General features: G+C 61.6%; 49 protein-coding genes and 8 pseudogenes (2 of these 57 cut by a window edge). 21 read left to right on the top strand and 36 right to left on the bottom strand.

The features are described from left to right. Both ACX3P1_RS15495 and ACX3P1_RS15490 read right to left on the bottom strand, forming a co-directional pair. On the bottom strand, positions 1-1,085 hold the 5' portion of the coding sequence (locus ACX3P1_RS15495) for a xylulokinase (RefSeq protein ID WP_459080478.1). Its footprint begins 412 nt before the window's first position; the window shows 1,085 of its 1,497 coding nt (coding positions 1-1,085); it begins with the start codon at positions 1,083-1,085; its stop codon lies beyond the left edge, outside the window. Between the two features lie 22 nt (positions 1,086-1,107). After that, complete coding sequence (locus ACX3P1_RS15490; protein WP_459080477.1) at positions 1,108-2,088, bottom strand: sugar-binding transcriptional regulator; 981 nt, start codon at positions 2,086-2,088, stop codon at positions 1,108-1,110. A gap of 140 nt (positions 2,089-2,228) precedes the next feature. Between ACX3P1_RS15490 and ACX3P1_RS15485 the strand changes: the two genes are divergently transcribed. From ACX3P1_RS15485 to ACX3P1_RS15455, 7 genes are all read left to right on the top strand, one after another. Next, positions 2,229-3,554 carry a sn-glycerol-1-phosphate dehydrogenase gene (locus ACX3P1_RS15485; protein WP_459080476.1) on the top strand — a complete coding sequence of 442 codons (1,326 nt, stop codon included), beginning with the start codon at positions 2,229-2,231 and terminating at the stop codon, positions 3,552-3,554. A 7-nt stretch (positions 3,555-3,561) separates the two neighbouring features. Next, positions 3,562-4,377: an HAD-IIB family hydrolase gene (locus ACX3P1_RS15480; protein WP_459080517.1), complete on the top strand. Its 816-nt coding sequence runs from the start codon at positions 3,562-3,564 to the stop codon at positions 4,375-4,377. A gap of 117 nt (positions 4,378-4,494) precedes the next feature. Next, positions 4,495-5,355, top strand: a complete 861-nt coding sequence (locus ACX3P1_RS15475; protein WP_459080475.1) for a carbohydrate ABC transporter permease — start codon at positions 4,495-4,497, stop codon at positions 5,353-5,355. 1 nt (position 5,356) lies between these two features. Then, complete coding sequence (locus ACX3P1_RS15470) at positions 5,357-6,229, top strand: carbohydrate ABC transporter permease (protein ID WP_459080474.1); 873 nt, start codon at positions 5,357-5,359, stop codon at positions 6,227-6,229. Positions 6,230-6,286: 57 nt separating this feature from the next. Then, a complete protein-coding gene (locus tag ACX3P1_RS15465) occupies positions 6,287-7,792 on the top strand; it encodes an ABC transporter substrate-binding protein (RefSeq protein ID WP_459080473.1) in 1,506 nt (501 codons plus the stop codon). 63 nt (positions 7,793-7,855) lie between these two features. Then, on the top strand, positions 7,856-8,581 hold the full coding sequence (locus tag ACX3P1_RS15460) for an SDR family oxidoreductase (protein WP_459080471.1): 726 nt from the start codon (positions 7,856-7,858) through the stop codon (positions 8,579-8,581). A 29-nt stretch (positions 8,582-8,610) separates the two neighbouring features. Next, complete coding sequence (locus tag ACX3P1_RS15455; protein WP_459080470.1) at positions 8,611-9,678, top strand: ABC transporter ATP-binding protein; 1,068 nt, start codon at positions 8,611-8,613, stop codon at positions 9,676-9,678. A gap of 399 nt (positions 9,679-10,077) precedes the next feature. Here ACX3P1_RS15455 and ACX3P1_RS15450 read toward each other — a convergent pair. The 11 genes and pseudogenes from ACX3P1_RS15450 to ACX3P1_RS15400 form a co-directional block, all read right to left on the bottom strand. After that, positions 10,078-10,146, bottom strand: a pseudogene (locus tag ACX3P1_RS15450) (arsenate reductase); the annotation flags it as partial. 199 nt (positions 10,147-10,345) lie between these two features. Continuing rightward, positions 10,346-12,400, bottom strand: a complete 2,055-nt coding sequence (locus ACX3P1_RS15445; protein WP_459080469.1) for a bifunctional aldolase/short-chain dehydrogenase — start codon at positions 12,398-12,400, stop codon at positions 10,346-10,348. Between the two features lie 113 nt (positions 12,401-12,513). Next, positions 12,514-12,930: an HAD hydrolase-like protein gene (locus tag ACX3P1_RS15440; protein WP_459080468.1), complete on the bottom strand. Its 417-nt coding sequence runs from the start codon at positions 12,928-12,930 to the stop codon at positions 12,514-12,516. A 52-nt stretch (positions 12,931-12,982) separates the two neighbouring features. Beyond that, the gene (locus ACX3P1_RS15435) at positions 12,983-13,456 is read right to left on the bottom strand and encodes an HAD family hydrolase (protein ID WP_459080467.1); all 474 of its coding nucleotides are present in this window, start codon (positions 13,454-13,456) and stop codon (positions 12,983-12,985) included. Between the two features lie 2 nt (positions 13,457-13,458). Next, positions 13,459-13,782 (bottom strand): FGGY-family carbohydrate kinase, encoded by a 324-nt coding sequence (locus tag ACX3P1_RS15430; RefSeq protein WP_459080516.1) that lies wholly within the window; start codon positions 13,780-13,782, stop codon positions 13,459-13,461. 204 nt (positions 13,783-13,986) lie between these two features. Then, positions 13,987-14,619, bottom strand: coding sequence for a hypothetical protein (locus ACX3P1_RS15425; protein ID WP_459080466.1), 633 nt, complete (start codon positions 14,617-14,619; stop codon positions 13,987-13,989). Positions 14,620-14,694: 75 nt separating this feature from the next. Continuing rightward, complete coding sequence (locus ACX3P1_RS15420) at positions 14,695-15,018, bottom strand: class II aldolase/adducin family protein (RefSeq protein ID WP_459080465.1); 324 nt, start codon at positions 15,016-15,018, stop codon at positions 14,695-14,697. 304 nt (positions 15,019-15,322) lie between these two features. After that, complete coding sequence (locus tag ACX3P1_RS15415) at positions 15,323-15,790, bottom strand: RbsD/FucU family protein (RefSeq protein ID WP_459080464.1); 468 nt, start codon at positions 15,788-15,790, stop codon at positions 15,323-15,325. Positions 15,791-15,817: 27 nt separating this feature from the next. Continuing rightward, positions 15,818-17,213: pseudogene (locus ACX3P1_RS15410) on the bottom strand (aldehyde dehydrogenase family protein). A 347-nt stretch (positions 17,214-17,560) separates the two neighbouring features. Beyond that, positions 17,561-18,199, bottom strand: coding sequence for a dihydroxyacetone kinase subunit DhaL (dhaL, locus tag ACX3P1_RS15405; protein WP_459080463.1), 639 nt, complete (start codon positions 18,197-18,199; stop codon positions 17,561-17,563). 36 nt (positions 18,200-18,235) lie between these two features. Next, entirely contained in the window at positions 18,236-20,248 is a 2,013-nt protein-coding gene (locus tag ACX3P1_RS15400) for a bifunctional sugar-binding transcriptional regulator/dihydroxyacetone kinase subunit DhaK (RefSeq protein WP_459080462.1), read from the bottom strand. Positions 20,249-20,496: 248 nt separating this feature from the next. Here ACX3P1_RS15400 and ACX3P1_RS15395 point away from each other — a divergent pair, with 248 nt between their 5' ends. The 8 genes and pseudogenes from ACX3P1_RS15395 to ACX3P1_RS15360 form a co-directional block, all read left to right on the top strand. After that, complete coding sequence (locus ACX3P1_RS15395) at positions 20,497-21,987, top strand: substrate-binding domain-containing protein (RefSeq protein WP_459080461.1); 1,491 nt, start codon at positions 20,497-20,499, stop codon at positions 21,985-21,987. 82 nt (positions 21,988-22,069) lie between these two features. Continuing rightward, on the top strand, positions 22,070-22,996 hold the full coding sequence (locus tag ACX3P1_RS15390; protein WP_459080460.1) for a carbohydrate ABC transporter permease: 927 nt from the start codon (positions 22,070-22,072) through the stop codon (positions 22,994-22,996). Positions 22,997-23,000: 4 nt separating this feature from the next. Next, positions 23,001-23,828, top strand: coding sequence for a carbohydrate ABC transporter permease (locus tag ACX3P1_RS15385; protein ID WP_459080459.1), 828 nt, complete (start codon positions 23,001-23,003; stop codon positions 23,826-23,828). 4 nt (positions 23,829-23,832) lie between these two features. Continuing rightward, positions 23,833-24,117 (top strand): hypothetical protein, encoded by a 285-nt coding sequence (locus ACX3P1_RS15380; protein WP_459080458.1) that lies wholly within the window; start codon positions 23,833-23,835, stop codon positions 24,115-24,117. Positions 24,118-24,120: 3 nt separating this feature from the next. Beyond that, complete coding sequence (locus ACX3P1_RS15375) at positions 24,121-25,203, top strand: ABC transporter ATP-binding protein (protein WP_459080457.1); 1,083 nt, start codon at positions 24,121-24,123, stop codon at positions 25,201-25,203. Further along, positions 25,203-26,270 carry an ABC transporter ATP-binding protein gene (locus ACX3P1_RS15370; RefSeq protein WP_459080456.1) on the top strand — a complete coding sequence of 356 codons (1,068 nt, stop codon included), beginning with the start codon at positions 25,203-25,205 and terminating at the stop codon, positions 26,268-26,270. The genes ACX3P1_RS15375 and ACX3P1_RS15370 overlap by 1 nt, the downstream gene beginning before the upstream one ends. 8 nt (positions 26,271-26,278) lie before the next feature. Continuing rightward, positions 26,279-27,220: a carbohydrate kinase family protein gene (locus ACX3P1_RS15365; protein ID WP_459080455.1), complete on the top strand. Its 942-nt coding sequence runs from the start codon at positions 26,279-26,281 to the stop codon at positions 27,218-27,220. Between the two features lie 74 nt (positions 27,221-27,294). Beyond that, positions 27,295-27,672 (top strand): annotated as a pseudogene (locus ACX3P1_RS15360) (SMP-30/gluconolactonase/LRE family protein); the annotation flags it as partial. On the opposite strand, the pseudogene ACX3P1_RS15355 reads toward ACX3P1_RS15360, so the two are convergent. The 5 genes and pseudogenes from ACX3P1_RS15355 to ACX3P1_RS15335 all read right to left on the bottom strand — a co-directional run. Then, positions 27,673-27,771 (bottom strand): annotated as a pseudogene (locus tag ACX3P1_RS15355) (triose-phosphate isomerase); the annotation flags it as partial. 164 nt (positions 27,772-27,935) lie between these two features. Continuing rightward, positions 27,936-28,925 carry a sugar-binding transcriptional regulator gene (locus ACX3P1_RS15350; RefSeq protein ID WP_459080454.1) on the bottom strand — a complete coding sequence of 330 codons (990 nt, stop codon included), beginning with the start codon at positions 28,923-28,925 and terminating at the stop codon, positions 27,936-27,938. Positions 28,926-29,095: 170 nt separating this feature from the next. Beyond that, on the bottom strand, positions 29,096-29,929 hold the full coding sequence (locus ACX3P1_RS15345; protein WP_459080453.1) for a carbohydrate ABC transporter permease: 834 nt from the start codon (positions 29,927-29,929) through the stop codon (positions 29,096-29,098). Between the two features lie 2 nt (positions 29,930-29,931). Next, the gene (locus ACX3P1_RS15340) at positions 29,932-30,858 is read right to left on the bottom strand and encodes a carbohydrate ABC transporter permease (protein WP_459080452.1); all 927 of its coding nucleotides are present in this window, start codon (positions 30,856-30,858) and stop codon (positions 29,932-29,934) included. 203 nt (positions 30,859-31,061) lie between these two features. Beyond that, positions 31,062-32,405: an ABC transporter substrate-binding protein gene (locus ACX3P1_RS15335; RefSeq protein ID WP_459080451.1), complete on the bottom strand. Its 1,344-nt coding sequence runs from the start codon at positions 32,403-32,405 to the stop codon at positions 31,062-31,064. On the opposite strand from ACX3P1_RS15335, the gene ACX3P1_RS15330 reads away from it, so the two are divergent. From ACX3P1_RS15330 to ACX3P1_RS15315, 4 genes are all read left to right on the top strand, one after another. Continuing rightward, positions 32,359-33,699 (top strand): ABC transporter ATP-binding protein, encoded by a 1,341-nt coding sequence (locus ACX3P1_RS15330; RefSeq protein ID WP_459080450.1) that lies wholly within the window; start codon positions 32,359-32,361, stop codon positions 33,697-33,699. The two genes, ACX3P1_RS15335 and ACX3P1_RS15330, sit on opposite strands and share 47 nt — an antisense overlap. Beyond that, entirely contained in the window at positions 33,696-35,099 is a 1,404-nt protein-coding gene (locus ACX3P1_RS15325) for a sn-glycerol-1-phosphate dehydrogenase (protein WP_459080449.1), read from the top strand. Before ACX3P1_RS15330 ends, ACX3P1_RS15325 begins: the two co-directional genes overlap by 4 nt. Positions 35,100-35,125: 26 nt before the next feature. Beyond that, the gene (locus tag ACX3P1_RS15320) at positions 35,126-35,692 is read left to right on the top strand and encodes an SIS domain-containing protein (RefSeq protein WP_459080448.1); all 567 of its coding nucleotides are present in this window, start codon (positions 35,126-35,128) and stop codon (positions 35,690-35,692) included. Between the two features lie 90 nt (positions 35,693-35,782). Next, on the top strand, positions 35,783-36,505 hold the full coding sequence (locus tag ACX3P1_RS15315) for an SDR family NAD(P)-dependent oxidoreductase (RefSeq protein WP_459080447.1): 723 nt from the start codon (positions 35,783-35,785) through the stop codon (positions 36,503-36,505). 291 nt (positions 36,506-36,796) lie between these two features. On the opposite strand, the pseudogene ACX3P1_RS15310 reads toward ACX3P1_RS15315, so the two are convergent. Both ACX3P1_RS15310 and ACX3P1_RS15305 read right to left on the bottom strand, forming a co-directional pair. Beyond that, a pseudogene (locus ACX3P1_RS15310) lies at positions 36,797-37,450 on the bottom strand (ferredoxin reductase domain-containing protein); the annotation flags it as partial. A gap of 114 nt (positions 37,451-37,564) precedes the next feature. Next, positions 37,565-38,260 (bottom strand): annotated as a pseudogene (locus ACX3P1_RS15305) (IS6 family transposase). A gap of 189 nt (positions 38,261-38,449) precedes the next feature. On the opposite strand from ACX3P1_RS15305, the gene ACX3P1_RS15300 reads away from it, so the two are divergent. After that, complete coding sequence (locus ACX3P1_RS15300; protein ID WP_459080515.1) at positions 38,450-38,794, top strand: SMP-30/gluconolactonase/LRE family protein; 345 nt, start codon at positions 38,450-38,452, stop codon at positions 38,792-38,794. A 46-nt stretch (positions 38,795-38,840) separates the two neighbouring features. On the opposite strand, the gene derI is transcribed toward ACX3P1_RS15300, so the two are convergent. The 3 genes from derI to ACX3P1_RS15285 are packed head-to-tail and all read right to left on the bottom strand — an operon-like array spanning position 38,841 to position 40,863. Then, positions 38,841-39,278: a D-erythrulose-4-phosphate isomerase gene (gene derI, locus ACX3P1_RS15295; protein ID WP_459080446.1), complete on the bottom strand. Its 438-nt coding sequence runs from the start codon at positions 39,276-39,278 to the stop codon at positions 38,841-38,843. Positions 39,279-39,294: 16 nt separating this feature from the next. After that, on the bottom strand, positions 39,295-40,080 hold the full coding sequence (locus ACX3P1_RS15290; protein WP_459080445.1) for a triose-phosphate isomerase: 786 nt from the start codon (positions 40,078-40,080) through the stop codon (positions 39,295-39,297). Between the two features lie 12 nt (positions 40,081-40,092). Continuing rightward, the gene (locus ACX3P1_RS15285) at positions 40,093-40,863 is read right to left on the bottom strand and encodes a DeoR/GlpR family DNA-binding transcription regulator (RefSeq protein WP_459080443.1); all 771 of its coding nucleotides are present in this window, start codon (positions 40,861-40,863) and stop codon (positions 40,093-40,095) included. 287 nt (positions 40,864-41,150) lie between these two features. On the opposite strand from ACX3P1_RS15285, the pseudogene fba reads away from it, so the two are divergent. Next, positions 41,151-42,204, top strand: a pseudogene (gene fba, locus ACX3P1_RS15280) (class II fructose-bisphosphate aldolase). 50 nt (positions 42,205-42,254) lie between these two features. On the opposite strand, the gene ACX3P1_RS15275 reads toward fba, so the two are convergent. From ACX3P1_RS15275 to ACX3P1_RS15215, 13 genes and pseudogenes are all read right to left on the bottom strand, one after another. Next, positions 42,255-43,193: a sugar phosphate isomerase/epimerase family protein gene (locus ACX3P1_RS15275; RefSeq protein WP_459080442.1), complete on the bottom strand. Its 939-nt coding sequence runs from the start codon at positions 43,191-43,193 to the stop codon at positions 42,255-42,257. 22 nt (positions 43,194-43,215) lie between these two features. Beyond that, on the bottom strand, positions 43,216-44,808 hold the full coding sequence (locus ACX3P1_RS15270) for a glycerol-3-phosphate dehydrogenase (RefSeq protein ID WP_459080441.1): 1,593 nt from the start codon (positions 44,806-44,808) through the stop codon (positions 43,216-43,218). Beyond that, positions 44,784-46,328 carry an FGGY family carbohydrate kinase gene (locus tag ACX3P1_RS15265; RefSeq protein WP_459080440.1) on the bottom strand — a complete coding sequence of 515 codons (1,545 nt, stop codon included), beginning with the start codon at positions 46,326-46,328 and terminating at the stop codon, positions 44,784-44,786. Before ACX3P1_RS15265 ends, ACX3P1_RS15270 begins: the two co-directional genes overlap by 25 nt. Before the next feature lie 102 nt (positions 46,329-46,430). Next, positions 46,431-47,372 carry a substrate-binding domain-containing protein gene (locus ACX3P1_RS15260; protein WP_459080439.1) on the bottom strand — a complete coding sequence of 314 codons (942 nt, stop codon included), beginning with the start codon at positions 47,370-47,372 and terminating at the stop codon, positions 46,431-46,433. Positions 47,373-47,410: 38 nt separating this feature from the next. Continuing rightward, entirely contained in the window at positions 47,411-48,544 is a 1,134-nt protein-coding gene (locus ACX3P1_RS15255; protein ID WP_459080438.1) for an ABC transporter permease, read from the bottom strand. Positions 48,545-48,568: 24 nt separating this feature from the next. Further along, on the bottom strand, positions 48,569-50,110 hold the full coding sequence (locus ACX3P1_RS15250) for a sugar ABC transporter ATP-binding protein (protein ID WP_459080437.1): 1,542 nt from the start codon (positions 50,108-50,110) through the stop codon (positions 48,569-48,571). Then, complete coding sequence (locus ACX3P1_RS15245; RefSeq protein WP_459080436.1) at positions 50,107-50,766, bottom strand: DUF2291 family protein; 660 nt, start codon at positions 50,764-50,766, stop codon at positions 50,107-50,109. The genes ACX3P1_RS15250 and ACX3P1_RS15245 overlap by 4 nt, the downstream gene beginning before the upstream one ends. After that, entirely contained in the window at positions 50,763-51,731 is a 969-nt protein-coding gene (locus ACX3P1_RS15240; protein WP_459080514.1) for a sugar-binding transcriptional regulator, read from the bottom strand. The genes ACX3P1_RS15245 and ACX3P1_RS15240 overlap by 4 nt, the downstream gene beginning before the upstream one ends. Positions 51,732-51,843: 112 nt before the next feature. Next, positions 51,844-53,562 carry a glycerol-3-phosphate dehydrogenase/oxidase gene (locus ACX3P1_RS15235; RefSeq protein WP_459080435.1) on the bottom strand — a complete coding sequence of 573 codons (1,719 nt, stop codon included), beginning with the start codon at positions 53,560-53,562 and terminating at the stop codon, positions 51,844-51,846. Continuing rightward, positions 53,559-54,332 (bottom strand): DeoR/GlpR family DNA-binding transcription regulator, encoded by a 774-nt coding sequence (locus tag ACX3P1_RS15230; protein ID WP_459080434.1) that lies wholly within the window; start codon positions 54,330-54,332, stop codon positions 53,559-53,561. Before ACX3P1_RS15230 ends, ACX3P1_RS15235 begins: the two co-directional genes overlap by 4 nt. Beyond that, positions 54,329-55,864 carry an FGGY-family carbohydrate kinase gene (locus ACX3P1_RS15225; protein ID WP_459080433.1) on the bottom strand — a complete coding sequence of 512 codons (1,536 nt, stop codon included), beginning with the start codon at positions 55,862-55,864 and terminating at the stop codon, positions 54,329-54,331. Before ACX3P1_RS15225 ends, ACX3P1_RS15230 begins: the two co-directional genes overlap by 4 nt. 149 nt (positions 55,865-56,013) lie before the next feature. Beyond that, positions 56,014-56,160 (bottom strand): annotated as a pseudogene (locus ACX3P1_RS15220) (four-carbon acid sugar kinase family protein); the annotation flags it as partial. A gap of 284 nt (positions 56,161-56,444) precedes the next feature. Further along, positions 56,445-57,517, bottom strand: the 3' portion of a protein-coding gene (locus tag ACX3P1_RS15215) for a nucleotidyltransferase family protein (RefSeq protein WP_459080432.1). 19 nt of this gene lie beyond the right edge of the window; only the last 1,073 of its 1,092 coding nucleotides appear in the window; its start codon lies beyond the right edge, outside the window; the stop codon is at positions 56,445-56,447.

The raw sequence follows: 57,517 nt of genomic DNA, 5'->3' as shown, positions 1-57,517 counted from the left end.
AAACTGGCGCGCGCGTTCATGTCCCAGTGCGGGTCCATGCAGCCGACGAGCGTGGTGCCGGCCAAAAGTCCATCCGAGCCAATGGGCACTGCCGCCGCTTCGTGCTCCAGCCGTTCGAAGATCGATGGGTCGGCGCGGCCACCGGCAAACATGTCGACGAACCAGTTGACAAAATAGGTGCCAGCCCGCTGCACCGCCTCCAGGAAATAGCCGTCGCCGGTGGGCGAGGTCATGGTGCGCCAGTATGGCCCGATGACGGGGTTGGGCGACCACATGCCGGCGATGATTGCCGTTCCGAGATTGAAGTAGACGACGCCGTCGCGCACCGCATTGGCGCCAAGGCCCGCACATTGGCCGTCGCCGCCGCCGGCAATCACCGGGGTTCCTTCGATCAGGCCCGTTGCAGCCGCCGCTGCGGCATCGACGGTGCCAACTTTCGTTCCAGTGCGAACCACGCCGGGCAGTTGCGCTGGATCGATGCCGAGCGCGTCGAGGATCGGTCGTGACCACTCCTTGCGCGAAATGTCGAAGATGCCGAACGGGTCGGCGCTGGTCCAGCTGGCGCTCGGCGTGCCGGTCAGTTGCATCGTCAGATAGCCATGTACGTCGAGGATCTTTGCGGCCCGGTCGAGGCGCGTCGGCTCGTTTTCGCGCAGCCATTTCAACCGGTAGACCACCGGGGTCACGTCGATCGGCTTGCCGGTAATCGTGTGCAGGCGCTCGCGGCCGAACTCATCGGCGAAGCGGTCGACCAGGCCGGCGGCGCGTTCGTCGAGCCATACGCTTGCCGGCCCGATAGGCTTTCCCTCGGCATCGATCAACGCGACCGTCTCGCGCTGGTTGGAAATGGCTATCGCGGCGATGCGTTTCGGATCGACCGCACTGGTCACCTGTTGCAGCGCCGTGTGGGCGGCCTGCCACCAGTCCGCGACTTCCTGTTCGACGAAGTCCGGCCTCAGCTTTGCCAGTTCGAGCGGCGCGCGGCCTTCGGCAACCGCCTTGCCGTCGCTGCTCCAGGCAATCGCTTTGCAGGACTGGGTCGAACTGTCGAGGCCTACAACCAGTTGGTCGCCGATGGTGCTCATGGTCTTTTCCCCTGGATGCGCGCTATTCGAGGAGAACGCGGGCCGTGGCCATGTCGGTGACGAGGTGCGTCGCGTAACCGCCTCGAAGCCCCGCACGGATCGCCTCGATCTTGTGGGAACCGCCGGCGGCGCAGATGCGCACCGGCACGGCCTTCAATTCGTCGAGAGTGATGCCGATGGTGCGGCTTTCGAGCGGGCTGGGCAGCGGTCGTCCCTCGACGCCGATCAATCTTCCGATGATGACGCCGACCGCGCCCTGGTCGATCATGCCGGCAATCGATGCGGCATCGCTAATCTCGGTGCGGACATAGGTGCTGTCGGGACCGATGTCGCCGATGCCGAAGATGACCTTACCGGCGGCGCGGATCATGCGGAATTGGTTGACCAGCATCGGTTCGCGCATCAGTTCCTCATGCAGCCTTTCACTCGAGACGATTGCCGGGGCCAAGAGATTGATGCAGCGCGCGCCGAGGCGGTTCGCCATCAGTGAGGTGCAGAATTCTGGCGAGAAATCGCTGGTGCCGGTCGAGCTTCCGCAAAGTTGGACCACGCTGACGTTCCTGGCGTGCCGGGGGCCGGAAATGGAGCGCGCGGCAGCGAGCACCGTCCGGCCCCAGGCAACGCCGATTGTGTCGTCGAGCTCGATCATCGAGGCCAGCAGCCGGCCTGCCGCCTCGCCGATGCGCCGGTCGGTGTCCTCGCGGTCGAGGTCCGGGATGACGGCTGCGCTGCTCAGCGAATACCGCTCCACCAGTTTGCGGGAAATCAGCGTGCGGGCAAACGCCTGGTGATCGATCTGCACGGTAACCAGGCCGGTTTCGCGCGCTTCCTGGAGGTAGTTGACCACGCTCGCCCGCGAAACGTTCATGGCCCTGGCCACCTCGCTCTGGTTGAGCTGGTCGACATAATAAAGCCACGCCGCCCACGCCACCGCGCCATCGAATTCCGGCGGTGTTGACAGAGCGGCGTTGCGCGGTACGCTGGTGGCATCGGAAGCATTCATGCGCTGTTTTCGACCGGCTGATGGAACCATGTCAAGGGCCGACGATAAACCTCATTGACAAAAGGCATTCGTGGATGACAATTGTTTCAACCGCCGACGGTCGCATCATGACCGATAGGTTGTGACAGGAGATGCATTCCATGACGAAACCGGAATCCGGTTCCTGGACTGGCCTGATTGACGATATTCTTGACGGCCGCTGGACCAGCCCGGAAACGGGCGAGAAGGCGGCCGTGCCCTATGACCGCATCGTCATCGAAGACAGCCTTGAAGGACGCACGGCCGAACTGATCGGCGAACTCGACCTCGGCAAGCGCTTTACGGTTGTCACCGATGCAGCGACCTATGATGCGCTCGGCGAGCGGGTGGCGCGCGAATTGAAGGCGCTGGGGCCGGTCGAGGTGGTGATCCTCGATCATCCGCATGCCGACATGGCCAATGTCGAGAGCCTGACTGGCAAGCTTGCCGGAGCGGAGGCGGTTGTCGCGGTCGGCTCAGGTACCGTCAACGATCTGTGCAAATTCGTGACCGGCCGCACCAATCGGCGCTATTGCGTGTTCGGCACGGCTGGCTCGATGAACGGCTATACGTCGACGACCGCGTCGATCACGCTGGAAAGCGGCCTGAAAGTGTCGCTGCCCTCGCATGGGCCGTCGGGCTTCTTCGTCGATCTCGGCGTATCGGCAGCCGCGCCCACCTATCTTTCGGCGGCGGGGTTCGGCGATTGCCTTTGTCGTTCGGTCGCCCAGATCGACTGGTGGATGTCGCATCGCCTGCTTGGTACCGACTATCATCGGGTGCCGTTCCTCATTCAGGAAAAGGACGAGGCCGAACTCAACCAGCGCGCGGCCAAGCTTGCCACGCACGACCTTGAAGCAAATGGCTATCTCTATCGTGTTTTGACTCTGTGCGGTCTTGGCATTTCCTTCACCGGCATTTCCAACCATGGTTCGATGGGCGAACACCAGATTTCGCATTACATCGATTGCTTTGCCGGCAAACGCCATCCGGGTACGCTGCACGGAATGCAGGTGGGCGTCGCCTCGCTGACCATGGCGCGGTTGCAGCAGACGATGCTGGCGCAGGAAAAGCCGCCGGTGGTGAAGCCGACCAAACTCGATGCCGTCGGCATGGAGCGGCGTATGGGGGCTGCCGCCGGGCAATGCTTCGAGGAGTTTCAGAAAAAGGCATTCGACGAAAACAGCGCTGCCGCCTTCAACGAGCGTCTGCAGCAAGTGTGGCCTGAACTTCGTCGGGAATTTCAGGCGTTCATGCTGCCCGTAGATGAAATGGTCGGCTTGCTTGCATCCACTGGCGGCCCAACGACGGCGGCCGAACTCGGCGTACCGGTCGATTTCTACCGCGAGGCGGTGGTCCATTGCCGCGAAATGCGCAACCGCTTCTCGTTCCTGGACATTGCCGCTGACGCGGGAATGCTTGAGGATTTTGCACGTGGGGAAGCATAAGGTGCGGATGCGCGCACTGAGCGATTTTCCGGCGGACGCCGCCGCCCGCATCCGTGGCGTCTTTTGCGATATCGACGATACGGTCACCACCGATGGCCGGCTGACCGCCGAGGCCTATGGCGCGCTGGAGCGCCTGAGCGATGCCGGCCTTGTCGTTGCGCCCATCACCGGCCGGCCGGCCGGCTGGTGCGATATGGTCGCCCGCTTCTGGCCGGTGGCCGGTGTGGTCGGTGAAAACGGCGCCTTTTATTTTGCCTATAACGAGAAGACGCGAAAGATGATCCGCGTCTTTGCCGCGGATGCTGCGGAGCGCACGGAGAACAAGCGCCGGCTCGAAACCATCGAAAAGCGCGTTCTTGCCGAGGTGCCGGGTTCGGCGGTATCGGCCGACCAGGCCTACCGCGAGGCCGACCTGGCGATCGATTTTTGCGAGGACGTGCCGGCGCTTCCAGCCGGTGAGGTCCAGCATATCAAGCAGATTTTCGAAGAAGAGGGCGCGGTCGCCAAAATATCCTCGATCCACGTGAATGGATGGTTTGGTCATTACGACAAACTGTCGATGACGCGGCGGTTTGCGACGGATAGGCTGGGTGTTAATCTCGACGCGGCCAAGGACGCCTATGTGTTCGTTGGCGATAGCCCGAACGACGCACCGATGTTCGGGTTCTTTCCAAATGCCTGCGGGGTTGCCAATATCAGGGACTTTGAAGGCCGTATCGAAGCCGAACCTGCCTTCGTTGCAAGCAAGCGCGGTGGAGCAGGCTTCGTCGAAATTGCCGACATGCTTTTGGCACATCGGCAGCCGTCGCCGTCGAGGATATAGGGACTATCGGCGACCTTCTTCGCCGCCATAGACAAATGTACGAGATGTGAACAATCGTGCATCGCAGAACGGAACGCTTCGGAGGAACACGTGAAGGTCGCTCAGGCAAGACGTTTTATGATCTCCGATCATCCGTTGCCCTGGCTGTTGCCGCTGGTGGCGATCTTGCTTGTCTTCACCGTCTATCCGCTGATCTACAACATCTGGCTGAGTTTTCACGAATATGCGCCGCGCCGGCGGGCGCTCGAGTTCGTTGGAACAGAGAACTGGGTGCAGTTGTGGAACGATACGCGGTTCTGGCAGTCGCTCGTCATCACCTTTATCTATTTCGCCGTTGCGCTCACCTTCGAACTCGCGCTCGGCATGGCAATCGCGCTCTTGCTCGACTATGACGGCTTCGGTTTCGGTTTCCTGCGCGGGGTGCTGACGATGACGCTGGTCATCCCGCCCGCCATCGCCGGCATGATGTATCTGCTGATGGAAGACCCGCAGTTCGGCATCATCAGCTATTTCCTGCAATGGACGGGGCTTCTCGATCCTGCCCATCCGATCCTGGCGACCGCATCCACAGCACTTGCCGGCGTGCTGTTGCCGGAGATCTGGCAATGGACGCCGTTCATGGTGCTGATCTTCCTCGCGGGCCTCAGGGCCTTGCCACGCGAGCCCTATGAGGCGGCGATGATCGACGGCGCCTCGGCGTTCCAGATATTTCGGCGCGTGACGCTGCCGATGATGTCGAAGGTGATCGCCATCGCGGTGCTGATCCGCGGCATCGATCTGTTTCGCGTGTTCGACTACGTCTTCGTCATGACCTCGGGCGGTCCCGGAACCTCCACCTATTCGCTCTCGCTCTATGCTTGGCAGCAGACGTTCAGCTTCGTCAAATGGGGCTATGGCGCGACGCTCAGCCTGGTCACGCTGGCCATCATCCTGATCGTCGCCAGCCTGTTCATCAAGGTCGCGAAGGTGAGGTGGTGAGATGAACGCTTCCGCCGCATCGCGCACGCTTCGCAACGTCGCCGCCTGGGTCGTCGTCGGGCTTTTCTTTTTCCCGATCTATTACTGGACGTCGGTTGCGTTCAAATATGGCAACGATATTTTCAGCCGGCCGCCGAACCTGTTCAACTTCACGCCGACCTTCGACAATTTCCAGAAAGTGTTCGGCATATCGCTGGGAAGCGGCGGGGTGACGGTGACGCCCGGCGGCGGCAATTTCTTCATGGCACCGCGCATCTGGGATTCGCTCGTGGTGGCGACGCTGTCGACGCTGGTTGCGATCATCGTCGCCACGCTTGCGGCCTATGCGCTGTCGCGCATCAACTTTCGCGGCCGCCACAGCTTCGTCAACTGGGTACTGTCGACGCGCATGATGCCGCCGGTCGCCGTCGCGGTGCCGATGTTCTTCATCTACAAGAAGTTCGGTCTCATCGACACCTTCACCGGCATGGTGCTGATCCACGCGCTGATGAACCTGCCGCTTGCCGTGTTGTTGATGAAGAGCTTCTTCGACGACATCCCGGTCGAGATCGACGAGAGCGCCATTGTCGACGGGGCCAGCCGCTTCACCATTTTCCGGCGCATCGTGTTGCCGATGGCCAAGGGCGGCATCGCCGCGACCGCCGTCTTGTGCTTCATCTTCAGCTGGACCGAGTTCCTGTTCGCGCTGACGCTGACGACTACCGGCTTGAAAACCGTGCCCGTCGTTTCGTCTACCTTCGTCACCTCGATCGGGACTGCCTGGGGCAACATGGCGGCGCTGGGCGCGGCATCGATCATCCCGGCATTCATCTTCATTCTGTTGGTTCAAAAGCACTTGGTGCGCGGACTCACCATGGGATCGCTGAAACAATAGATGGGAAGGCTCAAATTCGCAGCCTTGCAAACGCGAATTGAAACGGAGGAGAAGACCATGAAAGACAGTATACAGAAGGCATATCTCGCCTCTATCACTGATCGCTTCGTCAAGGGGCAGATGGACCGTCGCTCGTTCCTTCGCGCGGCCGGCAAACTGGGCTTGGGTGCCGGCGTGCTTGGCATGGGCCTCGGCGCTCGCCCGTTCTACAGCATCAGCCAGGCGCAGGCGCAGGATCAGGAATTGAAGCCGAGCGCCGATATCATGAAATGGCTTGGCGATGTCGGCAAGCCGTTCGCCGGGACGACGCTGCGGCTGGCGACGGAATCGACGCCGCCGTCGAACGCCATCGCCACCCAGCTCAAGCAGTATTTCGAGGAAGCGACCGGCATCAAGGTCGAGATCGAGGTGCTGCCGCTCGAACAGGTGCTGCAGAAGCTGACGCTCGACGTGGCGTCTAGCCTCGGCACCTACGATCTCTATTATATCGACCAGAGCTGGGCGGCCAATTTTAGCCGGGACGTGTTCGACCCGCGTGAGCAGTTGAAGAACACCGAACTGGCGATGCCCAACTACAACATCGACGACTTCCTCAAGCCGTTGGTCGACGGTGTCGCCATGTACAAGGATACGATGGTCGGCGTGCCCTACGACATCCCGATCTTCATCATGCAGTACCGCAAGGATATCTGGGACGAGCTGAAACTTCCGGCGCCGACGACGATGGAAGACCTGCTCAACGCATCGAAGGCGATCACCGATGCCAAGGGGCCGAACGTTTACGGCACCAGCGGCCAGATGAAGTCCGGCCACTACAGTCTCGAATGCGACTGGACGGCGTGGCTGTGGGGCCATGGCGGCTCGATCTTCGATGCCGACGGCAAGTTTACCGGCAACGACGAGGCGGGTCTTGCCGCGATGGCCTATTGGGACAAGCTCAAGGCCACGATGCCACCCGGCGTCGACGGCTGGACGTGGGACGGCGAGGGCCAGTCGGTGGCACAGGGCGTTGCCGCCTCGATGCTGTCGTGGGGTGAGTTCTTCCCGTTCTTCGACGACCCCAAGGCTTCGAAGGTTTCCGGCCTGATGGAAGCGATCGTGCCGCCCAAGCCCGCCGCCACGTTGCGCACGGTCAAGGAAACCGGGTTCGGCGAAATCCCCGGTGTTGGCCACCAGGGCGGCTCGTCGCTTGCGGTGTCGAAATACTCCAAGGCACCGGATGCCGCGTGGGTGTTCATGCAGTGGGCGACCTGCGCCGATACGCAGGCGCTGATCACGGTGCTCGGTGGCGGCACCGGGCCGACGCGCACCAGCGTCTATGACGACCCGCGCGTCAAGGCCAATGCCCGCGTCGGCGCCGGCACCACGCGCCACCTCGACGTGGTGCGCGACACCATCGCCAACTACATGGGTTCGGAGCCGGATCTTCCGGCATGGGCGGAAATCTCCAGCGACACGATTCCGGTCGCGCTCGGCAAGTACTTTGCCGGCCAGTCGGGTTCGGCCAAGGAGTCGCTCGATGCGCTGAAGACGCAGGTCGACGACATCGTCGCCAAGGGTTGAGTTCTACCCGGGGCGGCAGTCTGGCCGTCGCCCCGGAAACCTATTATTCGCGCAGGGGATATCATGGCCGGTAAACCATTGGTGGCAGTGACGGGTGCAAGCTCGGGCATCGGCGAGGCCGTCGCCAAGACATTCTCGGCGGCCGGGCATCCGGTACTGATGATGGCGCGCCGGCTGGAGCGCATGGAAGCGCTGAACCTGCCTTCCAGCATGGCGCGCAAGGTCGATGTCCGCGACCGCCCGGCAATCGCCGCTGCGGTGAAGGAGGCGGAAGCGCAATACGGGCCGGTCGACATGATGTTTGCCAATGCCGGCATCGCGCGGCTTGCCGATATCGGTCGCCAGCCGCCCGAGGAATGGGACGAGATGATCGACATCAACACCAAGGGCATGTTGAACACCGTCCACGCGGTGATGTCGGGCATGATGGAGCGTCGACACGGCACGCTGTTCATGATGAGTTCGATTGCCGGGCGCAAGGTTTACCCGGATCACACCGTCTATTGCGGCACCAAGTTTTTCACCCACGCCGTTTCGGAATCGCTGCGTGACTATCTCTCCGACTACGATGTACGCGTCATCGTGCTTTCGCCGGGCGTCATCGAAACGGAGGTCCTGAGCGGCGTTCTCGACCCCGCCACGCTGGCCAGTTACAAGGCCAACAAGGCGAAGATGGGTGGCGGCATCGGCCCCGAGCTCGTTGCCAACATCATGCTGCACGCCTACCAGATACCGCAGAATGCGCTGGTGCAGGAAATCGTCATCACGCCGACCCGTCAGAAATATTGAGCGGCCCGGATGGGTTGTGGAGATAGCCAATGCCAACGGTAGAATTCAGGAACATCGCCAAGGCCTTCGGCAATGTCGAGGTGATGCGCAATATTTCGCTCAGCATCGCCGACCGTGAATTCGTCGTGTTGCTCGGCCCCTCCGGTTGCGGCAAGACCACGCTTTTGCGGATGACGGCGGGGCTGGAAATTGTCACCAAGGGCGATCTGTTCATCGCCGACAAGCGGGTCAACGACGTCCATCCGCGTGATCGCAACATCGCCATGGTGTTCCAGAACTACGCGCTCTATCCGACGATGAAGGTGTTCGGCAATATCGGCTTCAGCCTGGAAGTGGCGAAGGTGCCAAAGGCGGAGATCAAGAAGAAGGTCGAGTGGGCCGCCGACATCCTCAACCTGACGCCCTATCTCGGCCGTTACCCAAAGGAGCTTTCGGGCGGCCAGCGCCAGCGCGTCGCCATGGGCCGCGCCATGGTGCGGGAGGCGGAAGTCTTTTTGTTCGATGAGCCGCTGTCGAACCTCGACGCCAAGTTGCGCGCCCATATGCGGCTGGAAATACGCCAGTTGCATAACCGGCTGGGCACCACCACGATCTATGTTACCCACGACCAGATCGAAGCCATGACCATGGCCGACAAGATCGTCTTGATGCATGCTGGCAAGATCATGCAGATCGGCACGCCCGACGAGGTCTACGAGCACCCCAATTCGAAATATGTCGCCGACTTCATCGGCTCGCCTTCGATGAATTTCATTGAGGGAACCATCGAGGCCGGCGGCGCCACGCCCCGCTTCCTCGCCGAGGGCGTTTCCATCGATCTTTTGCCCGATGTTGCCGCCAAGCCTGGCCAGAAGGTCATCCTCGGCGTGCGCCCCAACGATCTCGGCATTTCCGACAAGGGCGGCATCAAGGGCAGCGTCGTCCTGTGCGAGACCACGGGCGCGGACATGCAGGTGCATGCTCGCGTCGGCAAGTTCGATACGGTCGCGGTGGTGCCGCGCGGCGAGCGCCGTGCGCCCGGCTCGCCAGTCAGCCTTTCGGTGCAGCCAGACAAGGTACACCTGTTCGATGTGGCCACCGAGCAGCGTATCGGCTGATTCATACCCAGTTGCCCCCCAGCGGTATCCAGCAAGCCGCCGCCCGCAAGTCTCAACCGCTTTTGTCGGGCTCATCCGGTACCGTTCTTGCAGCAGCGCCGCCGTGTCGGCCACTTCAAGGGCGATCCGGGCTTTGTCCCAGCCGAGCGCGTCGCCGGTGATTTGGGCGATCCAAAGAAGCGTTTCCGCGGTGACGGCGTTCTCGAACGGCATCAGCGTGCGCCGCAGCACGACATCCGACAATCGGGTCACTCTTTCGGTCGTGACGATCCAGCGGATTTCGCCGGCGTGATAGCCACCGCGCGCCTGGCGCAGTGCGTCGTCGCTTTGCGGCATCCCCATGAGCACCGTGCGCTTGATTATGATGGGGTGGGCGAGCATCAGCGCTTTCGCCCTGCCGGCGTCGAGACCCTGCTTATCGGCGTCCGAAAGCGCTCGGAATGTAGTGCCGGTCTTGTTCAGCAGCACCTCCCAGCCGAGTTTGTTCACCCAGCCATCGAGCCGTTCCCGCTCCAACCCCTGCGCACGGTAGTCATGAAAGACGTAGGCGACACCATGGCTTTCAAGTCAGGTACGCCTTCTTTCATCGTGTCGCAATTGGGGATGCCGTAGATGGTGACGGTCAAGAAAACCGTCCTCGAGACGCTTGTCCCTAACGGTAGCCAGTTTAACGCAAGGCAGCCGCAATATTGCCGCCGTCCACGGTCGTCACATCGGCAGTGGTGCGTTCGGCCAGCGCGTGATGCAGGAACGCCTGCGCCACATCCTCGGCGGTCACTTCCTGGCCGAGTAGATTGCCCGACATGTACTCCTTCTGCGACAGGCCGCGCGCGTTCGAGCGGTTGGCGATCATCTCGTCAGTCAGCAGGCCGGAGCGGATGCGGTCGGCATTGACGGCGTTCGAGCGGATGCCGTAGACGCCGTATTCCAGCGCATATTGCCGCGACAGGAATAGCGTCGCCGCCTTGGGCAGTCCGTAGGCGCCGAACCTGACACCCGGATTGATCGCCTGCTTGGAGGTATTGAACAACAAGGCGCCGCCGGTGCCTTGCTCCAGCATGATGCGCACGGCATTTTGTGCCACCGACTGGTGCGCGAAGAAATTCAACTCGAAACTCTTGCGCAGCAAAGCGTCGTCCAGTTCGCCGATCCGCCCCTCCCAGGCGGCACCGGCGTTGGAAACGACGATATCGACACCGCCGTAGATCGCGACCGCCTTGTCAAAGGCGGCGCGCACGTCAGCCGGCTTGGTGACATCGCCGCCCACACCGATTGAGTTGTTGCCGGCCTGCTTCGCCACCTCGTCGGCCTTGGCGGCGTCGAGATCGAAAACCACCACATGGGCGCCGTTGGCGGCGAACAGCCTGGCGGTGGCGGCACCGATCGCGCCCGCGCCTCCCGTGACGAGCAGCACCTGCCCGGTCAGCGGCTTGGGCTTGTTGGAGGCGAGCTTGGCTTGCTCCAACGACCAGTATTCGAGCGGAAACAGGTCGGCCTTGGACAGCGGGCGGAAGTCGCCCACCGCTTCGGCGCCACGCACGGCCTCGATCCACATTTCGCCGACATCGGAAGCGATTTTTGCATCCTTCAGCGTGCGGCCATGGCCGAACATGCCGAGGCCGGGAACCAGAGTGAGGCGCGGCATCGGGTCGAGCATGGCACGCTTTACGTCGTCGCGCGCGTCATTTTCCTCGAAATAGACACGGTAGTCGGCGGCGAATTGGGCGACATGGTCCTTGATCGCCTGCTTGTTGGCGGCCTGGTCGGCGCCATCCGGCGCGGGCAGCGCCATCGGCCCGGTCTTGATGCGGATCGACAGGTCGGGCGTCGAGACGCCGCGCCCGGCATAGTCGGCGATCTTATCCGATTCGACGAAATCGAGGATCGCGTCGGAGGTGCGGAAATCGCTGATCATGCGGTCGAACTTGCCTTCGCCGCGGTCGACAGCGACCGCGCCGCGCAAGGCCGGAGCGATGTCGGCGGGCTTGGCCAGCTTGGCCGGCAAGGGCGCCTTCGGCGCAGGCTTCTTGCCGTTCTTGGCGACATAGTCTTCCGCCATGGTGACATAGTGGATCATACGGTCGTAGGCCTGCTTGGCCTCGTCGCCGAAGGTGAAGATGCCATGCTTGTCGAGGATCAGGCCCTCGACCGAGGGATCGGCGTCGTAGACGTCGGCGGCGACGATCGCCAGATCGAAGCCCGGCATGATGTAGGGAACAAAGCCCATCTTCGGGCCGAACACCTTGGCGCTCAGCGCCTTGCTATCATTCTGGTCGACAATGGCGAGAATTGCGGTCGAATGCGTGTGATCGATGAATTTGTGCGGCAGGAAGGCATGCAGCAGCGTTTCCACCGAAGGGTTTGGCGAGGCCGGGTCGATAAGGTTGGCGCGCTGCAGCGCAACCATGTCCTCGTCGGAAAGTTTTGGCAGCTTGCGGGCCTTGAGCAGCGCGCCGATCTTTACCGCCGGCAGGCCCTGCGGCTCGATGATGCCCATGTCCCAGCCGCTGCCCTTGACGCACAAAACGTCCCACTCGTCGTCGACGATGTCGGTGGCCTTGGTCTTGACCGAGGTGTTGCCGCCGCCATGCAGGACCAGGCGCGGTTCACCGCCAAGCAGTCGGGTTGTGTAGACGCGCAGCGCCAGGTCATGGGCCACGCCCTTTTTCGCGTATTCGGCGGCCAGCTTCTCCGCTTCGCCGTCAATCCATAGGTTTTTCATCTTTTCTGCCCGGTTCTCTTATCTCGGCGGAATGATCCAATCCGCAACCTTCGTCGCCTCAAGCTGGCTTGCCTGTTGTCGCGACATTATTCACTGGCTTCGACAAAAGTCAATTAACGCTGACAATTTCCGGAAAGGCCCCGCACATCGGCGAAGCGGTACCATGCAGGCGTGCCGAGGTGGAACTGCCTGCCCGTCAAGCCCCGCCAAACGAACTGCGGCAGCAGAAAATCGGGCGTCGCACCATAACGAGCGAAGGCGTCCCGGAGTTCGGCGGGGCCAAACTCAGCGAGGATACCGGGCCGCACCAGTGCAGCAGCGATCTCCGCGCTTTTGGCGCTGGCGCTGTCATGCTCGATGCTGTCACCGATGCCGACGATTTTTTCCTTCGAGGGATTTCCGAGATCATTCATCGCGACCTCGTAGATAGTCGAGAATGGCTTTCCGCTCCGCTCCACGGGTCCGCCCCATTTCCTCGTAGAGATCGGCAATCGCCCCTGTCCCGAACTCAGGCCGGCCTCGGCCAGCATGATCTTGTCGGGATTGGTGCAGATACATGGCACGCCAGCGCGGGCGGCGGGTTCAAGCAAGGCGCGGTAGAACTCCATCAACTTGGTGTTGCCCTTGCTTCCCGAAAGCGGCACGACCTTGGCGCTTGCGCCATCCGCACCAGTTCCAGGTCGAGGTCGTCAATGGCGAAACGGTCCCGCCCACGTGACAACAGCGGGCACCGAGTTCCCGCCGCCAGCCGCTCATTCCAAACTGCCCGGCGAATTTGCGCCAGGCCACTTCGCCAGAACTGAGGAAGATATCCCACGTCCCCGGCTGAAAACCCAAGCCAAGCAGGCGGTCCTCGTTCAAGCTGGCGCGCTTGCTGGAGTTGGAGACAAGCACGATTGTCTTGCCCGCCGCCTTCAGGCTGAGCAGCGCCTCGACGGCACCGGGATAGGGCGCGTTGCCGTCATGAAGAACGCCGAATTGGTCAACGAAGAACGCGTCGAAACGTTCGGCAAGTTGGCGCAGGTCGGCCAGCAGTTCGGGTCCATCGATCGCCACGTTCAAAATACTCCCCGCTTGACGGCCGCCGGCGCCACCCGCGCCGTGCCGGCTGCCGCTTCCTCGGACAGCGCCGCGACAAGCGGAACGCCGAGCCTTGCTTGCCGCATCTCACGCCATACCGGATTCCTGGTGCCGCCGTCGACGCTTCTGATTGAGCGCAGCCTCGGCGCGCCCAATTCGCCGAGGCGCGCATACGCCAGTGCTTCGATGGCGGCGATGCCTTCCAACATGCCAGCGAGGAATTTTGCGACGCTTTCCGGCCGCGGCGATAATCGCGGCTGCATCTCGGGGTCGGAGATCGGAAAGCGCTCGCCCTTGGCCAGCAGCGGATAATAGTCGAGGGCCGCTCGGCACGGCTGAATCTATTGCCTTCGACAAGGTGGCGATCTGCCCGGCGCCAAAGAAATGCGCCAGCACCTTGCCGCCGCTATTCGACGCGCCGCCGGCCAGCCAGCCTCCACCGACACGGTGGCTGTAGATGCCGTATTGCGGCGCGAAGATAGGCGCGGCGGACAAAAGCTTGATCGTCAGCGAGGAGCCAAGCGCGGTAACGCCATCGCCCAGCTCTGCAGCCCCCCGTCGCAAGGAACGAGGCACAGCCATCGGTGGTGCCGCTTACGATAACCGTATCGCGCGGAAAGGCCGAAACGGTCGGCGGCGGCTTGGGTCACCGTACCAATCGGCGTCCCCGGCGGCACGACTTCCGGCAACAGCATTCTGTCGGCGCCCGTCGCCGAAATCCAGTCTGGCCATTGCCGGGCAACCGGGTCGTAGCCAGTCTTGAGGGCGTTGTTTTCGTCGCTGACATCGAAGCGGACGCACATTTGGCCGGCGATCCAGTCCACCTGATGCAGGATGCGGGATGCCTTCGCGACAGGCTGGAAATGCATAAGCTTGGCGAGGCCGGAGGTGGCGCCGTGGGCGGCACTTTCGGCCGGTGCGTGGCTCTTGATCATTTCGAGAATACCGGCATCGGTGACCGGATCGTTGTACATCAAAGCACCGGCCAAAGGCGTTCCGTTGCGATCCACAGGCAAAACCGTGCCGGATGTGCCGTCGACTGCTAGCGCCTTGACCTGCCGTGGGTCGATGCTCGCCAGCACCTGATCGAGCCCGCTCTCGACGGCCTGCGCGCGCTGCGACCTCCTGCGATCCGGCAACGGCCACGCCTTCGCCGAGAAAAACGACGTGGTCCGGGGCCGGCGCGTGCCTTGCCGGCTGTGAAAGCAGCCCACTCACCCGATGCAAAACAGGACCTCCGCCTCGGCGACCGTGTCGGCTGCGACGACGATGCCGTGATTGCCGAGCACAAGTACGTCGGTTTGAGGCTTCAGCCGTTCCGCTATATTGCGGGCGAGCGCCAGGCCGGGCTTGCTGTAGGGCACGTAGGCCCAGTTCAGTTCGCGCAGGCGCTCGGCCACCAGCCTTCCCGCATCGGCGCGCACAGCAGTCGCGATCGTCTCGACGCAATGGACGTGGATGACGGCACGCTGCGGCATCAGCGCATGCACCGTCGTCTCGATGGATGGCCGCAGGCCACCCCGGATTGCGTTCGGCAATCTTAAAGCGCTGCGGCGTGTCAGCCTCGGGACTATCGTTGGCGACGGCGGCCAACAGCGCACCGAGCGCCACCGGCACCATGATATCGTCGTGCGCCGCATTCTTCAGCCAGGTGCCGGACGCCTTGATCCACAGCGTGTCTCCGTCCTTGATCGAGGTGTTGCCGCCGGCACCCTGCACCAGCAGCGGATTGGCCCCGATGGGTGCCGACGCCTCGCGAAGCACCCAAAACTCGGCATCGTTTTCGCCGCGAGCTGCATTTCCCATCAGCCTGTCCTCCGCGTCCGCCCCAAACGCCTGGCGCTATTTCGCATCCGGCGGCTGCACGCCCTTCCTGAAGGCGAAGCAGCCGTAAAAACGGCGCTCGCCCGTCTGGATGACGCAGTAAGCCTGCTTGGCCCGCTCGTAGAAGGCGAAGCGCTCGACCGGCTTCAGCGGCACGGATTTTGCTTCGGCCCGGTCGACCACCTGCTGTACCACCTGCTGTACCACCTGCTGTACCTGTGGAATTTCGTAGGGCTTGCCGACGACTTCCATGCGTGCTGCGGCATCGTCGACGAAAGTGTCGAGCGGATAGAGCGACAGGATCGCCGCCGCCGCCGCCCCGGCGCTGACATTGTCGATCCGCAAGACATCGCTGAGCGTGGTCTGGCGCGCGGTCGAATCGGCCGGAAAGTTGGTGTAGCAGATGATGAGATCGTCGCCATGCCCCATCGCCGCCAGCGCGTAAAGCACGTCGGCGTTGAGCGATGGACTGATACCTTTGAGCATTCTTATCTCCCCAGAATACGGATGCGCTCACGCGCCGTAATCAATAATGCCCTTGACCTCGAGAAAGTCGTGAATTGCCCAGTCGGCATATTCGCGACCGTTGCCCGACTGCTTGTAGCCGCCGAACGGCGCGAACGTGTCCCAATCCGGATAGTTGATCGACACCTGCCCGACACGCAGGCGGGCGGCAACGGTGCGCGCATGTTCGATATTTTGCGACTGCACATAGGCGGCGAGGCCGTAGACGGTGTCGTTGGCGATCTTCACCGCGTCGTCGTCGTCCTCGTAGGAGATGACGGAGAGCACCGGCCCGAAGATTTCTTCCTTTTCGATGGCCATGCCCGGCGTGACATGGCCGAACCCCGTCGGGCGAACATAATAGCCGCGGTTGAGGTGCTCGGGCCGGCCTGGGCCGCCCGTCACCAGCGTCGCGCCCTCCTTGATACCGGCCTCGATCAGCCGCTGGATCTTGTCGAATTGCATCGGGCTGACCACCGGGCCAAGCTTCGTCTCTTCGGAGCGCGGATCACCGACCTTGTAGGCCTCGGCCGCCTTTTTCGCGATGCTCAGCGCCTCGTCGTGGCGGGCTGCCGGCACCAGCATGCGGGTAGGCGTATCGCAGGACAGGCCGCTATTGCCCTTCGACGCCACCGATAACCGCCTGTTCGAAATCGGCATCGGCAAGGATGAGGTTGGCCGACTTGCCGCCCAGTTCCTGCGCCACGCGCTTGACCGTGTCGGCCGCCGTCTTGGCGACGATGATGCCGGCGCGGGTGGAGCCGGTGAAGGAAACCATTTCTACATCGGGGTGGCCGGCCATGATCTGGCCGACATCGGGACCGTTGCCGTTGATCATGTTGTAGACGCCCTTCGGCGTACCGGCTGCGTCCATGATTTCGGAAAATACGATGCCGCTGATCGGCGCGATTTCGGACGGTTTCAACACGACCGTGCAGCCGGCGGCAATCGCCGAGGCGACCTTGCAGACGATCTGGTTGAGCGGCCAGTTCCACGGCGTAATCAGCGCGCAGACGCCGATCGGCTCCTTCACCACCATGGTGGAACCGCGCTTCTCGCTGAATTCGTAATCCTCCAGCGCCTTAATGGTCGATTCCATATGCGCGCGGCCGGCCCAGGCCTGCGTGTCGCGCGCCCATTTCCCGGCTGACGGCCTGAGCGATATCCTCATAGCGGTTGTTGTAGATTTCGAGGATGCGATTGAGCAGTTTCAGGCGCTCGGCTCGGTCGCCCGCGAGAAAGACGGGAAAGCCGCATTGGCCGCCGCCTTGTCTACATCGGCCTTCGAGCCAAGCGAAATTTGCGTATAGGCCTCTTCGGTCGATGGATCGATCATGTCGAGCGTGACCGGCACCGCAGGCGCAACCCATTTGCCGTTGATGAAGAAACGGAGATGGTTGCTCATGGGATGACGCTCCGATGCTGCTGAAAGCCGATGTGGCCGATGTATGGGCGGGTTGCCCTTCTTGCCGCAGTTGCGGCCGGGCTTCAATGCCGCGTAGCTCCGCAGTGGCGGAGTATCTTGCCGAGGAATGCCTGACTGCGTTCCGTTGAGCTTGTCGCGGCGCCCGACCTTGGCGATACCTTCGGGACTCCAATTCCGCGTTTGGCAAGTGCTTCTAGGAACAGGGTATCGGCCCCACGCGTCAAGGGGTCGAGTGATCGAAAGCCATGATTTCGTCCTTTTTCCGATATTTGCCTGACGAACCTACCAGACAGTCGACGCCATGACCCGAAAGCGTGGATGTGACTTCAGGCCGTCGAAAAATGATCGGCAATGGTGCGCACGATCAGCGCCGTGGATGCGGCACCCGGATCCATATGGCCAAGCGAGCGCTCACCGAGACGAGCGGCACGCCCCTTGGACGCCAGCATGGCCTTGGTGGCATCGGCCCCTTCCTGCGCGGCCTTTGCCGATGCATCCAGGCAGCCGCCAATGCCCGCGCCGTCTTGCGCGGCCTCGGCGATCGCTTCGGCTGCGGGCAGCCAGGCATCGACCATGGTCTTATCGCCGCGCTCGGCCTTGCCGCGATCCTGGATGCCCTTGGCCATGGCCGCGATAACCGCCACCATGTCGTCCCGGTCGAGTTCGGTCTTGCCCTTGACGGCAGCACCTGCGCGCATGAAGGCGGTGGCGTAGAGCGGCCCGGATGAAGCACCGACGGCGTTGAGAAAAGATTTGGCCGCGGCGTTGAATACCGTCACCGGCTCCGCCGACGCATCGATCTGCGACACGGCATCGCGCACGGCGGAAAACCCGATCCCCATGGAAACACCATGATCGGCATCGCCGATAATGCCGTCCAGCTCCGACAAATGGTCCTTGTTCGCCTCGATGGCGTCTGCGACCGCAATGAACATGGCAACGAGATCTTGAGTGGAAATGGTCATGAACGTTTTTCCAATGCAAAGAGGAAAGGAGTGGGCTCAACCGGCGCGGAACATCGCGCAGTCGCAAGGATGATCGAGCAGTTCGGTCAACTCGTCATCAAGGCTGATGAGCGTGATCGACATGCCCGCCATCTCCAGCGATGAACAATAGGTGCCGACCCATGTCGCATGAACGTCAATGCCGCGACGGCTGAGCCGCTCGTGGACGCGCCGGTTGATGACGTAAAGTTCCATCAGCGTCGTCGATCCAAGCGAGTTGACCAGAACCGCGACCTTCGACCCCTCCTTTGCCGGCAGTTCGGCAAAAATCCGCTCAAGGATGTCATCTGTCACTTCGTCGGCGGTACGCAGCGGCTCACGGACAATGCCAGGCTCGCCATGGATACCCATGCCGATCTCCATTTCGCCGAGGCCGATCTCGAAATTGTGGCGCAGCGTCTGCGGCAGCGAGCAGGGCGAAAGCGCCACGCCAACTGTGAAGGTGCGTTCGTTGGCTTTGCGCGCAATGCGCTCGCATTCATCGAGCGAGGCCATCTTGTCAGCGGCAGCGCCGGCCATCTTGAACACGAAGAAATTGCCAGCAACGCCGCGCCGCTTTTCCTTCTGGTCGAGCGGTGCGGAGGCCACGTCGTCGGTGGTGACCACGGTGCGGACCTCGATGTCCTCCATCCCCGCCATTTCGGCGGCCATGTCGAAATTCATCACATCGCCGGCGTAGTTGCCATAGAGATAAAGGACGCCAGCGCTATTGTTGACCGCCTTGGTGCACTCGAGGATCGGATCTGGCGGCGGCGAGGCGAAGACGTTGCCGATGGCGCAGCCGTCGGCGAGGCCCCTGCCAACGAAACCGACGAAGGACGGCTCGTGCCCCGAGCCGCCGCCGACGATGATGCCGACCTTGCCTTCGCGCCGCTCCTGGACGGCAACGACCGAGCGCGGGCTATGTTCCAATTGGCGCACATGGCCGGGATGCGCCTTGATGATGCCGTCCACCATCTCCTCGATGATGTTCTTCGGATCGTTGATCAGCTTCTTCGTCTTCATCGGATTTCCCTCCTCAACCTGTGACCGTTTCGTTCCACGCAGCGCGCTCAAAGAGGCCGGCACCCCCTCGGCTTGAAGAATGCCGTGTGCCGTTGCCGCATCGGTGATCAGGACGTTCGCATAGCGCCCCTTCAAAGCAGCAAGAATGGCCGGTACCTTTTCGACGCCGCCAGCCACGGCGATCCGTAGCTTGATCCGCGAAATCTCCTCCAGCGTCAGCCCGATCATGCGGGCGTCCAGCGGACCTTGCGCGGCGGCACCGCGATTGTCGATAAAGCGGCCGGCAACCATCGCAATCGCGCGACGAAAGGTCTGGTCGGCAAGTTCGCCTTTCGGCATCAGCCTGGTTTCATGCAGGGAACTGCCCGGCCGCGTCGAGCATATGCCGAAGATGATCTTGTCGGCCCGGCGCGCCGTCTCGAACTGGTCGCGCAACGCCGCCTCGCCCATCAGGATATCGCGCACTTCCACGCTGGAAACGATGGCGGGCGCGGTGATGTTGACGGCTCGCGCGCCCAGCGCGGTTGCCAGTTTCGAGACGCACAGTTCCGGCGTGAAACTTATCGGAGCGGCCATGCCCCCCGTCATCTGCACGACGGACAGGTCGGCCAGCCGCAGCGACGACATGGAGCGCGCCAGCGCCAGCATCGTGCGCCCCCAGCAGATCCCCAGCGTGTCGCCGGGCCGGATCAACCGTTCAAGCACCCGCGCGCCGGCCAAGCCCAGCCTGTCGACCAAGGAAGTACCGGCCTCACCGTCGGGAATGACGACACAGTCGCTGAGGTTGAAGCGCTCCTTCAGCGCCTGCGCGATCATGAATTCGCTAAGCCGCGCCGGCTCCATCGTCAGCGTGACGATCCCGCGCGTGCGCGCCTCGGCCAGATAGCCGTTGACGGTCGCACGCGAGATACCCATCGCCTTGGCGATCTCGTTTTGCGTCATCCCGTCCTGGGCATAAAGCCAACCCGCCCACAAAAGCGGGTCGTCGCGGAATTGCAACGGCATGAGGCCAGAAGCCTCAATCTGTCGGACCGAACCATTGCTCACTTGGGTCATGTGCTCATTTTTTGCCAACTTGACATTTGTCTTACCGCATCTGAATATTGTCGCCAATAGCAGTTTATAGGACGGCTGGATCGGTTTCGAGAAGAAGCCGGGGCCTGGGAGTCCCCGAGGCTGATCCTCGATTTGGCGCTGCCGGCAATGTGTCCACACCACCACCTAAACCGTTATTTTACAGGGAGGAAGCAACCATGACGATCTTCAAGACTCCAGGATCGGGGTCCAGACTCGCGATCCCCAGACGCAGCCTGCTCAAGGGCGGCGCAGCACTGGGAATGTCCACCGCACTTGGCGCACCGTTCATCAACCGGCTGTTTGCGGCGGAAGAGCATCCGCTGGCCGGCCAGTCGATCGAAATGAACATCCTCGGCATCGCCGGCTGGGTCCCCTCTTCGCTCGGCGTGAAGATGTCGCCGTTGTTTGCCGACTTCGTCAAGGAAAAGTACGGCTACAACGTCTCCTTCGCCTTTGCCGAAGCGCCGTTCTCCGATCTGTTCCAGAAGGCGGCGACGTCACTGGCGACGAAAAGCCAGGAATACAACATCATCATCTCGGATTCCCAGTGGCTCGGCGCGCTCGCCAAGCCCGGCTGGATCCTCAAGCTCAACGACATCATCGCCCAGAACCCGGCGCTTCAGCTCGAATGGTATTCGCAGACCGTCGTCGATACCTACATGACCTATCCGGATGGCACCAAGGACATCTGGGGCCTGCCGCAGGAAGGCGACGTCGAGGCGCTCTACGTGCGCAAGGACTGGCTTGAAGACCCCAAGGAAAAGGAGGCCTTCCAGGCCAAATACGGCAAGCCGTTGCCGCAGACCTTCGAAGATTTCGACGCCTTGACCATGGATGAATTCGAGAAAATTGCCGAATTCTTCACCCGGCCGGACGACCAGCGCTGGGGTTTCGCGCAGCAATACAGCCGCGTCTACGACTTCGCTACCTGTGCCTTCAACAACTACCTGTGGAGCCGTGGCGGCGAGATCTGGGATCCGGCAACCGGCCAGATCGAAGGCATCCTCAATACCAAGGAAAACGCTGAATCGCTGCAGGCGTTCAAGGATTGGCTGAAATATTGCCCGCCCGGCGCCACCAACTACGGCATTGCCGAGGGCATCGACGTCTTCACCCAGGGTAAGGTGTTCTCGACCATTCAGTGGGCAGCCGTCGGTTCGGCGATGATCACCGAAGAGTTGAAGGGCAAGGTTCTTGTCGTCCCGCCTCCCAAGCATGGCAAGGGCGACGCCGCCAAGCGCATCTATTCGATGGGCGGCCAGCCCTGGGTGATCAATGCTTTCAACGACGAGAAGAAGATGCGCGTCGCCATCGACTTCATGAACTGGTGGTACCAGCCCGATACGGCCGTGGAATTCGCCAAGCGCGGCGGCAACCCCGCCGACAAGGCAACGCTGTCGCGCGACGATTTCAACGACATCAATCCGTGGAACCAGACCTACAAGTTCATGCTCGAGGAAGGGCGCTCGCGCGATTTCTGGCACGATCCGAAATATTCGGAAATGCTGGCCATCCAGCAGGAAGGTTACTCGTCCTTCGTCTCGGGTCAGTCAAGCGACCCGAAGGCGGTCATGGATTACATCGCCTGCGCCCAGCAGCAAATCCTGAACGAAGCGGGCGTAGCCGCGACGGCACCAACCGATGCCTGCGCTACCACCTCTCTCTGAGGCAGCTTAACTGATTGAAGCGGGCGCCGGCCGGTTGGCTGCGTGCCCGCTTCGCCACAGACGCGACCAAGGGCAAGTACTTATGTCGACCATAACGTCGAGGCCTCGACTGGCCCGCCTGTTTGACGACCGTCGCATGATGGTCTTCACCTTGCTGGCGCCGGTGATGCTGTTTTTCATCGTTTTCAACACCATCCCGACGCTGTGGCTGCTCGGCCTGTCGTTCTACAATTTCTCGCTGACCTCCGGCATGCCGCCGGAATTCATCGGCGCTCGCAATTTCGTCCAGATCTTCAATTCCCGGAACGGCATCTGGCTCGACCTGTCGCGCACCTTCACCTTCGTCGTGTGCGGTGTCGGCATCCAGACTGTCCTCGGGGCGGCGCTGGGGTTCCTGTTTTGGGGATCGCGCGACATGCCGGGACGGCGCATTGCGCTGACCATGCTGTTCGCGCCAATGGTGCTGACGCCGGTCGCCACCGGAACGTTCTTCCGCTTCATCTACGATCCCACCTTCGGCGTGCTCAACGCCATGGCGCACGGGATGTTCGGCACGGGCCCGATCGATTTCCTCGGTAATCCCTCCATCGCGTTTTGGGCGGTGCTGGCGGTGGATTGCTGGATGTGGACGCCGTTCATGACCCTGATGACGCTGGCAGCCCTCGGCTCCGTGCCAACGGCAGAGCTTGAGGCGGCCGAGATCGACCGCGTGCCCTTCCTGCGGCGGCTATCGCTGGTGATCTGGCACCATGGCAAGTTCATCCTGATGCTCGGCATCCTGCTTCGCACCATCGATTCTTTCAAGACGCTCGACCTGATCATTCCAATGACCAAGGGCGGCCCCGGCCAGCAGACGCGGCTGGTGGCGATGGAACTGAACAAGCAGGCCTTCGAGAGCTTCAACATGGGCTGGTCGTCGGCTTATTCGGTGCTGCTGCTGCTGATCTCGATCGCCATGACCAGCGTCTTCATCTACGTCCTCAATCTGCGCCGCCGAAGGGAGGGCTAAAGCGATGGCCAAATTCCGCGCCGGAGCCTATTACACCGGTCTATGGGCGATCTCGCTGATCTTTTTCGCGCCGATCGCCTGGATCGTGCTGGCTTCGTTCAAAACCCGCTCCGACATCCTCGCCATTCCGCCGAAGCTCATTTTCACGCCGACGCTGGAGAATTATGTCGACCTGTTCCAGCGCCAGTCGTTGTTCCTGCAGATCGGCAACTCGATCCTGCTGTCGCTCGGCGCCGTCGTCATCGCCGTGTTCGTGTCGTTCCTGGCGGCATTCTGCTTTTCGCGCTTCAAGCCGAAGGGTACCGACTTCCTGATGTTCCTGCTTTTGTCGATCCGCATGCTGCCCGGACCGGCCGTCATCTTGCCGGTGTTCCTGATGTACGTGGCATTCGGCTGGAAGGATTCGCATCTGTGGCTGATGCTGTTCTACGCGATGTTTTCCATCCCCTTCTCCGTGTGGATTCTCAAGGGCTTTCTCGACGGGGTCTCGACGCGCTTCGACGAGACCGGCATCGTCAATGGCGGCTCCTGGTTCCACGTTATTTTCAAGGTGGTGTTGCCGCAGGTGAGGCCGGGCCTGATCGCCGCCTTCATCTTCAACCTGATTTTCGTCTGGAACGAATTCCTGTTCAATTTCATCATCGGCGGCGTGACGACGCAGAACATTCCCTATGCGCTCGCCGTCGGCACCTATGCGGACGGCGGCGTCAACTGGACGTTCATCTCGGCGATGACCTCGGTCTACATTATCTTGCCGATCACCTTCATCTACATCTTCCAGAAGTACCTGCTCGTCGGCATGACTTTTGGCACGGTGCGGGGCGAGGTCTGATGCCATGAAGCAGGCCCGCACCTTTCCCGAACGCCTCGAAATGTTCATGATCCTGGCGCTTGCTGCCGGCATCCTGTTGATCGCGCAACGCTACAGCCTGACGCTCTACAAGGTCGGGTTGTCGATCCTCGTCGTCGCTACCTTCCTTCAGATCGCCGTTGGCAATCTGCGCAAGGACGCCTCGGTGGGGCGCAGCCTTCTGTTCATTGTGATGGTGCTGGCGATAGCCGCGGTGGTGTTCACGATCGGCATCCTGCTGGTGCCGTATTTCTCGCAGCTTGGACGGTAGGTCGTGGCCGTAGAATTCCAGTCGATTACCAAAACCTACGGCGCCAAGCGCGTGCTGAACGACTTCGACCTCAAGGTCGAGCCGCAGAGTTTTACCGTCCTTTGCGGCTCCTCCGGCTCGGGCAAGTCGGTGCTGTTTCGCCTGCTTGTCGGGCTTGAGAAACCGGACTCCGGCCGCATCCTGCTCGCCGGCCGCGATATCACCAACGAGACGCCGGCGACCCGCGCCATCGGCTACGTGCCGCAGAATTTTGCGCTGTATCCGCACCAGACGGTGGCGCAGAACATGGCGTATCCGCTGACGCTGGCAAAGGCCCCGAAAGAGGAGATCGCCAAGCGCGTCGACCGCACGGCTGGCATATTGTCGATCACGCATCTGTTGAAGAAGACACCTGATCAGCTTTCCGGCGGCGAAAAACAGCGCGTCGCGGTAGCGCGCGGATTGCTCAAGGATGCCGAAATCTTCGTACTGGACGACCCGCTGGTCGGGCTCGACTACAAGCTGCGCGAGCGGCTGATGGACGAGTTGAAAAGCCTGCGCGAGGAACTGAAGGCGACGTTCCTCTATGCCACCTCCGACAGCCTCGAAGCGTTGAACATGGCGCAGCGGCTGGTCGTCGTCGATGCAGGGCGCGTCGTCCAGCACGACACTCCGATCGCCGTCTACGACGATCCCCGTTTTGCCCGCTCGCTCGATCTTATCGGCTTCCCGCATGCAAACCTTTTGCCGGGGCGGATCGCCGAAGACTTGGTCGAAGCCGGCCCGTTGCGCTTTTCCGCGCCAGCCGGCCACGCACTTGGAGACATCATTACGGGGCTGCGCCCGGAGGCCATCCATTTCGAGGGTTCGCCGCGCGGCGCGGGAAACGATCTTCGTATCGACGCCCGCGTCACGCTGGTCGAGAACCTCGGCGGCGAGGCCGTGGTCTATCTCGAAGCCGGCCAGGTTCAACTGACCGCGGTCCTGCCCCTTTCACGCATCGCGCCACCGACGTTCGGCGCCGAAGTGATGGTCACCGTCGATCCGGCCGACGTGATGCTTTTCGATGCCGCCTCGGGCGCGCGTCTTGCCGGCGGGAAACACTGATGGCCGATATCGTCATCGAACACGTCACCAAGCGGTTTGCCAGTTTTACCGCCGTCAGCGACGTCGACATGAGTTTCGCCGACGGCGAAGTCGCCTGCCTGCTTGGTCCTTCGGGTTGCGGTAAGACCACCTTGATGCGGATGCTGGCGGGACTGGAGACGCCGACTTCCGGCCGCATCCTGTTCGGTGGTCGCGACGTAACGGAGTTGCCGCCGCGCAAGCGCAATGTCGGCATGGTGTTCCAATACCCGGTCATGTACCCGACGCTGTCGGTGCGCGAGAACATCGCCCTGCCGATGGTCTACGACAAGCAGGTTTCCGCAGCCGAGCGCGAGCGGCGCGTCAACGAAGTTCTCGACGTTCTCGACATAAGGCCGCTGGCCGGGGCGTTCATCGAAAGCCTGAGCTTGGGTAACCGGCAGAAGGTCGCGGTCGGTCGAGCCGTTGCGCGCCACTCGGAAATCGTGCTGTTCGACGAGCCGACCACCAACGTCGAGGTCAACGCCAAGCTGCACCTGATTCGCGCCTTCAAGCTGGTGGCGCAACGCCTGAAGCAGACCATCGTCTACGTCACCCACGACCAGACCGAGGCGATGACGTTGGCCGACCGCATCGCGCTGATGCAGGCCGGGCGCATCCTGCAATACGACCGGCCGCAGGTACTGTACAACGAGCCCACTTCGGAATTCGGCGGCTGGTTTCTCGGCAATCCCGGCATGAATTTCGTGGCGGCCACGTTTGCGGACGGACAAATCTCGTCACCGATCCTGGCAACACCCCTGCCCGCCCCTGCGGGCATGAAGCAAGGCGAAAAGATCGCCGTCGGCATCCGGCCCGAACAGGTGCGCATGATGGGCAAGCCGCAGGCAGGCAGCGTGCCAGCCGTACTGGTCGAGCAGGCGATCGGCATCGCCGGGCGCTATCTTACCAAGGTTCGGATCGGCGACACCGTGCTCAAGGTCAACACCGAAAGCCGCCCGCCCGCCCCGCTCGGCGGCACCGTCCACCTGATCGCCCCCAAAGAACGCCTGATGCTGTTTTGCGACGGCCAGCGCGTCACCATCTAAGGACACTCATGCGTTACGACGTTTCGGTCATCGGCCTTTATATCCTCGACATTCTCGGCCGCCCAGTCAGCCGCATTCCGGATCGTGGCAATGTCGAGTTCATCGAGGAAATCAAGCTTACGGTGGCGGGTACTGCCGGCGGCGTCGTCATCAACACGGCCAAGCTTGGCCTGAAAAGCCTCGCGGTTGGTGCTGTCGGAAAAGACGAAAAGGCCGATTTCGTGATCGGCGCGATGCAGCGGCACGGCATCGACACGTCGGCCATGCAGCGGCTGGACGGTATTTCGACCTCGGCGACAATTCTCAACATCCGGCCGAACGGCGACCGGCCGGCGCTGCACCAGCGCGGCGCTTCCGATCATTTCGACCTACCGGAGCGCCTGTACGACCAGGTGTTCGACGCGCCGATCGTGCATCTGGGCGGCACCGGCCTGTTGCGCACGCTCGACGGCGAAAAGAGCGTGACGCTTTTGATGGAAGCCAAGCGGCGCGGCTGCACGGTCACCTTCGACCTGATCGCCGCGACAGCGGAAACCGCCGGCATCGTACTGCCGCTGTTGCCCTATATCGACTATTTCATGCCCTCGATCGAGGAAGCTCGCGACATGTCCGGCCAGACTTCGGTGCAGGATTGCGGATCCTTCTATCTCGACCGTGGCGCCAAGACCTGCGTGTTCACGCTGGGCGGTGATGGCGCTTACTACGCCGACGCCACCGGCACGCGGCTTAAAGTGTCGTCCTATGTCATCGACGTAGTCGATACGACCGGCTGCGGCGATGCCTTCGACGCCGGCTTCATCACCGCGCTGCATCACAAGATGAACCCGGAGGACGCCGTTCGCTTCGCGCAGGCGGTTGCCGCCCAGGTCGCCGGCGGCCTCGGCTCAGACGCTTGCGTCGCCTCGTTCGAAGACACCATGGCGTGGATGAAGAACCACGAGAGCCACTGATACCCGGAATCCCCGAGACCGTAGGCCGTCACGCCATGCCACAAGGCCAAAAATAATCTGGAGGAAATTTGGCGATGTTCGGGGATATAGAGGGAACCGGGTTCGAGCCGTTGGACGAGCGGTTTTCAAAATGCTTCGTCGACCATGTGGCGGTGGAACGCCTGTGGACCGGCGGGCGCTCGCTCGAGGGGCCTGCCTGGTTTTCGGCTGGCCGATACCTGGTGTTTTCCGACATCCTCAATAACCGGATGATGCGTTACGACGACACCGATGGCTCGATGTCGGCGTTTCGCCAGCCGTCCAACAACTCCAACGGCAACACGGTCGATTTCCAAGGCCGGCTGGTCAGTTGCGAGCACCAGACAAGGCGCGTCACCCGCACCGAACATGACGGCAGCATCACCGTCATTGCCGATCGTTTCGACGGCAAGCGCTTTAATTCGCCAAATGACGAAGCCCGGCACGAAGGCGGCCAGCGCCTCGGCATAGGCCAGTCCTTCCGCCAGCGTCTTGTTCATCTTCCAACTGGTGCCGACCCAAGTGCGCGCCATTTTCTTCTCCGCTCATTCCTTGCCAGTCACGCCAACCGAGTGCCAGAACTACGTCGAAAATGCTGGTTACAAGTCAACTTAAATGTGAAACGCTCTAGCATGCTGCTTCTGGGCGTGCCCTCGCGGCAAACGCCTAGAATGAAACGGACTTCAGAATCAGGATCCTAACCCTGTGCCGGCACTTCATCTGCAAGCACATGTTCAGCCGTCGTCTCGTCGGTTACCAGGCATTCGAATGCGCCCGTGCGCAGGGCCGCGCGGATGATCGGTACCTTGCCAGCCCCACCCGCAGCGAGGATGGCACCGGCTATTCCCGCTACGTCAGCAATGCCTATACCAATCACCCGGTGATTAATCTCATGATCGACCAGACGACCCTCAGAATCGATAAACTGGCCTTGGACGTCGCCTACCGCGCCTGCCTCGATGAGTTCGCGAATGTCGACATCCGAGGGAACGGCATAGCGAATGAGCAGGGAATCCTTCGACATGTCCCCACATCCGATCACGCATGCATCGACGCTGCGAATGCGTTCGAATACGTCGCCAAAGAACTCGGTGCCGACAATGGCGTCGCGTGCGGCCTTTGAGGGAGCGTAGACCGGTGCGGTAAAATAGGTCCGCTCGGCATCATACTGCGAGGCGAATGCCTTGATAATGTCAAACGAGTTGACATCGGATCCTTTCGAGATTCCGCCCAGAAGCGAGACGAACTCGAGGTCAGGCCGCGACACCGGGCGCAGGAAACGCGACGCGTTGTAAATTGTCATGCCCCAGGAGAGCCCGAAGCGGGTCACTGCTGTGTCTGCCAGGATGGGGGATATTTCCATGGCAAGCGCCGCGCCCACCACCGCCTGCGTCTTGGCGGGATCACTGGGGCTTGGGACAATGCGCACGCGCTTTAACCCGAACCGGGCGCGCACCGAAGCCTCCAACTGGATCGACCGCAAGAACGGCGAATCGATCTCTATGCGTACGATACCCTCACGGCGGGCATCGCGAAGCGCCTGGTTCACCCTCAGCCTGTTGGTTGCCAGCAGATCGGCGACGGCCTGCTGGTTTATGCCTTCGACATAGTAGTGCCACGCCACGCGGGCCAGAAACTGTGCGTCCTCGTCGATGCCTCCAAAGACACCTGTCGCGATCTCGCTCATACTCACACCCTTAGCAGAAGACCAACAAGGGTTGCAGCACCTCTAACTCTTGCTATGTTAAACCCGCGCGGTCGTATCCTCAACTGGTTGAGGCACATCGCCGCGCCAGCACGATTCGGAATAGCTGGAAGCGCCATTAGCCGTTGTTGCGGGCCTGGCAAGAGCCCGCTTCATTTCACGGCACCCATCGTCAGCCCACGCACGAGCTGCTTGGAGGCTATCAGCGCGAAGACGATGACCGGGATGACGATGAGCGTCGATGTCGCCATGATCTTTCCGTAAGGCAGTGTGTAGCCTTCCATGAACGACACGGCGACGGCGGGCGCTGTCTTGGCCTGGTTACGTGTCAACACCAGCGCATACATCAGTTCGTTCCATGAGAAGATGAAGGAAAAAATCGCCGATACGGCGATCCCAGGGGCCGCAAGCGGCAGGCAGATCGAGCGGAAGATGCGCCATTGCGAAGCGCCTTCGAGCAGGGCGGCTTCATCGATCTCCCGTGGAATCGAGCGGAACTGGTCAGTGCATATCCATACGACGATCGGCAGATTGAACGTGAGGTAGATCAGGACCAGCACGATATGCGTGTCGAGCATGTGGAACTGGCGAACGATCAGGAAGAAAGGAAGCGCGAGCACGATCGGACTTACCATGCGATTGGTTATGAACCAAAACCACAAATCCTTCTTGCCGCGAAATTCGAATCGCGCCAGGGCAAACGCGGCCGGCGTCCCGAGCGCGATCGACAGCGCCGTCGTCGAAACGGCGATGATCAAAGAGTTGATCAGGCTTTTGGCGACGTCGTTCTGGAACAAGACCTCGGTGTAGTTCGAGAAGGTTACCTCGAATATCCAGGCGGGCGGTGTCTGCAAGGCGACGATCTGGCTTTTGAGGCTGGTCGAGACCATCCAGTAGAATGGAAAGAGGCAGAAGACGATGATCGCCGCGAGCAGCAGCACCTGCGCGACGAGCGAAGGGGGGCGTGTGGTATCCTCGCGGCGCATCGTCAAACCTCCTTATAGAAGAAGCAAATATAAAGCCGGCTCAGGACGATGGTGATGACGAGCAAAACCATCGCCTGCGCGGATGCGATGCCCTGGTCGAAAACGCGGAAGCCGACGCGCTGGATGAGCAGGCTGATGAATTCGGTCGCCGACCCAGGGCCTCCGCGCGTCATGGTGAAGACCATGTCGAACAGTTTCAGCGTGTCGGCGGTACGCAAGATGAGCACGGCGGTCAGGCCGGGAAGCAGGAACGGAAGCTGGACGTAGCGCAGTATAGTCCACCAGCTTTTCGTCTCCAGACGCGCCGCTTCCTCGATCTCGACGGGTACGGTGGTCAGGCCGGCCAGGAAGACCAGCGCACAAAAAGGTGTCCACTGCCAGACATCCCAGAAAATGACGGCGGCGAAGGCGTTGAAAGGAATGCCCAGCCAGTTGATCGGGTGGACGCCGACGAACCCGAGAAGCTGGTTTACGACCCCATATTTGAGGTTGAACATGATCTGACCAAGGAGACCCACCACCGCATAGGTCGTCGCCATTGGAATGACGAGGGAAAGGCGTGCGATCGTCTTCAGAAAGGTCAACCCGGGTCTGTGCAAGACAAGGGCGATGATCGTGCCTAACGCGACCTGGACAGGCAAGGCGATCACGAGAAGGATGAAGGTCCGGCGCATGGCATCCCAGAATGCGGGATCGGTAAGCACCGTTGCATAGTTCCGCAGGCCGACAAAGGAACTGCTTGCCAGCTTCGTCAGATTATAATCGTAAAGCGAAATCCAGACTGCGAATACGAGAGGCACAATGCCGATCACCACAAGCGCAACTACGGCTGGGCTCAGAAAGGCCAGAACGGTTGCGCGCGAAACCACACTGACGTTGATGAGATCCGCCAGCTGCGCCAGTTCTTGTTCACTCGACGATCGGCTCATCGGATAGCAAGGCCTCCACACACTGAAGCATTCTTAATTCAGTGAAATACAAATGCGCAGGTCGAAGTGGTGTGACGTTTGCTCCCACTCGTCTTGAGAACAAAGTGGGCGAAACACGAGGAGACTCGGCCGATTGGGAAGAACCGACCGAGCCTCGTTTCCTCTGCCGCCCACTGTCGGGCGGCAGACGAGGTTCAGGCCTGTCACTGCAAGAGAGGCCTTTTTCCATCGTAGTAACCGGCGTCCTTCAAAACGGTTTCCATGCGGGTGCCGATCTCCTTGGCTCCATCTTCGGTCGAGACCTCACCAAGCATCATCTTGGTGCCCCATTCCTGGACGATCTCGGTGATCTGCGGCCATTCGGCAAAGCGGGGCCGGAACTGCGGCACCCCTTCCTGCCAGCTCTTCACCAAGGCTGGCACGAAATCGTACTTTTCCGCGACGCCGTCCAGCTTATAGACGGACTGCCGCGCCGGAACGCCACCCAGTTCGAGATACTGCTTGGCATTGGCCTTAGAGGTGACCCATTGGATGAACAGCCATGCCGCAGCCTGCTTGTTGGAGTCGGCCTGCGCGGCCACGGCCAGCGAGAAGCCGCCGAGAGCCGGCTTGCGCCCTGCCGGTCCCGCCGGCTCCGGCGCTACGGCGAGACAATCGCCGATCTTCGAGGTCTCGGGATCTTTCAGGGTAGAGTAGAAGGACGACCACTCGGTGATCATGGCCACGTCGCCTTGAGCCAACGCGTTCACCGTTTCGGCATGGTCATAAGCGACTATGCCCTCCGGCATGTACTTCATCAGATCCTGGCGGAACTTCAGGCCGGTCTGGCTGCCTTCCGACATCAGATTGGACTTGAAGTCCTTGTCGAGGAAGGAGCCGCCAAATGGCCACAGCATGCGCGCAAAGCTGTCGGCGGACTGCGTCTCATTGCGTTTTGACTGAAGCGCGAAGGCGTATTTTCCATCCTTGGTCAGAGCCGGACCGTATCTGTCCTTGAGGTCGCCCCACGTTTTGGGCGGACCGTCGAACCCGGCGTCCTTGAGCATGCACTTGTTATAGAACAAGAGACCGGAATAGTTGTCGAACGGGAGACCGTACAGCTTGCCGTTCCATGTGCCGAATGCATCGAGGGTAAGCGGGAAAAAGTCCTTAAGGTCGAGATTGGGATCGGCAAGCTTCGGATCATTGATGAATTTCTCGGCAGGCACGATCCAGCCGTTTTCGGCGAAGTTACCAATCCACACCAGATCGATCAACGCTATGTCGAGATCGCCACCGGAAACGAAATCACGAACCTGTTCTCCAAGTGCGTTTTCGTAGGGAAGGTCGGTGATGTTGATCTTGATACCGGTCTGCTTCTCAAACTCAGGCAACATTTTCTTGGCAGCTTCGTAGCCCGGCCTCAGCAGGAAGTCGACGTTCAGCGTCGTCCCGGCATAAGGCTTGGCAGCCTCTTCCAGCGACCACGCGGAAGCAGCGACAGGAGAAAGCCCAAAGACCATGGCGGCGCTCGCAGAGACCACCCTGGCCATCGATTTCATGTTCATTCAATCCTCCCAGCATCTAAATGACCTTTACATCGTAATCTTTTCATTTACATTTGTAAACGTCAACCACGAAGACGGCAGTCGCACCAATGCGGTCACTCCCGAAACGGGGTTTGAGTTTCAGGTCTCGAAGGCCGGCAAGGGAGGATTGAGAGTGGCGTCCCTGAAACTGAGAAACATCACCAAATTCTATTCAACCTTTCAGGCGCTGACGGCGATCGATCTCGACGTCGCCGACGGCGAGTTCGTCGTCTTCGTCGGCCCTTCAGGCTGCGGAAAGTCCACGCTGCTTCGCACCATTGCCGGGCTTGAGGGTAACTACAGCGGCCAGATGGAGATAGGCGGTCAGGACATCTCGCGCACGGCGCCATCCGATCGCGGCGTGGCAATGGTGTTCCAGTCCTACGCGCTCTATCCCCACATGACGGTTCGCCAGAATATGGAATTCGGCATGCGCGTCAACAAGGTCGCCAAGGCGGAGCGGACCGAACGCGTCTTGCATGCGGCACGCATCCTGCAACTCGAACCCTACCTGGATCGCAAGCCGGGACAACTCTCGGGTGGGCAGCGCCAACGTGTCGCTATCGGACGCGCCATCGTGCGCAAGCCCAAGGTGTTCCTCTTCGATGAACCGCTCTCGAACCTCGACGCGAAGTTGCGCACGCAGATGCGTATCGAACTAGAAGGCCTGCACAAGCAGCTTGGCGCCACGATGATCTATGTCACCCACGACCAGGTCGAGGCCATGACGATGGCCGACAAGATCGTCGTGCTCAATGCGGGGCGGATCGAACAGATAGGTACGCCGATGGATCTGTACCACAGACCCGCGAGCCGCTTCGTCGCCGATTTCATCGGTTCGCCCTCGATGAACTTCCTGAGCGTTTCGGTTGCGGTGGATGCGCAACGCGAGCAGGCCGCCGCTTACTATGGCGATGCCCTGATTGTGCTTCCCCCGCCAGCGGCCGGCCTAGCTCAGGCAAGAGAACTCACCATGGGGATTCGGCCCGAACATATAGGCGTATCGCCGGCGGGATCAGTCTTGTCGCAGGCTAGCATTGGCGCGGGCGAGCGGATCGCGGGCATGATCGAGGGCAACGTCGACATCAAGGAGACGCTCGGTGGCGAGACGATCCTTTATGTCGATACGAAGCCGGGCGACCGCATCACCGTGAAGGTAAGCGGCGAGACGGGCATCGAACGAGGCGGTGCCGTGACCATGTCGATTCCCACCAAACGCATTCATCTATTTGACGCCGCCGGCGCGGCGCTCACGAACCGGGAGCAGGAATGACACGTAAACTTGAGGCGGACGTAGCCGCTCCGCGGACGTCGGATCGGCACTACGACGTTCCAGCCATTGAACGCTCGAAGTCCATCGATCGCCTGATCGTCGGCGAGGGATGCATCGGCGAGGCGGGCGTGGTGTTCCGAAACCAGTTCGGCGGTTCACCCGCGTTGATACTGGCCGACGAAATCACATACGCTGTCGCAGGCATCGCCGTGCGCGAAGCCCTGGCCTCCACCGGCATGCAGCCTGAACTGCACATCATGCCGTCACGGCCGCAATTGTCACCGGATCGTCGATATGGCGAGGCTATCGCGACGCTGGTCAAGGAAATGGGATCGCGGTCAAACGGCATTCGCCCGGTTTTGGTCGCCGTCGGCTCCGGCGTCATCAACGACCTGGCGCGTTATGCGGCCTATACGGCCGGGACCAGCTTCATGAGCGTACCCACGGCGGCGTCGATGGACGGCTACACGAGTGCGGGCGCCCCACTCTCCGACAATGGGTTCAAGATAACGATCCAGTGCGCGCCACCACGCGTCATCCTTGCCGATCTCGACATCATCAGCGCCGCCCCCCCGGCGATGAGCGGTTGGGGGTTTGGCGATCTCTCGGGCAAGGTTCCGGCTGGCGGAGATTGGCTGATTGCCGATGCACTTGGCATCGAAGCGCTCGACGACACCGCATGGCCGCTGGTACAGGACAATTTACGCGGCTGGCTTTCCAACCCGGCGGGCGTTCAACGCGGCGACAAGGCAGCAATCGCGGAGTTGTTTGTCGGGCTGGCGGCATCGGGCGTGGCGATGGAACTGCATGGGTCGTCACGGCCGGCTTCAGGCGCGGATCACCAGATAGCGCATTTGTGGGAGATGGAGGGTCTGTCGCTCGGCGGCCAGAAAGTCGCTCACGGCGCCTGTGTGGCTATTGGCTGCCTGACCATGCTTGCCCTTTTCGACTGGTTGATCCAGCAAGACTTTTCCCGTATCGATCCGCTTGTGGTCGCGGCCCGCTCGCCGCAATGGGCGGCCGTGGAAACCACGATCGGCGAGGCATTCGACAACCCCGCCATCATGCGAAGGTCACTGGACGAGACGCGGGCAAAGTGGGTCGCGCCGGAGGATTTGGCAGCGCGGCTGGCCAATTTCAGGACGGTCTGGCCTTCCTTGCGGCAACGACTTTCGGAGCATCTGATACGCGGAAGCGAAATGCGTGCCCTGCTCGTCGCCGCCGGCGCACCGGCGACGACGAGGCAGATCGGGCTGACGCCCAAGCGGCACCGCGCGACGGTTCTCAAGGCGCGCTGGATCAGGAAACGCTATACGCTGCTCGATTTACTGGACGAGGCTGGTATGCTGGACCGGGCGGTCGCCCAGACATTTCACGCCGGCAACCAGCTCTACGCTTAAGGAATCCGTCCAAGCGGAGTTGAACAATGGCCGACCTTGCCAGTGCCGGACGGCGCGCGACAGCCGAGATAGCGGACGCGATCGCGCGCATCGACGCCGCCCAGATAGACAACGCGCTCGACATGATCGAAAAAGCGCGGCGCGTCGTGCTGTATGGGGTCGGACGTGAAGGGCTGATGATGAAGGGGCTTGCCATGCGCCTTTTCCATCTGGGCCTCGATGCGCATGTCGTCGGCGAAATGTCTACTCCTCCGGTCGGCGCCGGCGATCTCCTGATCGTTAGCGCCGGGCCGGGATATTTCTCCACGACATCCGCCCTTGCCGCTACGGCCAGGGTCGCAGGCGCGGCCACGCTTTGCATCACGGCACAGGCAGTCGGCGAGACCGGGCTTGCTTGCGACGCTATGCTTCTACTACCAGCCCAGACCATGGCCGACGATGAGAGCGGCGATGCCGCGCCCTCCGTTTTGCCGATGGGGAGCCTGTTCGAGGGGGTCGAGTACGTCGTCTTCGAAATCCTCGTCCTGGCCCTGAGGGAGCGGTTGGACGAGACTGCGCACTCGATGCGGCAACGACACACGAACCTCGAATAAGGAGGTCGCAATGCGATGGTACGAGCAAGTAAGCCGGTCTTGATGAGCAAATGGCAGCAGCGATTTTCGATCGCTGGAAAACGAGTCCTGGTGACAGGCGCAACCAAGGGGATTGGCGCGGAAATCGTGCGTGTCTTTCTCGATGCGGGCGCCGATATCGCCGCTGTCGGGCGAGATCGCTCTTCCCTTGTGGAGTTGTCGGTGACGGCGCGAGCCGCAGGGCGTGATTTTCTCGCTATCGAGGCGGACCTGTCCACGGTTGATGGACCCGTCGCGGCGGCTGAACAGGCGCTGGCGCATTTTGGCGGCATCGACGTTTTGGTCAACAGCGCTGGTGTGGCGCTCATCAATCCCATTCTGGATGCATCCGTCGCCGACTGGGATTTGACGATGAAAGTCAATCTTCGGGCGCCGTTCCTGCTCGCCCGCGCGGTTGCCCCCGGCATGATCGAGAGAAGGTCGGGCAAGATCATCAATATCTCGTCGCAGACGGGCGTGGTCGCCCTTGAAGACCATGCCGCCTATGCGAGTTCCAAGGCAGCGCTCAACGCGCTCACCAAATCGATGACGGCGGAATGGGCGCGTTTCAATATCCAGATCAACGCGATCTGCCCGACCGTCGTCTTGACGCCGATGGGAATGAAGGTCTGGAGTCTTCCGGAAAAGCGTAACCCGATGCTGGCAAGAACGCCTGCCGGACGCTTCGGCGAGACGGTCGAGATCGCCGATTGCGCGCTTTATCTCGCGTCTCCGGCATCCAATCTGATCAACGGCACCACCGTCATGATCGAAGGGGGCTATACGTCGCTTTGAGGCAGCGAGCGCCCAGACGACCTAACGCCACCGGCATTCTTGATCGTGGCACCCTCCATTATACAAGGGCGGCATTGCCCCTTGACAACGTCGTCGTGCGCTCGTTCTCGGCGCCAATCTTTCCGCGACATTTGGCTGGAAGACTTACCAAAGCCCGCAACTTTTGCCAGACCAACGGATGCCTTCGTACAAGTGGATACTGCGCCGTTGCGCCAAGCTGGTAAACGACCTCATGATCTTGACTTTGGCAGTCGATTGGGGAAATCGCCGTACGACGAGCATTCCGAGAATTCAGTAGACGTCGGCCTGATAACGCCCTTCCTTCTTGAGAGCCTGGACGTAGGCTCCAGCCTGATTGGGCGAGCAATTACCATGAGTGGAGACAATACCCATCAAGGCGGCTTCGACATCCTTGGCGATGCGCTTGGCGTCGCCACAGACATAAAAATGCGCGCCGTCCTGTAGCCAGCTGAAAAGCTCGGCGCCGTGCTCGATCATCTTGTGCTGCACGTAGACCTTGTCCGCCATAACGCGCGACCAGGCCAGCGAGACATTGGTGAGAGTTCCCGCCTGCCGCAGGGCGGTGAATTCTTCGGCATAGAACAAATCCGACGCCGCACGCTGGTGCCCATAAAACAGCCACGCCTTGCCGGTGGGCCCCGTCGCCTGCCTCTCTTGCAGGAAGGCGCGGAAAGGCGCCACGCCGGTTCCAGGCCCGACCATGATGATGGGAACATCGCCATGCGCCGGCAGGCAAAACCCATGGGCCTTCTGGATATAGACCTTGATGGGGTGGGTGGGATCGGCGCGCTCGGCGAGGAACGTCGAGGCGACGCCGTTTCGTGTTCGCTCCGCGATCTCATATCGAACCATGTCTACCGTCAGCGTGACGCGACCCGGATTGGCTTTGGGTGAGGAGGAAATTGAGTAAAGCCGTGGCTGCATCGCGCTTGCGCCTTTTTCCGTCGCTCGCCGCCGGTGAGATAGGGGATTAACTGGAACAGCGCAGGTTGTGTTGCAACGGCTGACTGGAAGCGAAGAGGCCTGGTCCGAGGCCAATTATGCGGCAAGAAATGCGATCTGCTCTGCCAAGGACGGACTCGGATTGAAGGCGTATCTCGCCTGTCGCTTGCGCATCATATGAACCATCTCGATGCCGGACAGGATGATCGCCGCTGATGCCTGTGATTTGAAGCAAAGCATTGGCCGGATGCGGCGCTTGATACGCCGATGGTCTTGCTCAATCCGGTTGTTCAGGTACTTATTCTTGCGGATTTCGATCGGCTTCAGTCGGCGCCGAGAGCGATCCTGTAAGCGATTTGTGGCATCACAGGAAACGATAGCCTCGTGGTTGGTCTGGCTGCCATCGATGACGACGCGGTCGGGCCGGCCATGACGCGCCAGCGCCTTTTGAAGAACCGCTGGGCCGACGGCAGGTCACGCTGCTCGCTAAACCAGAATTCGACTGTGTCGCCGACACTCGATAGCACGATAAAGGTACATCCACTGGCCACGGACCTTGATGTACGTTTCGTCGATATGCCATTTGCCGGTCACACTCCGCTTGCGTCGGATGAAACGCTCCAGCAATAGCGGTGCGTAGCGGACGGTCCAGCGGTGAATGGTCGTGTGGTCGACAGCAATGCCCCGCTCGGCCATCATCTCTTCCAGATCACGCAGGCTCAGACAGTAGGCCAGGTACCAGCGCACGCAAAGCAGGATCACCGATTGGTCGAACTGGCGGCCCTTGAACATTCAATCCTCCGATAATGTCAGAGGCTCTCCTTGCCACAGTGCCGGTATTCAAAACGTTACAACACAACCACCGTGCCGAGCCGGAACAAGACGCTGCCATGTCTACCGCGTCGGCCCATCAGGCGGCGAAGCGGTGCGCGTGATCGACACGATGGTGAAGCCCAACGGGCTGGCGTTTTCGCCGGACGGATCGATCCTTTATGTCAGCGACACCGGCGGCAGCCATCAAAAAGACGGCCCCCGCCACATCCACAAACTCCGGATCGACGGGCCATCGCTGAAGGACGAAGGCGTTTTCGCGACCTGCAACGCCGCCTGTTCGACGGTTTCCGGCTGGACCCTAACGGCCGGATATGGGCGAGCGCCGGCGACGGCGTCCATTGCTTCGATCCCGATGGCACCCTGCTTGGCAAGATCCGAATCCCCGTCTCCAACCTGACTTTTGGCGACCCAAAGCGGACTTGCCTGTTCATCACGGCGCGGGAGTCGCTTTATTCCGTGTTCGTCGTGCCGAAGGGTGCCGCACCCGGCTGAAGGGTCGCCGCGCGAAATCGGTAGTGACCCTTGGGAATAAACTTAATCAGCGATCCGCGTCGAGCTTGTCGATGGCCTTCACATTGCCTGCCGAAGAACCGTTCGGGTCGAATTCGGAAGCAAGCCAGGTATCGACGATCGCCTTGGCCAGTTCCGGGCCGATGACGCGCGCGCCCATGGTGATGATCTGCGCGTTGTTGGACTTGGCGGCACGCTCGGCGGAATAGGTGTCGTGCGTCAGCGCCGCGCGGATGCCGGGAACCTTGTTGGCCGAGATGGAAACGCCGATGCCGGTGCCGCAAAACAGGATGGCACGGTCGTGCTTGCCGTCGAGGATATCGTGGCCGACTTTGGCCGACAGGTCGGCATAATAGCCGGTCTGGCTGAGATCGGTCACCTCAAGGCCCGGTTTGGTGGCGAGATGGGCGGCGATGACGTCGAGCAGAGGCTTGCCGGCGCTGTCTGCTCCAAGTGCGATTTTCATGATGTTTTTCTCCTTTTTATGGGGTTGGGCAGGCTCCGCCGGTAACCGCCGTCGAGACCCGTTTCAGGATGTCTATGTAGCCTTCCGGCTGCCATGCCGAGCGGCCGATGAACAGGCCGTCTATATGCGGCTGGCCGACCAGTTCGGCAGCGTTGCCGGGATTGACGCTGCCGCCATAAAGCACCAGCGGCTCAGCACCGAGCCGGGTGGCGGCAACCCGCTTGATCAGCGCCTGCTGCTTGTCGGCGTAGTCGGCGCTGGCCGGAATGCCTTTCTCGCCGATGGCCCACACGGGCTCGTAGGCGAGCAGGATTTCGGCCGAAATCTCATCGCCAGCCAGGCCTTCCAGCGCACCGAGCACCTGTGCCGTCAAAACTTCCTCGGCTCGACCGGCTTCGCGCTCCGCCAATGTCTCGCCGACGCAGACCAGCGGTACGAGGCCGTGCCGGACGGCGGCGGCTGTCTTCAACCCGACGGTGGCGTTGGTTTCGCCGAAATGCTCACGCCGCTCGCTGTGGCCGAGTTCGACCAGATCAAGCCCGCAATCCTTGAGCATCAGCGGTGAAATCTCGCCGGTCCATGCGCCGGCTTCGGCCCAGTGCATATTCTGCGCGCCGACCTTCACCCGCGTGTCGGCAAGGGCCGCCTTGACCTCACGCACGGCGGTGAAGGACGGGATGACGAAGGGCTGGATGCGAGGATCGAAGCCCGGCACGAAGGCGGCCAGCGCCTCGGCATAGGCCAGTCCTTCCGCCAGCGTCTTGTTCATCTTCCAACTGGTGCCGACCCAAGTGCGCGCCATTTTCTTCTCCGCTCAATCCTTGCCTATGACGGTCAGCCGTATGCCCGCCTCACGAAGAACCCTGCCCGCCGCTGCATCCGGTTTGTCCCCGGTCAGCACTGCGTCGAAACAATCCAGCGCCGTCAGGAAATGTAGGGCGGGCCGGCCGAACTTGCCGTGGTCTACCAACAGATACTTGCGCTCCGCCGCCGCCAGCATCAGCCGCTTGGTCTGGACGACTTCCTGATCTTGGTGGAACGCCCGTGTTCCATGGATGGACGACGTCGAAACGAAGGCGATATCGGCGCGCAGCGAGCGCAAGCCCTCATCGGCCAGGAGGCCGAAGAAGCCGTGAAATTTCTTGCTGTACTGGCCACCAAGGGCGATCAGTGTGATGCCCGCCGCTCCCGCCAGTTGCTGGATGACGGCCAGATTGTTGGTGATGACGGTGAGCGGTCGAATTTCCGCCAGATGCCCGGCCATGCCGCCGGCTGTCGAACTGTCATCTATGATGACCGTCTGGCCCGGTTCGACAAACGAGGCGGCAGCTGCGGCGGCAATGCGTTGCTTTTCCGGCCCAGCCAGCCTTTGCCGGTAGCGGAAGTCGCTTTCGAATTGCCCGCTCGACTGCATCGATGCGCCGCCGCGAACTTTTCGCAGCATGCCTTCCTGTTCGAGCTGGTCGAGGTCGCGATGGATGGTCATGCGGGAAACGCCGAAGCGCGTCGACAATTCGTCCACCGTGGCAGCGCCCGCTTCCATCAAGCGGTCGAGAATACCTTGCCTGCGACCACCCACCTGCATTGCCCGAATTCCCTCGCACCAAGCTACGTTACGGAAGGCTACAATACACCATTCATCGTATCGTTATCAACATTATATATGTGATTTTGATATTTTAAATGTTACAAATATGGCATAGTTTGGCTAAATCGATTGGCATTGCCAGCACCGCCTCGACGCCCGGTGAAGGGCACCCGACAAACGGCCGGTATTTGGCCATGAACGAACAGAATCGGCGTCCCGCAAGGGGAATTCTTCTTGTAAGCCGGCGCCGGAGAGTATGTGTTTTTCAGGACCACGGAGGACAAATGGCCCGCATCACACTCAGGCAACTGCTCGACCATGCCGCAGAACACGGTTATGGCGTGCCGGCCTTCAACATCAACAACATGGAACAGGCGCTCGCCATCATGGAGGCGGCAAACGCCTGCGACGCGCCGGTCATCCTGCAGGCATCGCGCGGCGCGCGCACCTATGCCAACGACATCATGCTCAAGCACATGATGGACGCGGTGACGGAAATCTATCCGCATATTCCGGTCTGCGTGCATCTCGATCACGGCAACGAACCCGGCACCTGCATGACCGCGATCCAGTCCAGTTTCACCTCGGTGATGATGGACGGCTCGCTGCATGCCGACGGCAAGACCCCCGGCGACTGGGACTACAATGTCGGCGTCACCCGAACCGTCGCCGACATGGCGCATCTCGGTGGAAGGCGAACTCGGCGTGCTGGGTTCGCTGGAAACCGGCATGGGCGACCAGGAGGATGGCCATGGCGCCGAAGGCAAGCTCAGCCACGACCAGTTGCTGACCAATCCGGACGAGGCGGTCAAGTTCGTCGCCGAAACCAAGGTGGATGCGCTGGCGATCGCCATGGGCACCTCGCACGGCGCGTATAAATTCACCCGCAAGCCCGATGGCAAGGTACTGGCCATGAACGTCATCGAGGAGATCCACCGCAAGCTGCCGAACACGCATCTGGTGATGCACGGCTCCTCTTCCGTGCCGCAGGAACTGCAGGACATCATCAACGCCTATGGCGGCAAGATGAAGCCGACCTGGGGCGTGCCGATCGAGGAAATCCAGCGCGGCATCAAGAACGGCGTGCGCAAGATCAACATCGATACCGACAACCGCATGGCCCTGACCGGGCAGATCCGCAAGGTGCTGAGCGAGGATCCGAGCGAGTTCGATCCGCGCAAATACCTCAAGCCCGCCATGGTGGCGATGACCAAGCTGTGCAAGCAGCGTTTCGAGGAATTCGGAACCGCCGGCCACGCCTCGTCGATCCGGCCTATACCGGTCGCCGAGATGGCCAAGCGCTACAAGAGCGGCTCACTCGACCCGAAGTTCGGCTGAACGGCTCGGCCGTACCAACAAAACGCCGGCTTTCGAACCGGCGTTTTCGTTTATGGGGCGGGGATGAGATCGTCGCGTCCGGTGTCGATGTAGGGCGCCCAGAAATCCACCGACTCGCGGATCATCGCGACGACCTGATGGTCGACCGGCTCGCGCTCCCTGAACGACAGTTCGAGGCAAATCTCGTTGTCGGTGCCGCCGCCGCGCCGCACTGCCTCGATCAGCTTTTCGGGCAGGATGCGGCCATCCTTGTTGTGGGCGGCGGTGAACGGCCAATGCCCGCCCTTGTTCATCGACGATTGCTTGATGTGGATGATCGGCGATTGTAGCGGGAAAGCTTGCGCCCACGCATAGGGGTCGATATCGATCGGGTTCGGCGAAGTGACGTCGCCATGATCGATGTCGACCATCATCTTCAGCGGGATGGGCAGGTCGGCCGCATCGATATCACGTTGCAAGGCCTTGCAGCTTTCGATGGTGTGGCCGAATTCGCGGCCGACCGACATCGGTTCCCAGAACAGGTAAGTGAGACCCGTCACCTTGGCATGCTCGGCCACCTCGCGCCAGCATTCGAGCGCAATGTCGAAAAGGGCTGTGCGCCGTTTCGGATCGTCATAATCCTTGTGGGTGAAAATGGCGAACTGCGTACCCATGGAGGGCGCGCCAAGCTCGGCCGAAATGTCGGCGAAAGTCTTGAACCAGTCGACATAGTAGCGGCGCACATCCGCGTCCGGGTGGCCGAAATGGTTGAGCCGCCCGTAAGGGCCGGTCATGCCGGAGGTGATGCGCACGCCGGTGCGCGCCAATGCTTTTTTGAACTGCCGCACGAATTTTGCGATGGTCGCAGCCGGCCAGCCCGGATTGACGAACTCGTGCGTCAACTGCACGTCACGGATACCGATGCCGTAGGCGACGGCATCGATCAGGTCGTCAGGCTCGGCGAAGCGGTTGACCAGCGGATTGGTGTTCAGCGAAAGCGTGAAGGCCAAGGCAATCTCTCCGTCTTCAGGTTCATCGCGCCGTCTCCAGCTTGAGCCCGTCGAGCCATTTTTCGAATGTTTCGCGCTCGGCGGCATCGAGCCGCAGGCCATGCTTGGTGCGGCGCTCCAAAATGTCGGCGGCGGTTCTTGCCCATTCCGTCTCGATCAGGAAACGGCCTTCCAGTTCATACAAATCGGGGCCGAAGCGGAGGCCGAGCTCGGCCATTCTGCCCGAACCGGCCAGCAGTTTTCGTGCGCGGGTGCCGTAGCTGCGCGCATAGTGCTTGAGCAGCGACGGGCTCAGCCACGGAAACTCGGCGTGCAAATCGCTCAGGAATTGCTCGAAATCCGCGTTAGGCAGGTCGCCGCCGGGCAACGCGGCTTTCGCGGTCCAGCCTTTCTTCATGGTCGGAAAAAACGGCTGGAGCTTTTCGAGCGCATGTTCGGCGAGCTTGCGGAAGGTGGTGATCTTGCCGCCGAAGACGGAAAGCAGCGGTGCCGCGCCATTTTGTGCATCCAGTTCGAATATATAGTCGCGCGTCACCGCGCTCGGGTTGTCGGCATTGTCGTCATAGAGCGGGCGCACGCCGGAAAAGCTGTAGACCACGTCGCCCTGCGTCAATTGCCGCTTGAAGTAGCGGTTCACCACCTTGATCAGATAGTCGATCTCGCTGCCGTCGGCGGCGACTTCCTCCGGTCGCCCCTCATAGGGAATATCGGTGGTGCCGATCAGCGCCAGGTCGTTCTGGTAGGGATTGACGAAGATGACGCGCTTGTCATGATTCTGGATCAGATAGGCTTGCCGGCCCTCCCAGAATTTCGGCACCACCATGTGGCTGCCCTTGACCAGCCGGACGTGACGCGTGGCGTTCTGCCCGGCGACGCGCTGGATGATGTCGTTGACCCACGGTCCGGCCGCATTGGCCAGCGCGCGGGCGCGCACGGTCGTCACGGCGCCGCTGCGCTCGTCGCGCATGTCGATAGACCACAGGCCCTCTTCGCGGCGCGCGGCGATACAGGCGGTTCGGGTCAGAACCTTCGCGCCACGTTCTGCGGCGTCGAGCGCATTCAGCAGCACAAGACGCGCATCGTCGACCCAGCAATCGGAATACTCAAAACCGCGCCGAAAAAAATCCTTGATCGGCGCGCCTTCCGGGGCGGTCCTGAGGTTGAGCGTGCGCGTGCCGGGAAGCCGCTTGCGACCGCCAAGATGATCGTAGAGGAAGAGGCCAAGCCGGACCAGCCATGCCGGCCGGTCCTGCGGGCTGTGCGGCAGCACGAAGCGCATCGGCCAGATGATATGGGGTGCGGAATTGAGCAGCACCTCGCGCTCGATCAAAGCTTCGCGCACCAGCCGGAACTCGTAATATTCGAGGTAGCGCAGACCGCCATGCACCAGCTTGCCAGAACGCGAACTGGTGCCCTGCGCCAGGTCGTCCTTCTCGCACAGAATGACGGACAAGCCGCGCCCAACCGCATCGCGGGCGATGCCGGCTCCGTTGACGCCGCCGCCGATAACGAAGATATCGACAGGTTCGGATTGATCGCTCAAGGCTTTTGCTCCTAGAAATGCGGGTGGATCGGCGGCGGCGTCTCGCCCTATCGTCCCGCCATCGACTTCCATACCGGCTGAAGCGCCTTGCGTGCCGCGACGAAGGACGGAAACAGGTCGTCATAGGTTTTTGCGAGCGCTTGATCGCAGGTTTCGCCATCTCCCAGCAGCGGCTCGACCCACTCGGCGCAGCATTCTTGCATCGAAGGATAGACGCCAAGGCCGACCGCCGCGATCATCGCAGCACCTGCGGCGCCGGCTTCCTGCCGGCTGCTCGTCCTGATCCTGGCGCGGGTCGCGGCAGAAACGATACGGCGCAGCGAGGCGTTGCGCGCAGCACCGCCGGACAGCCTGATTTCGCCGGGGACCGAACCCATCGCCTCGTAGCAGTCGCGCGCCGCGAAGGCCAAACCTTCCAGGACCCCGCGCGCCAGGTTGGCGAAGCCGTGGCTTACCGAAAGACCAATGAAGCCCGCCCGCGCGTCGGGTTCGACGAATGGCCCGCGTTCGCCGGCAAGCGAAATATAGGGCTGATAGAGCAGGCTTCCGGGCGTCGCCTTGTCGACCCAGCCATCCAGAAGCGTGAGCAATTCGCGATGCGACGGCTCACTGCCGGCAGTCGCCAAAACGTCGCGCGCCAGCCCGAGCAGCCAGTCGATGTTGAGGGTCGCCGCCATATTCGATTGCAGTTGCGCATAGGCGCCGGGTACCGGCATGGCGATCGTGTAGCCCGACGCATCGGCGTTGAGCACGACCCTTTCGGGAGAGGTAGCCAGTCGGGTGTGGATGCCGGTCGAGCCGATGACGGTGCAGCCGACATTGCCACGCGGATCGTAGAGGCCGGCACCGAGCGCGGTAGCGACCATGTCGACATAGCCGAGCACGACAGGGGTTCCCCGTAGCAGGCCGGTTTCTGCCGCCGCCGAAGCCGAAAGAGGGTGATGATCGGTGGTGCCTTCCAGCATCGGCGGCAGCAGACGGCGCTGGGAGGCGAGGCCGAGGATGCCGATCACGTCATCCGAGTAGGTGCGCGTGCGGAAATCGCCGAACGTGAACGTCCCCTCGGAAGGGTCGGTGACGCGTTCACCCGTCATGCGGAAATAGAGCCAGTCCTTGCAATGGATGGCGGTCTCGGCACGCTCCAGCATGTCGGGCTCGTTGTCTTTCAGCCAGCGCAGTTGCGCGCCCTGCTGGCAGGCGTTGAGCCCGGTCCCGGTCAGTTCGAAGCGGGTTCGGTCGGACGGATCGGCGCGCATTTCCTCGACCAGATGGCCGGCGCGCGCGTCGAGCCACAGCAAGGCCGGCGCGACGGGCTTGCCATCGCCACCGATCAGCCAGGTTCCGTCGCCCTGCCCGGTGATCGCCACGGCCGCCGTGCGTCGCGCGAGGTCGGGAACCAGCGCCGCCAGTTCGCGCACGGTGCGCGCGGCGTTGTCCCAGGTCAGGTCGAGGTCCTGTTCGACACGGCCGCCTTCCAGCGTGACGAAGCTGTTGGTGACGGACGCCACCTCAATCTGGCGTCCGCCAAGGTCGAATGCGACCGCCTTGATGACGGACGTTCCGGCGTCGATACCGATGATGACGTCTTTCATATCGAACGTTCCGGGTAGCTGCGAGAAGATATACCAGAAGCTTTTTTCGGCTTTAAGTATGGAAGAACAGGGGATGCCCGAAAAGGCACCCCCTTGACCTGGTTATTTCGACAGCACGAAGGGTGCGGTGTACTTGTCGACATTGTCCTTGGTGATGAGCAGGCAGTCGAACAACTGCTTTTCACTGTCGGCCCCGGTCGCCCCGGTCTTGATGAAGTTGTCGGCCTGCTCCACGGCCTTGGCCGCGAAAATGGCAACCGGCTGCAGCACGGTGTACTGCAGTTCGCCGGCCTTGATCGCGTCAACCGCGTCAGGCGAGCCGTCGAAGCCGCCGACCTTGATGCTGGCCAGTTTGCCGGCTTCCTTCAGCGCCGCGATCGCGCCAAGGGCCATTTCGTCATTGCCGCTGATCACGGCGTTGATGTCCGGATGGGCCTGAAGCATGCTCTGCATCTTGTCGTGGCCCTGGGTGCGATCCCAGTTGGCGACCTGCGAAGCGACTTTTTCGAGATCCGGATACTGGCTGAGCACCGTTTCATAGCCATTGGAGCGCGTGGCGGCATTGTTGTCGGACGGAGCGCCGAGAAGTTCGACATACTTACCCTTCTCGCCAACGTCCTGCACCCATTGCTGCGCACCAAGCGCCGCGCCTTGCGCGTTGTTCGACACCAACTGGGCCTTGGCCAGGCCTTCCTGGTTGATCTCGGCATTGACGAGGAACACCGGGATGTTGGCCGCGACCGCCTTTTTGACCGCGCCGACCGAGCCGTCGGCGTTGGCCGGATCGAGGATGATCGCCACCGACTTGTTGGTGATCGCGGTGTCGATCAGGTTGCTTTCGGCATTGGTGTCGCCCTTGTGGGCGCCGACATTAGCCGTGTAGCCGAGCTTTTCGGCGGTGGCCTTGGCGACGTTGCCCTCGGTCAGCCAATAGGGATTGGCCGGGTCGTTGACGATGATCGAGATCAGGCCTTCCGCCGAGGCGACGGCGGTGAACCCGACCACCATCGCGGCGGCCATCAAACCTTTAAGCACGGATTTCATGTTCGTTCCTCCTGTGATTGATAGGCGTTGCTGCCGGATCATCCGGCAGTCTTCCCTTGAGCAGGCTTGGTAGGTACGGCCGTCACCTCTTTCGGGGAAGTTGGTTGGCCGCCGGTCGAACCCGAAGGTTTGCCACGGCGGCGATATTGAACGGCGTTGAGCATCACGGCGAACACGATGACCGCACCCGTGAACACCGTCTGCCAGTAGGCGGAGATGCCGATGATGACGAGACCGTCCGACAGAAACCCGATGACGAAGGCCCCGAGCATGGTGCCGCGCATCGTGCCGCGACCGCCCATCAGCGAAGCGCCGCCGATGACGACGGCCGCGATCGCGGTCAATTCGTAGGTATTACCGGCCGTCGGTCCGGCCGAGGTAAGCTGCGAGGACAGGATCAGGCCGGCAATGGCCGCGCAGATGCCCGCCAGCACATAGACGGTGACCTGCACGGCCTTGACCGGCACGCCCGACAACTCTGCCGCGCGCTCATTTCCGCCCGACGCATAGAGCCAGCGGCCAAAGGCGGTCCGGTTCAACAGGATGCTGCCGAGGATCGCCAGCACCGCCAACACCACCACGCCGGTGGGCACGCCGAACAGGCGGTCGAAGCCGAGCCTGTCGAAGCCGGTGTTGCCAAGTTCCGGCTTGCCGCCAAGATTGTTGTAGGTGAGACCGTTGGTCATCAGCAGCGCCACGCCGCGCGCCATGTACATGACGCCGAGTGTCGCCACGAACGCGGGCACCTTGAAGCGGGAGATAAGCACGCCGTTGATGAGGCCGACAAAGGCTCCCAGGGCGCAGGTCAGCACCACCACCACCCAGACCGGCGGGTAAAGGATGATGCCGAAGGCGGGCAACGCCACGCCCTGCATCAGGAAGCCGGCAACCACGCCGGCAAGCCCCAGCGTGGAGCCAACCGAAAGGTCGATGCCGGCATTGAGAATCACCAGCAGCATGCCGATGGCGAGAATGCCGAAGATGGCGACGTGCGAGGCCATAGTCAGGAAATTGGCCAGGGAGAAATAATAGGGCGACAACAGCGAAAAGACGATGATGATGACGATCAGGGCGAAGAAGGCCCGCCCTTCAAGCAGAAGCTTGGCGATGCTGAAGCCGTCACCGTTCGTGTGCGTTTCCGACTGTTTTGTTGCCTGGGAGACTGTGCTCATGATCGGGCTCCGAAATCCTGAATGTCAGGCGACCACGGCTTCGCCGGAGGCGGCCATGATTTCTGCCTTGGTGGCGTTCGCATCGAACTCGGCCGAAATCCGGCCGCGCCGCATCACCACAATGCGATGGGCGACGCTCAGGCATTCGGCCACCTCGGAGGTTGAAAAGATAACCGCCAACCCTTGAGTGGCGCCCTCGCTGAGCAGCCGGAACACTTCGGCCTTGGCGCCGACGTCGATGCCGCGGCTGGGTTCGTCGAGCAGGATGACCTTGGGGTTGGTGGCCAGCATCTTGCCGATCACCACCTTTTGCTGATTGCCGCCCGACAGCGAACCGATCATGGCATTGCCGCCGGTAGTCTTGACCGTCACCTTGCGGATGGAATCATCGACCAGCACCCGCTCGCGGGTGCTGGAGAGAAAAAGGCCCCTGCTGAACGCCTCGATGCTGGCAAGCGAGAGATTGCGCCCCACCGTCATCGTCTGCACAAGACCGTCGCGCTGCCGATCCTCCGGCACGAGAACGAGGCCGCTGTCGATGCGCTGGGCAATTGTCAGCCCCGCAATATCCTCGCCTTCCAGCATGGCCCGCCCCCCGGTCATGGGTATCCGGCCGGCGACGGCCTCCAGCAACTCGGTGCGCCCTGCTCCCATCAGCCCGTAGATGCAGACGATTTCGCCGGCCCTGACGTCGAGCGACAGGTGGTCGACGACCGAGTAGCCGGAACCGGAGGCGTCGGCGACGCTGACGTCCTCGATCGACAGGGCGACCTCGCCGAATTCATGGCCGATCGGCGGCGACCCGAGATCGAAATTCTCGCCCACCATGTTGCGGACGATCCATTCGAGGTCGATTTCCTTCACTTCGGCCTTCGCAGTGATCGCGCCGTCGCGCAGCACCACCGCGTAGTCGGTGATCTGCAGCGCCTCTTCCAGATGATGCGAGATATAGACGATGGCGACGCCGCGCTCGGTCAGGTCGCGGATGACCTTGAAAAGCACCTCGACCTCCGTCGCGCTCAGCGCCGACGTCGGCTCGTCCATGATCAGGATACGGGAATCGACCGACAGGGCGCGCGCAATCTCGACGATCTGCTGCTGGCCAAGGCGCAATTCCTCGACCGGCGTCATCGGGTCGATGTCTTCTTCGAGATCCGCCAGCAAGGCGCGCGCCTGGCGGGCTTCTTCCGCAAAATCGACGCCGGTCAGCGTGCGCAGTTCGCGTCCCATGAAGATGTTGTCACGAACGCTTAGGTTCGGCGCCAAGCTGAGTTCCTGATGGATGATGGAGATACCCCGGCCGCGCGCATCTGAGGCGGAAGAGAAACTGACGACATCGCCATCCAGCACGATCTCGCCCGAAGTCGACGTCTCCACGCCGGACAGGATTTTCATCAGCGTGGATTTGCCCGCGCCATTCTCGCCGAACAGCGTCGTGACCTTGCCGCGGCGAATATCGAAATTGACGCCTTTGAGCGCGTGAACGCCGCCATAGGACTTGGCGACATTGTACGCCGACAGGACGACATCGCCATTCACGTGCTCGAGTTGCGGGTGGATGGTCATTGCACGTCAAGCCTCACCGGCGTCACCAGCCAGCTCTTCGGGTTGATCAGCTTGAACACGCCGACAACCGTTACGGTCTTGCCGGTCAGCGCGCTCGTGTCGATTGTCGACAGAACCTCGCTTTTCATCTCGTTGTTCAGCGCCGAGCCGGCGTTCTGATACTCGATCTGGTTCTTGAACTGGCCGAAGGTGATCTTGCCGGAGGCGTCGCGAAGCTCGGTTCCGTTGATCGCCGGCCCGGTCTGCAACCGCACCAGCGGCGTATCGCCGATACCCGGTACCGCAATCTTGTAGATGCCCGACTTGCCCTCGCCGACGACGCCGGCGAACTTGACCGATATGGCCGGGCCGACACCTGCCGGGACGCCATATTCCTTTTCCGCGGCTATCTTGTCCTTGGCGATGGCGGCGGCAACCGTCGCTGCATCGACGGCGCGCGCTTCGACGTCGGCCTGCACCTTCGGGAATTCCGTTTTGCCATATTCCTCCGGCGAAAAGACCGCGCTTTGCACATCCTCGGCCGAACCGATCCTGACCACTTTCGTGTCGAGAGCCATCGCCCCAAGCACCACCAGGACCGCAACACCGGTGACAATCCTGCGCAGACCCGGTGATGACCGACGACCGGATGCCGCAGAGGCCGTTTTCGCGCTCATGAGGATACTCCGTTCAACTTGTGTTTCGCCTCACCGGGCATCTCGGGGCTTTCGGCTTGCCCAAGAAGCGCACGCGCCGTGGTCTCGTCGGTGATCAGGCCGCTGAGATAGCGGCTTTCCAGCACCGCCTTGATCGCCCGGACCTTCACCTGGCCGCCCGCTACCGCAACAATGCGGCGACCCTTCAACCGCTCGCGCGGAAGAGCCAGCATCCTTTCCGACAGCGCCGTTTCAACCGGACGGCCACGATCGTCGAAGAAGTGGCCGAGCAACTCGCCGACGCCACCTTCACGTTTTACCTCGTCGATCTCGGAATGCTCGATCATACCGGTTGCGACGAGCGAGGCTTCGCGCTCGGCAGTGCCGATGCCAACGAACATCAGGTCGGAGCGGGCCGCCAGGTCGAAAACGTCGCCGATGCCGCGCTGGCCAAGCAGCACATCGCGGTCCTCGACCGTGTTGGCGACGAAAGGCAAAGGCATCACATAGGCCTGCGCGCCGGTGCGCTCGGCCAGGCGGTGAATGACATCGTGCGGGTTGGCCGCGAATTTGCGCGTCACGCCGCCCAACAGCGAAACGAAGCGGATATGGGCGGCAACGGTGTGCGTGAGATAATCCACACTTGAGGCCAGCGTGCGGCCATGGCCGACGCCGATCAGCATGGGATCGCCGCGATCGATCTCGCGCTTCAGGAATTGCGCTCCGGCAATGCCCAGCGCCCTGAGCGGCAGGTCGACCTGGTCGAGATCGGGAACGACCTCGCAATAGTCGAGCCCGTAGTTCGTCGTCAGAAGCTGTTCCAGTTCGACGCATTCGCCGACGTCGCCGTCGATGACGACGCGGATCAGGCCGTCATGGTTGGCCTTGGTGATCAGCCGATGCGCCTTGAGGCTGGTGAGACCGAGCCGCTTGGCAACCTCGGCCTGGGTAAGGCCGCCGGCGTAATGAAGCCACGCCGCGCGCATGGCGAGACTGGACTCATGGTCGCGACTGGCGGCGCCGGATTTCACGTCATCTCCTCCCTGAGATGATATTATTTTCTCACCGTGCAAAAAATTTCATACTTTTACGCTTTTGTCAACCGTGCCCGGGGGCGTCGCCGTCGCCCAAACGCATCAGGTTCGTGGCTTCCAGTTGCTCGACGATGGTTGCCATTTCGTGCGCGATGCGTGGCGCATCCCACCCCAGCGCGCCCCCGGCAATCGCCGCAATGGCTTGCAAATCCCGCAGGGTCAGCGACCCGGTAATCGCCAGCGTCGAGCGGCGCATGACGATATCCGCCAGATGTTCGACGAACTCGTTGCGGGCGATGAAATCGATCTCGGCCTCGTCGTAGGTTTGCGAATCCGGCAGATGTTCGCCCCCTGCCCCATGGCCATGCGCCGCGATCCGTTCGGCGCGCGTCCCGTAGCGCGACAAAAGCGTGTCCAGACGGCTTTCCTCGACATCCGCCTTCGCGCAGACCTTCGCCAGCCATTTCGCGCGCGCCGCCGGGTCACGCGGGAAATCCTTGCCGCCGCCGATCGCCATGAAGCGCGTCGATACAGTGCGGGTGCGGCCAAGGTGGGCAAGCACGGTGTCAGTGACTTCCTCTGCAAAGCCGCGAAAGGTCGTCCATTTGCCGCCGACCAGCGAGATGATCGGGAAAGGCCGGTCGGCATCCGCTTCCAGCACGGGGGCCGAATGGTCGCGGCTGATAAGGCCGGGCGTTGCCGCATCCGACGCCGGCAACGGCCGGATGCCGCTATAGGCGTAGACGATCTGGTTGCGGTGGAACGTCATGCCCGGCAGCAGCGCACGCACGCTCTCCAGCAGGTACTCGACCTCTGCCGGCTCACAGTGAACCTCATCCGGATCGGCGGCCTTGATGTCGGTGGAGCCGACCATGGCAAGGCCGAGATATTCGTAGACAAGGCAGATGCGGCCATCGTCGGCCTCGAAATAGATCATGCGCCCAGCCAGGCTTTTGACCAGTTCGTCGTGCTTCAACAAGATGTGTGAGCCCTTGGTGCCGCCGATCATTTTCGTGCGCGCGCCAAGCTCGGCGTTGACATGGTCGATCCAGGGACCGGCCGCGTTGACCACCAGCTTCGGCCGCACCGAAAACGCGCTGCCGGTTTCAGGCCGGAAGGTGAGCAACCCGCTGGAGGACGACACCAGCTTCGTATAATTCACCGCAGCCGATGCCGTATTCGCTTCCATCCCGTCGAGGATGAGTTCCAACACCAGCCGTTCCGGGTGGCTTATCTTGGCGTCGTAATAGGTGCCGGTGGCAACGATGGCCGGGGTCAGTGCCGGCATGTCGCGCAGCGCCTTGCTGCGTCCGACCATCCTGTGGCGCGGCATCACCCGGTTTTTCGATCCGTATAAATCGTAGAGCATCAGGCCGATCTTGATCAGCAGCGCGCCACGGCTGCGCGGTGCGCTGGTCGAGCCGAACAGCGTGCGCAGCGCGGCCAAAATGCCCTTGGTCCACGAAAAGATCGGGATGATCGTCGGCAGCGCGGTGACGGTGTGCGGCGCGTTCTTCAGCAACAAATTGCGTTCCAGCGTCGATTGCGCCACCAGCCCGAACTCGCCGGTTTCGAGATATTTCAGGCCACCATGGATGAGCCGCGAAGGGGCGGCACTGGTGCCCGAGCCAAAATCGCCCTTGTCGACGATCAGGCAGCGCACGCCTTGCGCGCACAGATCGCGAAACAGGCCCGCCCCGTTGATGCCGGCGCCGAGGATAACGACATCGACCTCGCCCGCCTCCGCCACGGCGGCGATGCGCGTCCTTGCCTGCGCATTCATGACGCCACCTTGACGAGGTTGAGCTTGACGCCCGCCTGTTCGAGCGCCTTCGCCATCGCTTTTTCTATCCCGTCGGTCACCAGCACTACGTCGAAGCGAGTCAATTCGTCGAAGACATGCATGGCCGTCCTGCCGAACTTCGTGTGGTCGAGCAACAGGATGCGCTTGGCCGAGGCGGCCATCATCGCCCGTTTCACCCGCACCACGTTCGGGTCCTGAATGAAGGCGGTGGTTCCGGTGACGGCCGAGGCCGAGCAGATCAGCACATTGGCGCGCAATTGCGTGAGCGCGGTCTCGCAGACGAGGCCGATATAGGCGTTGTAGGTGCGCTGATATTTTCCACCGAGACAGATAAAATCGACGTCGTCGACGTTGGTCAGCACCAAGGCGGTCGCCGCACTATTGGTGATCACGGTCAGCGGCTTGATGTCGGCGAGCAGCGGCGCGACGGCACTCGCGGTGGTCGAATCGTCGAGCATGACCACGTCGCCGGCCTCGACATAGGCGAGCGCGGCCCGCGCCAGCGCGTGCTTCTCGGCCCGGCTCACCGTCACGCGATAACGGAAGGCGCTTTCGTAGAGGGCGGAAGGCTGCACCGTCACCGCGCCATGCAATTTGCGCAGAACGCCCTGCTGCGCCAGCCGGTCGATCTGCCGGTGGATGGTCATGCGCGACACGCCGAAACGCTCGACCAGATCGTCGATGCGCACATGGCCGTGCGCGCTCACATAATCGGCGATCTCTTCGCGCCGTGCGTCACCCTTGATCATGCGCTTGCCCCGACCTGTTGCCCGGCCAGCTTTTCGATCTCCGACCATTGCGGCTTGAGCACTTCGGCGATGCGGCAGAACATCGAAAACCGCTCGTTGGCGACGGCACTTGCGACAGGGTCCGGCTGGAAATGGCGCACTTCCATGCTGACCTGCCGCGCGCCTTCTTGCGGCGAGGAAAATAGGCCGACCGCGGTGCCTGCGCAAAGGGTCGCGCCAAAGGCGGCGGTCTCGTCAACCGAAGTCACGGTGACCGGCGCATCCAGCGCGTCGGCAAATAGCTGCGCGAAAGCCGGGTTGCGGGAGCCGCCGCCTGTCAGCCGTATTTCGCGAACGGGAAAGCCGTCGCGCAGCGCATCCACATGAGTGCGGTGATTGAAGACGATCCCCTCCAGCACCGCCTTCAGCATGTCGCCGCGATCGTGCCAGCCATGCAGACCGACGAAGCTGCCGCTCACGCCATCGCCATAAGGCGAGCCGAACAGATAGGGGTGGAACAGGATGGTCGAAGGCTTCCTCAGCGCCGCGTCGATTTCCCTGGCGAGCAATGCGTGGATCGAGGTCCCGCTCGCATTGGCCGTCTCCTGCTCTGCCCGGCAGAACGTGTCGAGAAACCAGTCGTAATTGGCGATCGAGGCCGGCGAAATCGCCATGTTGTTCCACTGGCCGGCATCGATGGCATTGCGGCAGCACCAGCGCCTGTCGACGCGAGGCTTTTCCGATACGATCTCGTTGATGGAATAGGTGCCGGCGACTATGACGAGCGTATCCACCTCATGGCCGCCCATGCCGAGCGCCGAGGCTGTGACGTCGTGCAGGCCGCAGGCGACGGGCGTGCCCCTGGCAAGACCGGTCGCCTCAGCCGCTTCAGCGGTCACATGGCCGACGATCTCGGCCGAATGCTTAACCGGCGGCAGCGCTTCGAACAAGTTCTCCAGTCCGAATAGGCGCATCGCCTGTGACGCGAATTCCTGCGTACGGAAATCGGTAAACGAGGTGCTGGCCTCGGTGCGATCCGTGCCGATGGTGCCGGTCAGGCAGAAGCGAAGCCAATCCTTGCAGGCCAGAATATGCGCGATGCGCCCATAACGGTCGGGATCGCTTTCCTTCAGCCAGGCCAGCAGCGCCGACGGAGCGGAGACATGCGGGATCTGCCCGGTCAGCGCCAGCGCTTCGTCAAACAAGGAAGCGGCCGACCAGCGTTCGATGACACCGCCTGCCCGGCTGTCAAGCGACAGGATGCCCGGCCCCAAGGGCTGCCGGTCACTGTCGAGCAGGTAAAGGCCGTCGCCATGAGCGGTGGCGGCCACTGCCTTGATGTCGTCGGTCGGTCGACCGCTCAATGCAATCGCCTCGCGGATGGCGTCGGCGGTCGCCCGCCACAGGCCGGCCATGTCGCGCTCGACAAAGCGTGGATGCGGCATCGATTGCGGCACGCGCTGGCGCGCCACCGCCAACTGCGTGCCGTCGGCATCGAAGATCACCGCTTTCGTCACGGTGAGGCCGTTATCGATCCCAAGCAGGCTGGACATGCACACATCCCGGATTGGCGTCAAACGCGGTCATCCGATCGCATTGTCGATGTACCGTAATTGGATGTTATCTTAACGTCAATAATCGTTACATTCCGTCAATCGTGACGACGCCGTCATCCAGCATCGAGGCGTCCCGAGCGCATGGCTCAAAAGTAGTCGTCGGTGACGACCTGCCCGCCTTTCAAGGCGATCTCGATGCCGTCGATGCGCGCATCGTCACTATGCGCCACGCAACGCGGCGAGCCGGGCGATTGCGGCAACGGCATGCGGATGGTCAGCGGCTCGACGCCTAGGACTAGGACTGACTAAGGTCCTAGGCGTGGCGTTGGTGCATTGATACCGCTGTGATGGTATGGGCGTTCTCGTTGCAACCTAGCCGAGCTTTCGCATGCGGCGTTGGTGCACGGATCATTCAACGGTTGAACTGTAAACAGTTGAGACCGTAATCACTGTGATCACAGACCATGCCTACGTTCTGCCGGCAGGCCTCCCGCTCGGAACAGAAGCCACGTTTTGGCTGGTTATGTGAGGAATGGCTAGGCAATAGCGAACACAGAGGGGCAAACCTGTTCACTGATTAAGAAAGAGTGGTTAAGTCATCCAATTTTTCACCGATCTCCGACAGTGCGTTTCTGATTATTTCCTCAACCACCTTTCTTTTCTTCGGGTGCAGCAGTCCCAGTCCTTTACAGATCGCCTCTCTCCACGACTGCCCCCTGCCCCATGCTTCAGCAAATGTATATGCGAGATCGTCCTGACGGTGGGTTTCTTGAAGTGCTTCAATGAGAAGGCTAGCCTGATGGACGTCTTTCTCACGTTTGGCCGCGCCATTGGCGTCTTGCTGCCGGCGGCTGGAGACGATCAACTTGTGGACGGCGTATCGCTCGGGTGATGGAACAACGACAGTCACCCCTGATCGATGTAGCAGCACCGCTCGGATGGGCTCATGGATCAGGAAATCAAGAAACCGCAATGGTTGCGCGGATGCTCCCCCAAGTGCAGGCATCGGACTCGCGTGGTCGGCAAAATCGTCAGAACCCCGGTTTGGTGTCAGGAATTCAACCTTGTACCGAGCGGCGTTCTCGAATTGCGTCACGCGCGCCGGGTCGGATCGGTGTGGGATCTCACGAAAAGTGGGATCGATCTCCCGCAAGATGTCCAGGATCGGCGGCAGGCTGTCTTCTACGGATGACGAGATCGAATAGTGCTGCGCAAAATCGGCATCGCCTGTTTGCAGCGACGCACCCGGCAGCCTGACCCCCAGGTACCCGGCATACGTTTGGAACGCTACAGTGCCGACCAAGATGCCACGAAGGCGGAAGATTCCAGCCTTCCCCAAGGCCTCAACTACATCGCCCGTGAATTTCTCCGGTGCTGTCAGCCCTGCTTCGCGGACGAGAGTGGACACCAATTTTCGTCGACCTCGCAGGTCGTTCTTGATTTCACGGAAGTCCTGCACCCTTTTCGTGATTTCGGCGTCTTCAGCAGGCCCAACGTATTTCCGCGTTTTTTTCGGCTGGGTTTCCTCGAAATACCAGTAGTCTTTCCCCTTCACTGGAACCCTGACGAAATTGCCCGTTCTCGGAAAATCGCTTTCAAACGATGCATCCAGGGATCGCTGAACCAACTCAGCGTACATTGTTCGATAAA

The organism is Mesorhizobium sp. A623 (assembly GCF_054489405.1).
Note: the sequence above shows the minus strand (reverse complement) of the source record. Positions and strands in the feature narration are given on the sequence as shown.

Coding starts and splice junctions, on each gene's coding strand:
- ACX3P1_RS15490 (WP_459080477.1), bottom strand. CDS start 2,088: ATGAATGCTTCCGATGCCACCAGCGTACCGCGCAACGCCGCTCTGTCA.
- ACX3P1_RS15485 (WP_459080476.1), top strand. CDS start 2,229: ATGACGAAACCGGAATCCGGTTCCTGGACTGGCCTGATTGACGATATT.
- ACX3P1_RS15480 (WP_459080517.1), top strand. CDS start 3,562: ATGCGCGCACTGAGCGATTTTCCGGCGGACGCCGCCGCCCGCATCCGT.
- ACX3P1_RS15475 (WP_459080475.1), top strand. CDS start 4,495: ATGATCTCCGATCATCCGTTGCCCTGGCTGTTGCCGCTGGTGGCGATC.
- ACX3P1_RS15470 (WP_459080474.1), top strand. CDS start 5,357: ATGAACGCTTCCGCCGCATCGCGCACGCTTCGCAACGTCGCCGCCTGG.
- ACX3P1_RS15465 (WP_459080473.1), top strand. CDS start 6,287: ATGAAAGACAGTATACAGAAGGCATATCTCGCCTCTATCACTGATCGC.
- ACX3P1_RS15460 (WP_459080471.1), top strand. CDS start 7,856: ATGGCCGGTAAACCATTGGTGGCAGTGACGGGTGCAAGCTCGGGCATC.
- ACX3P1_RS15455 (WP_459080470.1), top strand. CDS start 8,611: ATGCCAACGGTAGAATTCAGGAACATCGCCAAGGCCTTCGGCAATGTC.
- ACX3P1_RS15445 (WP_459080469.1), bottom strand. CDS start 12,400: ATGAAAAACCTATGGATTGACGGCGAAGCGGAGAAGCTGGCCGCCGAA.
- ACX3P1_RS15440 (WP_459080468.1), bottom strand. CDS start 12,930: ATGCTGGCCGAGGCCGGCCTGAGTTCGGGACAGGGGCGATTGCCGATC.
- ACX3P1_RS15415 (WP_459080464.1), bottom strand. CDS start 15,790: ATGCTCAAAGGTATCAGTCCATCGCTCAACGCCGACGTGCTTTACGCG.
- dhaL (WP_459080463.1), bottom strand. CDS start 18,199: ATGACCATTTCCACTCAAGATCTCGTTGCCATGTTCATTGCGGTCGCA.
- ACX3P1_RS15400 (WP_459080462.1), bottom strand. CDS start 20,248: ATGCCGTTGCAATTCCGCGACGACCCGCTTTTGTGGGCGGGTTGGCTT.
- ACX3P1_RS15395 (WP_459080461.1), top strand. CDS start 20,497: ATGACGATCTTCAAGACTCCAGGATCGGGGTCCAGACTCGCGATCCCC.
- ACX3P1_RS15390 (WP_459080460.1), top strand. CDS start 22,070: ATGTCGACCATAACGTCGAGGCCTCGACTGGCCCGCCTGTTTGACGAC.
- ACX3P1_RS15385 (WP_459080459.1), top strand. CDS start 23,001: ATGGCCAAATTCCGCGCCGGAGCCTATTACACCGGTCTATGGGCGATC.
- ACX3P1_RS15380 (WP_459080458.1), top strand. CDS start 23,833: ATGAAGCAGGCCCGCACCTTTCCCGAACGCCTCGAAATGTTCATGATC.
- ACX3P1_RS15370 (WP_459080456.1), top strand. CDS start 25,203: ATGGCCGATATCGTCATCGAACACGTCACCAAGCGGTTTGCCAGTTTT.
- ACX3P1_RS15365 (WP_459080455.1), top strand. CDS start 26,279: ATGCGTTACGACGTTTCGGTCATCGGCCTTTATATCCTCGACATTCTC.
- ACX3P1_RS15350 (WP_459080454.1), bottom strand. CDS start 28,925: ATGAGCGAGATCGCGACAGGTGTCTTTGGAGGCATCGACGAGGACGCA.
- ACX3P1_RS15345 (WP_459080453.1), bottom strand. CDS start 29,929: ATGCGCCGCGAGGATACCACACGCCCCCCTTCGCTCGTCGCGCAGGTG.
- ACX3P1_RS15340 (WP_459080452.1), bottom strand. CDS start 30,858: ATGAGCCGATCGTCGAGTGAACAAGAACTGGCGCAGCTGGCGGATCTC.
- ACX3P1_RS15330 (WP_459080450.1), top strand. CDS start 32,359: ATGGCGGCGCTCGCAGAGACCACCCTGGCCATCGATTTCATGTTCATT.
- ACX3P1_RS15335 (WP_459080451.1), bottom strand. CDS start 32,405: ATGAACATGAAATCGATGGCCAGGGTGGTCTCTGCGAGCGCCGCCATG.
- ACX3P1_RS15325 (WP_459080449.1), top strand. CDS start 33,696: ATGACACGTAAACTTGAGGCGGACGTAGCCGCTCCGCGGACGTCGGAT.
- ACX3P1_RS15320 (WP_459080448.1), top strand. CDS start 35,126: ATGGCCGACCTTGCCAGTGCCGGACGGCGCGCGACAGCCGAGATAGCG.
- derI (WP_459080446.1), bottom strand. CDS start 39,278: ATGAAAATCGCACTTGGAGCAGACAGCGCCGGCAAGCCTCTGCTCGAC.
- ACX3P1_RS15290 (WP_459080445.1), bottom strand. CDS start 40,080: ATGGCGCGCACTTGGGTCGGCACCAGTTGGAAGATGAACAAGACGCTG.
- ACX3P1_RS15285 (WP_459080443.1), bottom strand. CDS start 40,863: ATGCAGGTGGGTGGTCGCAGGCAAGGTATTCTCGACCGCTTGATGGAA.
- ACX3P1_RS15270 (WP_459080441.1), bottom strand. CDS start 44,808: ATGGAAGTCGATGGCGGGACGATAGGGCGAGACGCCGCCGCCGATCCA.
- ACX3P1_RS15265 (WP_459080440.1), bottom strand. CDS start 46,328: ATGAAAGACGTCATCATCGGTATCGACGCCGGAACGTCCGTCATCAAG.
- ACX3P1_RS15260 (WP_459080439.1), bottom strand. CDS start 47,372: ATGAAATCCGTGCTTAAAGGTTTGATGGCCGCCGCGATGGTGGTCGGG.
- ACX3P1_RS15255 (WP_459080438.1), bottom strand. CDS start 48,544: ATGAGCACAGTCTCCCAGGCAACAAAACAGTCGGAAACGCACACGAAC.
- ACX3P1_RS15250 (WP_459080437.1), bottom strand. CDS start 50,110: ATGACCATCCACCCGCAACTCGAGCACGTGAATGGCGATGTCGTCCTG.
- ACX3P1_RS15245 (WP_459080436.1), bottom strand. CDS start 50,766: ATGAGCGCGAAAACGGCCTCTGCGGCATCCGGTCGTCGGTCATCACCG.
- ACX3P1_RS15240 (WP_459080514.1), bottom strand. CDS start 51,731: ATGCGCGCGGCGTGGCTTCATTACGCCGGCGGCCTTACCCAGGCCGAG.
- ACX3P1_RS15235 (WP_459080435.1), bottom strand. CDS start 53,562: ATGAATGCGCAGGCAAGGACGCGCATCGCCGCCGTGGCGGAGGCGGGC.
- ACX3P1_RS15230 (WP_459080434.1), bottom strand. CDS start 54,332: ATGATCAAGGGTGACGCACGGCGCGAAGAGATCGCCGATTATGTGAGC.
- ACX3P1_RS15225 (WP_459080433.1), bottom strand. CDS start 55,864: ATGTCCAGCCTGCTTGGGATCGATAACGGCCTCACCGTGACGAAAGCG.